Annotated in this window: 33 protein-coding genes (1 of these 33 running past the window's edge); 15 read left to right on the top strand and 18 right to left on the bottom strand. The window is 43.8% G+C overall.

Features of this window, described 5'->3' with window-relative positions; genetic code table 11:
• Positions 1-454: 454 nt before the first annotated feature.
• The 5 genes from FQV37_RS07235 (at position 455) to guaD (ending at position 8837) form a co-directional block, all read left to right on the top strand.
• Positions 455-1063: a flavodoxin family protein gene (locus tag FQV37_RS07235; protein ID WP_160021973.1), complete on the top strand. Its 609-nt coding sequence runs from the start codon at positions 455-457 to the stop codon at positions 1061-1063.
• A gap of 917 nt (positions 1064-1980) precedes the next feature.
• Positions 1981-3693, top strand: coding sequence for a xanthine dehydrogenase small subunit (locus FQV37_RS07230; protein WP_160021971.1), 1713 nt, complete (start codon positions 1981-1983; stop codon positions 3691-3693).
• A 95-nt stretch (positions 3694-3788) separates the two neighbouring features.
• Complete coding sequence (gene xdhB / locus FQV37_RS07225; protein ID WP_160021969.1) at positions 3789-6362, top strand: xanthine dehydrogenase molybdopterin binding subunit; 2574 nt, start codon at positions 3789-3791, stop codon at positions 6360-6362.
• Positions 6355-7326: an XdhC family protein gene (locus FQV37_RS07220; RefSeq protein WP_160021967.1), complete on the top strand. Its 972-nt coding sequence runs from the start codon at positions 6355-6357 to the stop codon at positions 7324-7326. Before xdhB ends, FQV37_RS07220 begins: the two co-directional genes overlap by 8 nt.
• Before the next feature lie 104 nt (positions 7327-7430).
• Positions 7431-8837 carry a guanine deaminase gene (gene guaD, locus FQV37_RS07215; RefSeq protein WP_160021965.1) on the top strand — a complete coding sequence of 469 codons (1407 nt, stop codon included), beginning with the start codon at positions 7431-7433 and terminating at the stop codon, positions 8835-8837.
• Positions 8838-8962: 125 nt separating this feature from the next.
• Here guaD and FQV37_RS07210 read toward each other — a convergent pair whose 3' ends face one another.
• From FQV37_RS07210 to uraD, 7 genes are all read right to left on the bottom strand, one after another.
• Positions 8963-9643, bottom strand: a complete 681-nt coding sequence (locus tag FQV37_RS07210; RefSeq protein WP_240990974.1) for a DUF5020 family protein — start codon at positions 9641-9643, stop codon at positions 8963-8965.
• Between the two features lie 612 nt (positions 9644-10255).
• Positions 10256-10786, bottom strand: coding sequence for an ureidoglycolate lyase (locus tag FQV37_RS07205; RefSeq protein WP_160021963.1), 531 nt, complete (start codon positions 10784-10786; stop codon positions 10256-10258).
• Complete coding sequence (gene alc / locus FQV37_RS07200) at positions 10786-11886, bottom strand: allantoicase (RefSeq protein ID WP_478009420.1); 1101 nt, start codon at positions 11884-11886, stop codon at positions 10786-10788. Before alc ends, FQV37_RS07205 begins: the two co-directional genes overlap by 1 nt.
• A 150-nt stretch (positions 11887-12036) precedes the next feature.
• Complete coding sequence (puuE, locus tag FQV37_RS07195; RefSeq protein WP_160021958.1) at positions 12037-13017, bottom strand: allantoinase PuuE; 981 nt, start codon at positions 13015-13017, stop codon at positions 12037-12039.
• A gap of 221 nt (positions 13018-13238) precedes the next feature.
• The gene (locus tag FQV37_RS07190; protein WP_160021956.1) at positions 13239-14606 is read right to left on the bottom strand and encodes a urate hydroxylase PuuD; all 1368 of its coding nucleotides are present in this window, start codon (positions 14604-14606) and stop codon (positions 13239-13241) included.
• A gap of 111 nt (positions 14607-14717) precedes the next feature.
• On the bottom strand, positions 14718-15086 hold the full coding sequence (uraH, locus tag FQV37_RS07185; RefSeq protein WP_102092157.1) for a hydroxyisourate hydrolase: 369 nt from the start codon (positions 15084-15086) through the stop codon (positions 14718-14720).
• Between the two features lie 77 nt (positions 15087-15163).
• Positions 15164-15685: a 2-oxo-4-hydroxy-4-carboxy-5-ureidoimidazoline decarboxylase gene (uraD, locus tag FQV37_RS07180; RefSeq protein WP_101204800.1), complete on the bottom strand. Its 522-nt coding sequence runs from the start codon at positions 15683-15685 to the stop codon at positions 15164-15166.
• A 523-nt stretch (positions 15686-16208) separates the two neighbouring features.
• Here uraD and FQV37_RS07175 point away from each other — a divergent pair.
• Positions 16209-16874: a TetR family transcriptional regulator C-terminal domain-containing protein gene (locus tag FQV37_RS07175; protein ID WP_057759606.1), complete on the top strand. Its 666-nt coding sequence runs from the start codon at positions 16209-16211 to the stop codon at positions 16872-16874.
• Positions 16875-16988: 114 nt separating this feature from the next.
• Here the strand turns inward: FQV37_RS07175 and FQV37_RS07170 are convergent, their stop codons facing one another.
• The 5 genes from FQV37_RS07170 to tolQ form a co-directional block, all read right to left on the bottom strand.
• Entirely contained in the window at positions 16989-18395 is a 1407-nt protein-coding gene (locus tag FQV37_RS07170) for a nucleobase:cation symporter-2 family protein (RefSeq protein ID WP_160021954.1), read from the bottom strand.
• A 500-nt stretch (positions 18396-18895) separates the two neighbouring features.
• The gene (locus tag FQV37_RS07165) at positions 18896-20188 is read right to left on the bottom strand and encodes a PD40 domain-containing protein (RefSeq protein ID WP_160021952.1); all 1293 of its coding nucleotides are present in this window, start codon (positions 20186-20188) and stop codon (positions 18896-18898) included.
• A 136-nt stretch (positions 20189-20324) separates the two neighbouring features.
• The gene (locus FQV37_RS07160) at positions 20325-21347 is read right to left on the bottom strand and encodes a cell envelope integrity TolA family protein (protein ID WP_240990973.1); all 1023 of its coding nucleotides are present in this window, start codon (positions 21345-21347) and stop codon (positions 20325-20327) included.
• Positions 21348-21420: 73 nt separating this feature from the next.
• The gene (tolR, locus tag FQV37_RS07155; protein ID WP_160021950.1) at positions 21421-21879 is read right to left on the bottom strand and encodes a protein TolR; all 459 of its coding nucleotides are present in this window, start codon (positions 21877-21879) and stop codon (positions 21421-21423) included.
• On the bottom strand, positions 21876-22598 hold the full coding sequence (gene tolQ, locus FQV37_RS07150) for a protein TolQ (RefSeq protein ID WP_160021948.1): 723 nt from the start codon (positions 22596-22598) through the stop codon (positions 21876-21878). Before tolQ ends, tolR begins: the two co-directional genes overlap by 4 nt.
• Before the next feature lie 627 nt (positions 22599-23225).
• On the opposite strand from tolQ, the gene FQV37_RS07145 reads away from it, so the two are divergent.
• From FQV37_RS07145 to FQV37_RS07135, 3 genes are all read left to right on the top strand, one after another.
• Complete coding sequence (locus tag FQV37_RS07145) at positions 23226-24521, top strand: NCS2 family permease (RefSeq protein ID WP_101204806.1); 1296 nt, start codon at positions 23226-23228, stop codon at positions 24519-24521.
• A 738-nt stretch (positions 24522-25259) separates the two neighbouring features.
• Positions 25260-28523 (top strand): bifunctional proline dehydrogenase/L-glutamate gamma-semialdehyde dehydrogenase PutA, encoded by a 3264-nt coding sequence (putA, locus tag FQV37_RS07140; RefSeq protein ID WP_160021946.1) that lies wholly within the window; start codon positions 25260-25262, stop codon positions 28521-28523.
• 11 nt (positions 28524-28534) lie between these two features.
• Positions 28535-29227 carry a 1-pyrroline-5-carboxylate dehydrogenase gene (locus FQV37_RS07135; protein ID WP_057759629.1) on the top strand — a complete coding sequence of 231 codons (693 nt, stop codon included), beginning with the start codon at positions 28535-28537 and terminating at the stop codon, positions 29225-29227.
• Positions 29228-29419: 192 nt separating this feature from the next.
• Here FQV37_RS07135 and FQV37_RS07130 read toward each other — a convergent pair whose 3' ends face one another.
• Positions 29420-30592 carry a cupin domain-containing protein gene (locus tag FQV37_RS07130; protein ID WP_160021944.1) on the bottom strand — a complete coding sequence of 391 codons (1173 nt, stop codon included), beginning with the start codon at positions 30590-30592 and terminating at the stop codon, positions 29420-29422.
• Between the two features lie 190 nt (positions 30593-30782).
• On the opposite strand from FQV37_RS07130, the gene FQV37_RS07125 reads away from it, so the two are divergent.
• Entirely contained in the window at positions 30783-30968 is a 186-nt protein-coding gene (locus FQV37_RS07125; RefSeq protein WP_057759633.1) for an NF038104 family lipoprotein, read from the top strand.
• A 213-nt stretch (positions 30969-31181) separates the two neighbouring features.
• On the opposite strand, the gene purB is transcribed toward FQV37_RS07125, so the two are convergent.
• Together purB and mnmA are read right to left on the bottom strand one after the other, a co-directional pair.
• Positions 31182-32573, bottom strand: a complete 1392-nt coding sequence (gene purB / locus FQV37_RS07120) for an adenylosuccinate lyase (RefSeq protein ID WP_057759636.1) — start codon at positions 32571-32573, stop codon at positions 31182-31184.
• Between the two features lie 212 nt (positions 32574-32785).
• Positions 32786-34012, bottom strand: a complete 1227-nt coding sequence (gene mnmA, locus FQV37_RS07115; protein WP_160021942.1) for a tRNA 2-thiouridine(34) synthase MnmA — start codon at positions 34010-34012, stop codon at positions 32786-32788.
• Positions 34013-34272: 260 nt separating this feature from the next.
• Here mnmA and ispF point away from each other — a divergent pair, with 260 nt between their 5' ends.
• The 5 genes from ispF (at position 34273) to FQV37_RS07090 (ending at position 39411) form a co-directional block, all read left to right on the top strand.
• Positions 34273-34776, top strand: coding sequence for a 2-C-methyl-D-erythritol 2,4-cyclodiphosphate synthase (gene ispF, locus FQV37_RS07110; RefSeq protein WP_160021940.1), 504 nt, complete (start codon positions 34273-34275; stop codon positions 34774-34776).
• Between the two features lie 116 nt (positions 34777-34892).
• Positions 34893-35243, top strand: coding sequence for a Grx4 family monothiol glutaredoxin (gene grxD / locus FQV37_RS07105; RefSeq protein ID WP_057759647.1), 351 nt, complete (start codon positions 34893-34895; stop codon positions 35241-35243).
• Positions 35244-35510: 267 nt separating this feature from the next.
• Positions 35511-36047, top strand: a complete 537-nt coding sequence (locus tag FQV37_RS07100; protein ID WP_160021938.1) for a hypothetical protein — start codon at positions 35511-35513, stop codon at positions 36045-36047.
• 269 nt (positions 36048-36316) lie between these two features.
• Positions 36317-38212: a tRNA uridine-5-carboxymethylaminomethyl(34) synthesis enzyme MnmG gene (mnmG, locus tag FQV37_RS07095; protein WP_160021936.1), complete on the top strand. Its 1896-nt coding sequence runs from the start codon at positions 36317-36319 to the stop codon at positions 38210-38212.
• Between the two features lie 239 nt (positions 38213-38451).
• Entirely contained in the window at positions 38452-39411 is a 960-nt protein-coding gene (locus FQV37_RS07090; RefSeq protein WP_114701038.1) for an AEC family transporter, read from the top strand.
• Positions 39412-39520: 109 nt separating this feature from the next.
• Here FQV37_RS07090 and FQV37_RS07085 read toward each other — a convergent pair whose 3' ends face one another.
• The 3 genes from FQV37_RS07085 to FQV37_RS07075 form a co-directional block, all read right to left on the bottom strand.
• Positions 39521-39685 (bottom strand): hypothetical protein, encoded by a 165-nt coding sequence (locus FQV37_RS07085; RefSeq protein WP_160021934.1) that lies wholly within the window; start codon positions 39683-39685, stop codon positions 39521-39523.
• Positions 39686-39733: 48 nt separating this feature from the next.
• Entirely contained in the window at positions 39734-40735 is a 1002-nt protein-coding gene (locus FQV37_RS07080) for an LLM class flavin-dependent oxidoreductase (protein ID WP_160021931.1), read from the bottom strand.
• A 347-nt stretch (positions 40736-41082) separates the two neighbouring features.
• On the bottom strand, positions 41083-42150 hold the 3' portion of the coding sequence (locus FQV37_RS07075; protein WP_160021929.1) for a glucose/quinate/shikimate family membrane-bound PQQ-dependent dehydrogenase. Its footprint extends 1464 nt past the window's final position; the window shows 1068 of its 2532 coding nt (coding positions 1465-2532); its start codon lies off the right edge, out of view; it ends in the stop codon at positions 41083-41085.

Below are 42150 nucleotides of genomic sequence, written 5' to 3'. Positions count from 1 at the left end.
ATGCCTTATTTCTTTGTTGTGGTAAACATTAGAGTAAGGCGTTGCTTATTTTTTTCAATGGTTCCTCAATTCTATACAGCCCCTAGTCGGACTTTAATAAATAACTTAAAAACAAAAATACGTCTGATACAATGGGCTTGAATTCAATGAAGTTCATCGCATATATACCGGTATGTATATGCTGCCGTATAGAGACTATGTAATTAAGGACTGTGCAGTTAAAACAGTGTAATTAAAGACTATGCGATTGCTCTATCATTATTGATATTTCTGCCAGTTAAATTGACTCAAAGAAGCATTGCTTGATTCTGTTATATCGCCTGATAGTTGGAAAGTTTGAGCTATCGATAAGTACTTATCAGTGAAAGTGAAGTCACTAGCTATCGACTGTGGCTAAGTATCCAATATTTTATAAGTTTCATTATTCAACCAATTATTTATTATTAGAGTACGTATGAATACACCTGCTAACACCTCTACACCTACTGATAACGCGCCTAATGTCTCAATCGCTGTTATCTTCCATAGTAATTATGGTCATACCAAGCGTGTCGCTGAGGCGATAGTACAAGGTGCGCATCAGCAATTGCCAGCCGCGCAAGCCAAGGCTGTCGATGTGTATGATGTTGATTGGGACTACTTAGATCAGGCAGATTTGCTGGTTTTTGGCAGCGCAGTGTATATGGGCAGTGTGACGGCTGAATTTAAGACCTTTATGGATGAGACATCCAAGCGTTGGTATCATCGTAAATGGGAGGGCAAGTGGGCAGCAGCGTTTGCCAATTCGGGCGGCCTGAGCGGTGATAAACTTGCTGTATTACAGCAGATTTCTCTATATGCGATGCAGCATGGTATGAATTGGATTGGTCTGCCATTGATGCCGACAGGTCATGAGGCTCACGACTTAAACCGTCTGTCTAGCTTTTTGGGTCTAATGACTCAGTCGCTTGATGGGCCACCTGAAGAGACACCAGGTTCGGGCGATATTGATACTGCTATTTGGTTTGGTGATCATCTAGCCAAAACGATTATTAAGCATCAACCAGCTGATGCTAAGCTCTAAAAAAAGCTAGAACCGACAGAGCAATTAAATAAAAAAGCAGACATTGTTGATGTCTGCTTTTTTTTGTGCCAATTTTTATTGAGCGATAAGTGCGATTAAGCGCTAGGCTTTTTATGGAGCAACAAGCTTAGTAGAGGCGGGCTTCACAGGGATAGGACTGTCAACGAATTGAAACGACTGACAACCTCCTAACAGCATCGTTGCTATTAGCAAATAGGTAAAGGCAAATGACTTCATAGTAATATCTCAAAAACGATTTTAGCCCAACGATATGTCACGATTACTTATCATTAGAAGTCACAACAGTGAAGAGTCAGGATTATTTGCAGACATTATATATAAAAATCAGCTGCTGATAGCAGTTTAAAGGCGATATATGTATTTGACACTGTTTTTACGCAGGCTATCTCGCTGTTTATAGTATGGCTTATCTAACGTTTCGTTTGATTTGTCATATATAAAATTAAAGCTACTTATGAAAACAATGTCTAATATTGAGTAGCTAAGCAGTAAATAAAGTCTACAAAACGTATAGATATTTATTTAGATTTAAGTTATTCACCAATTATTTTCCAACTGTTCGATAGTATCTATAGGCATTTTAACGGGTTGTGTTATAAATAAGAATAGTGATAATATGTTGAAAGCTGACCAAATAGTCAAGTATCCTATAGTACGATTTTTCTAACAAAATTGTTCGATGAATGCTGATATCTACAACCAGCTTACCTGATATAAAAAAGCACGATGTCCTGATTTTTTTATCTCTTAAGAATGTATTAGCAAATAAAACTGAATAACCGTACTTGAATGGTTGCAGCATGATGTAAACCAAATGCTTACTTTCAGCATTTAAGCCGTCAAATTTCTTAAGCCTTATGCTTATCTTCATTATTTTATTTTAGCCGAGTCTTGCTATGATTAGTTTTTACTTAAATGGGAAACGCCACGAGCTAACCCAGCTTAACCCTAATACGACAGTGCTTGAGTATCTACGATTGCATGAAGGCCAAACGGATACGAAGGAAGGCTGCGGCAGTGGTGATTGCGGTGCTTGTACGGTAATGGCTCAACGCCTGCCTAGCACTAACCAGCCAGCGCTTAATGATGAAAATGGCGACGAAAAAAATGCTACGCCACCGTTCTATACAGTCAACTCCTGCATTACGCTAGTGTCGCTTATGGATGGTAATCATCTGATGACGGCTTCTTATTTAGCAGATAATCCAGAACATCATCCAGAACGTGCTCTGCTGCATCCAGCGCAGCAGGCCATGGTTGAATGTCACGGATCACAGTGCGGTTTTTGTACGCCTGGGTTTGTGATGTCGCTAGCTTGCGTTTACGAAAACAATCGTATGCAGACAAGTCTAGAAGCAGAAAATCAGGGCGATGCTAAGCAACTAAGCTATGATGAGGTGGTTGCTTCAATCTCTGGCAATCTATGTCGCTGTACAGGTTATCGTCCGATTATCGAGGCGGGCCTATTGATGAGTGATATCGGTCAGCAGAGAGAGGCGGAGCAGTCGGCGGTGAAAGACCTGACGATCAGTCTCGCAACAGATGCGATGAGCAGTACAAAGGAATCAACAGTATCTGAAAACGTGCCAACTGAGTTAAAGAATGAAGAGCCGAATGGTATGGCACCTGCACTTAATGATGCTGGGCGACAGTTATATATGCCCAAGTCACTAGATGAGCTTAATCAGGTATTAGCTGCCAATCCACAAGCTACGATTTGGGCAGGCGGTACGGATTTGGGATTGAGTGTAACCCAACATTTGGTTGATCACGAGGTGATTATCCAACTTTCAGGTGTTGAGGCCCTAAAGTCATGGTCATTACTTGACGCAAAGTCTGACTCAAGCAATAAAGAGTCGAATAACGAGCAAGCTCCTAGCCAATTATTAGTACTAGGTGCTAGCATGAGCTATCAGCAAATGTTGCCTGTGCTTGAGCAATACTTTCCAAGCTTTGCGCAAGTATTTGAGCGTATTGCTTCTCCGCAAATCCGTAATATGGGCACCATCGGCGGCAATATAGCCAACGCTTCTCCAATTGGTGATTTACCACCGATTTTATTGGCGTTAGATGCGTCAATTCATCTGCGTCATTGCGCACCTAATCGTGAAGAGTCAGGCAATGATTTAGGTAATAGTGATTCGGTTTATACGGATGAGATCATACCTTTATCAGAATTTTTCTTAGATTATAAAAAGACCAAACTGCAAGCAGGCAGTTACGTAGTTGCTATCCATATTCCTCTGATGCATGACAATCAGCACTTATTTATTCATAAAATTAGCAAACGCTATGAAGATGATATTTCAGCATGTCTATTGGCGGCGCGAATTGATGTGTCAGCAGATGGTATGAAGATAGAGAATGCTAAGATTGGACTTGGCGGCATGGCTGCCATACCGTTATTAGCCACAACCTGTCAGCAAGCGCTCATTGGGCAAGCTGCTGAAGTTGCGAGTTTTGAGCAAGCAGCACAAGTCTTGTCTGCAGACGTTACGCCTATGACCGATGTCAGAGCCAGCCGTGAATATCGCTCACATGTGGTACAGCGTCTACTGGTGAAGTGCGGTAAGCAATTGGTAGCAGGTAGACAGACTGAGACTGCTTAATTAGCAGAGTTGTAAATTGCTAATACCGCCTTATCGTTATATTTGCCAAGAATAAAAGAGCATTAATAAAAGCGTCCTAATAAAAGAGATCCGCCATGAGCCATCATTCGTCTTTATTTGACAGTTATAGTATCCGCCGCGTGCGTCCGCCAAAAAACAAAATTGGTACCTCGGCTAAGCATGATAGTGCGATTAGCCATGTCATGGGGACGGCGACTTATGTGGATGATATTGCAAAACCGCAAGGCACGCTACATCTGGCAGTAGGTAAAAGCAGCCATGCTCATGCACGTGTACTGAGTATGGATTTAAGCGCTGTTAGAGATGCGGATGGGGTGGTAGATGTCTTAAGTTTTAAAGATTTGCCTGCGCAGACGGATATCGGTGCGGTGTTCGACGGTGAGCCACTGATGGTGGATGACATCACAGAGTATGTGGGTCAGACGTTATTCGTAGTAGTAGCGAGTAGTCATCGCGCTGCCAAAAAAGCTGCGACAAAGGCAGTGGTGGAGTATGAGCCATTGCCAGCGGTACTTAGTATTGATAAAGCGTTAGAGCAAGAGTTATTTGTGCGTCCGAGTCATTTTATGAAGCGTGGTGACGCGGCGACTGCACTTGAGAATTCACCGATTCGCATTGAAGGTCATATTCATATGCGCGGGCAAGAACACTTTTATCTCGAAGGCCAAGTGTCTTATGTCGTGCCTTGTGACGATGGCGGGCTAGAAGTGTATACGTCGTCACAGCATCCAAGCGAAGTACAGCAGCTGGTCGCCGAAGTGACAGATCTGCCATTTCATGCGGTAAACACAGTCGTGCGCCGTATGGGTGGCGGGTTTGGTGGTAAAGAAACGCAAGCCGCTGCATGGGCATGTCTGTGCGGTATTATCGCCAAACGTCATAACGTTCCTGTCAGTATGCGTCTAGATCGTCAAGATGACATGGTGGTGACGGGTAAGCGTCATGAGTTTGCTAATCGTTACGAAGTTGGTTTAGACGAGTCTGGGCGTATATTAGGCGTTGATATGCAACTGGCTGGCTTGTGTGGTTACGCGCCAGATTTGTCTGATGCTATTGTCGATAGAGCGATGTTTCATTGTGATAATGCCTATTATTATCCAGCTGCTCATGTAGCAGGTCATCGCTGCAAAACGCATACCGTATCCAATACTGCCTATCGAGGGTTTGGTGGTCCGCAAGGTCTGATGACCGCTGAATATATGATGGATCATATTGCCTATACCTTGGGACAAGATCCGCTACAAGTGCGCTTAGCAAACTTATATCAAGATGGTCAAAGTACGCATTACGGTCAGACGATTGAGCATTTTGATCTAGCGACCATCATGACTAAACTGGCAGACGATTGTGATTATGACAACCGTCGCCAGCAAATCCTAGAAGCCAATCAAAAAGCTGCCGCCGAAGGCAGTGACAAACGCTTAGGACTTGCGTTGACGCCAGTAAAATTCGGTATTTCATTTACAGTACAGACGCTCAATCAGGCAGGCGCATTGGTACATATTTATACTGATGGCAGTATCCATCTCAATCATGGTGGTACGGAGATGGGGCAGGGTTTATATATAAAAATTGCCCAGATTGTCGCCAATGAATTTGACGTTGATCTGGATACAGTTAAAGTATCAGCGACACGTACGGATAAAGTGCCTAACACTTCACCAACCGCCGCGTCATCAGGGACAGATATTAATGGTAAGGCAGCTCAAAATGCTTGCTTAAGCATTAAAGCGCGCATCATTGAATTTGCGGCTGAGTATTTCGAAGTAGCGCAAGAAGACATACGTTTTGAAAAGAATCATGTCTATATCAGCGATAAAGAAACACTGACTTTTGCTGAGATGATTCAACTGTCGTACCAAAACCGTATTAGTCTGTCGTCTACTGGCTACTATAAAACGCCTAAGATATTTTATGATCGCTCTAAAGCATGGGGTCGTCCATTCTTCTACTTTGCCTTGGGTGCTGCCTGTGCTGAGGTTGAGATTGATACCTTGACAGGTGAATACAAAGTACTGCGCTGTGATGTGTTGCATGATGCAGGAAAATCGATCAACCCTGCCATTGATATCGGTCAGATTGAAGGGGGTTTTGTGCAAGGTATGGGTTGGCTCACGGCAGAAGAGCTGATCTGGAATGATAAAGGTAAGCTCGCATCTGATAGTCCTGCTAATTATAAAATCCCAACCGCGCATGACTTGCCTAAGCAGTGGAATGTCAAACTGTACGATCGCAAAAACGAAGAACAAACGATTTATAACTCTAAAGCCGTTGGCGAGCCGCCGTTTATGCTGGCAGCCAGTGTTTGGTGTGCCCTTAATAATGCAGTGGCTAGTCTTAGTGATTATAAAAAGAATCCAGAGCTGACCATGCCTGCGACGCCAGAAGCTGTACTAAAAGCGGTGATGCGCATGCAAGGCACGTCGTGGGATTTAACAACTGAAACCGATACAGACACGATTGATAGTTTAGTAAAAGGCGCAGAAGAAAATAGCGACCTTTACAACGAAAAAGCAATGCCGCAAGACGTACGTCATGCCAAAGACATCGATCCAAAAGAAGTCGAAGGCAAGCAAACCGATGATCAGCCTAACGCGATAGAGCATCCAAATGTAGCAGGGGCAAGAGGTCCTGCGCACAGTGAATGAGTCGTTAGCACCGCCAGTCGTTTGGTATGAAGGTCTAGCGCGATATCAGCAGCGCGGCATCGCTCATGTGTTAGCGACAGTCGTGGCTGTAAATGGATCTGCTCCTCGAGCGCTACAGGCAAAGATGATCGTCGCGCAGGACAGTATCGTAGATACGCTAGGCGGCGGCGGTCTAGAACATGACGTTATCAATACTGCACGGCAGCTATTAAATGGTGAAATAGCAGCAACGGTATCAAAAGAAGTAAAACCAAAAGTCGCTGAAACTGACGGTGAAAGCGCATCAGTACCTTCTAAAGGGGTACGCCGTGATGCTGTCTATACTAAGCACTACCCGCTAGGTGCGAAATTGGCACAGTGTTGCGGCGGTAGCGTCACCGTTATGTTCGAATGCTTCAATGTAACGCCGCCGATGTCAGTACTAGTGTTTGGTGCAGGGCATGTAGCATCAGCGCTAATGACCATCCTCGCTGAGCTACCTTGTCAGGTAGATTGGGTGGACAGTCGCCCAGAGATGTTTAAGCGTTACTTAGTTGATGAATCTACTACTAATCAATCCACACTTTATAACTTACCAGCGCATATCCGTCCGCATATCGATGATGAGCCTGTAGATTTTGTGCGCCCATTTATCGAGCAGGGTGGTCAGCGTTTTATTCTGGTTATGACTCATGACCATAGTGTTGATTTTGAGTTAGTACGGGCGGCATTAGATACTATTTCTGACACTAGCTCACCTCATGATAAACGCTCAGATATTTCAGCACCTTACATAGGCTGCATTGCCTCGGCAACCAAAGCCAAGCGTTTTAGAGATCGTTTGATTCAGCGTGGCTACAGTGAGCAACTGGTCAATCAGTTGGTCATGCCAATTGGATTGCAAATTGGCGGAAAAGAGCCGATGGCAGTGGCAGTTTCTATCGTGGCACAGCTCCTACAACAGTATCATCAGGCTACTCTTTGAACGGCTCACTCCATATAACTTTGACACTTTTTATTAAATCATTAAAACGCCCAGTACTATTTATCAAAACGCTCAGGACTACCAAGCCATTGTGAGATTTACGAATGACCATACATATCTATAAAGCTCGACTGCTGCACTACTTGACCGAAAGCGATCGTACTGAGCGTGCAACCTCTGATCATTCACAGACATTAATTGCTGAGCAAGACATTGCGTTGCTACCAGTGATTGAAGGTGTACAGGTTTATCCTGAATATATCGCTGATGGTGCGCTTGTCGTAGATGATATGACAGGGTGCATTGTAGAGTATGGGCATAACGAGACAATATTAACGAAATATGTTAATACCACTGAGCAAGCAGGACAGTTAGTAGTCAAAGTACATGATTATCGTGACAAACTTATCATGCCAGGCTTTATCGATACTCATGTGCATTATCCGCAAATAGATATGATTGCTGCTTACGGTGAGCAATTACTTGACTGGCTTAACAATTATACTTTCGTCACCGAGGCCAATTTTGGCGATCCGAAAGTAGCGCATGATACGGCACAGTTCTTCTTAAACCAGCTGCTGGCAAATGGTACGACGAGCGCCATGGTGTTTTCTACCAGTCATCCTGAATCAGTGAACGCATTTTTTACGGAAAGTCACAAGCTCAATACTCGTATGATCACGGGTAATGTCTTGATGGATCAAAATGCGCCTGATAATTTGTGTGTACCTGCTGAGCAGGGCATTCGAGATACCCAAAACATCATTGATAATTGGCATGAGCGCGGCCGCCAACATGTGGCGATTACCCCGCGCTTTGCTATTACTTCGACACCCAAGCAACTACAAATGGCAGGTGAGCTGTATTCCAGTTATGAGAGTGTTTATCTGCAGACGCATTTGGCAGAAAATCATGATGAGATAGCCTTTGTGAAACAACTGTATCCCAATCATAAAGGCTATCTCGATGTCTATGATGATATGGGGTTACTGGGTCGACGCACCACCTTGGCACATGGTATTCACCTTGAAATATCTGAGTATGAACGCCTACGCGATACTGGTACGCAGATATCACACTGTCCGACGTCCAACCTGTTTTTGGGTAGTGGACTATTCGATTTACCCAAGACGTTAAGTTATACCGGTGTCAGTATCGCCACTGACGTTGGAGCAGGGACAAGTCTATCGATGCTGACGACTCTGTCAGAAGCGTACAAAATCCAACAACTACAAAGCAATCAGTTATCCGCTCATCAAGGGCTATACCAAATTACTTTGGGTAATGCCCAGTCGCTATTATTGGACAATAAAATCGGTAACTTTATGCCAAATAAAGAAGCGGATTTTGTGGTCATCGATATGGGTGCAACGGAATTGCTTGAGCGACGTATGGCGCAGACCAAGACACTGGAAGAACAGTTGTTTGTGCTAATGATGCTAGGCGATGATAGAGTAATTGATCAGACGGTAATCGCCGGCGTGAGTCGCTATCGTAAATCAACTTTATAGGTGTAAATAAACGCTGTACCTAAATCAGGAACAAGTGAGACTTCTTTCAGGTATAAAAAATAAACCCTTGTTCATATATTGTAGGAACAAGGGTTTGTTACTGCCAAGAAAGTTTCTATTAGACATTAAAAATGGAATTTTACCAATGCACTAGGGGAGTTTTGATTCACGCCATCAACACCGTATTTATTTTTCCAATAACTATACTCCATACCGACTTCTAAACGGTTATCAATACCGAGCACTTCTTGTAAGTTGTATTTAATTTGCGGATTAATATGAATATTATCTTCAATATCATCATTATTAAATGAATAATCAATAAAGCCGTCTACGACAAAATTATTGCGTTCCCAACCATAGGTTAAGGTAATTTGCTGATCATCGTCAGTATTGTCGTTAAAAGCATGATATAGAGTAGCCGACGCAAACGTTGTACCTGGAATAGGCACATTGAGATCTGCACCAATACCAACCAAATAATTATCTTGGTCAAAGCCCGTACTGTTCGAACCAAATTCATAAGTAGCGGCTAAATTAACCTGCTTGATAAAACTGTCATTAAAAGTTGCTATTTTGAATGTAGGAGACAGCTCGCCATAAGTTTCTCTAAATCTATTGTTTTCAATGTCATCGGCACCTTGGTTTCGATCGACAAAGAAGAACACGCCGCCCCAGTCGTGCGCAGAAGCATGCTCTAATGTAACGGTCGTCAGCTCTCCATCTTCTACGAGTTCATAATCATTACCGTAAAGTACGGAGACACTCGTATCAGTAAAAAAGGTCTTAGCATGGATGCTAGACATACTTCCTAAAGTTGCGATAGCAACAGCTGCCATCGACAATGGTTTGAGTAAAGCTAGCTTCTGGCTAGATGATTTGGTATGACAGGATAAGCTCGTTAATAAATCAAAACGCAAAATATGACCCCTTTATGTACAATTGATTGTTGATTGCCCCAAAACTGCATCGTTACTATTTGCTAGTAAACAAACTATTAATTCAATGCTCTTAGACAACAGTTGATTGATAGCGCTTAAATGCTTACTACTAAAGAGCATTCAATAACCGTGCCACAAATGACCTAGAGAGCTGTCATCTACAGAGTCGTCTAACTTTTAGTCTTATTAACCACTAATTAGGGTAGAAATAAGCAAAATAGTCTTTAACTGTTCTCAAATGAGAGAGCCAATTTCCGTACATTTATATATATGTGGCAAACAATGTTTTTCGAAAGATCAGATCCGCCATAAAAGCACTAAAATGGATATCCATGTGCCTTAAGTTGGGTCGTCTGACGGGCTTTAATCAGTTGATAGGTATATGATTTAACAACTCAACGAACATAAAAAAGCCAGCTAATAGACATTAGCTGGCGTTAAGTTTGTACATGTCGGATGCGACTATTTTATATTCAATTAACTGCATTCGTTTTCTAACTCAATAAACACATGCCAATCCGTGATATCAATCTCATAACAGTTATTACCCTCGCCATTGATACGATCAATAACTAAGAAATCACTGTCACGCCCAAGCGCGAGTAGAGGATGATGCCAGACATTAGCATCGTACTGTACACCTTGGTGAGATTTCGCATAAAACACGGCCAGATCGTCAGCAGACTGCGGCGGCACGCCAGCTTTGGCGACGACGACTATATAGTCTTGCCCTTCCATAGATACAAATGCTTGTGTCCCAAGCGGATGGTATTCCATGACCGAAAGGGCAATCGGATTTTCACGCTTTTTGGCTCGAAAGATACTCATACCAACTGAGCCACCGTTTAGTTTACTTTCGGCAAGTGCATGGTGACGAACCGCATAGCCATTATTGATCTCATAAGTATTGTCAGCGGTTTGTTCATCAATATTATAGCGCTCGATGACCGAGCCATAGGGGGCAAATTTTGCCTTGGTCAAAGGCTTGGCTGTCAGAGTGACACTCATTATTTTGCCTCTTTACTATCAACATCAGTACCAGTATCAATATTAGCCTCAGCAATTTTGCCATACACGCGAACACGGCTAATGCCACCATCTGGGAAGATGTTGACCCGAATATGAGTAATGGGTGTATCAAGTTGAAGCTTGTCTTTGCCAAAGTGATGAACGTCGTCAGCACTGGTTTTTTGCGGCTCAAGCAAGGTATCCCAAAACATGCTTTGAGTCACTAAGGTTTGCTCTGGTGTATTTGGTGAGTAGACGGCTTGAATCGAGACTTTATCAGGATAATTGCCTTTAAAGTGGGCAGTATCTATCTCGATTGAATCAACGATACCTGCTTGACCTAGCGCGATAATGCACCAGTCATTGCCTGGCTCACGGCGACGACGAGTCTCCCAACCATCACCCATGTTAGGCGCTTTAGTTGGTAGTAGTAAGTTACTAGCAGCACCAAAATGCGCATCGTTACTAGCAATCGCACGACCACCATTTAATGCGCCTGCCAAGTCAAGCATCTCGCCTTGTGTATTTAGGCTGGCATCAAGTTGAATATCACCATAGATACGTAGTCGGGCAACACCGCCATCTGGATAGATGTTTAAACGAATATGGGTCACCGTTTGCTCGTTATCAATCTCGATAAGCTCATGATTGTGACCTTGTAACGGAGTCATATCCACTAGCGTCTGCCAGTTTTTACCATCCCAGTCTTCTTTACTTAGACTGGTAAGTTCAGCTTCATCTTGCTGCAGCAGCTCTGGCGCGTATAAGGCATCGACACTGGCGGAAGAGGGGAAGTTACCCGTAAAGTGACTAGTATCAATATCGAGACCAGCAATTTTGGTTGGGCGTGCCAGTTGAATCACTAAATAGTCGTAACCCAAGTGGCGTTTACGACGTGTTTCCCAGCCGTCCATCCATTTACCGTTGTCATCGAATTTGCCTACGATAAAGATAGGCGCATCAGGATTTAAGATCCGGCTTTTATCTGCAAAGAAATCATCGGTTGCAAATAGGGATTTTGCGCCCAAACGACTGTCGGCGACGTTTGATTTTTTGGTAAATGCCGGCAGGGTATCAGGTAGATTGTTTGCTGAGATAATTTGTCCAACTTCTGAAGTATTTTGACTCACAATGATTCCTTTTTTAATAATGGTGTGTGTTGATAGTGTGGTGGCTATCTTGTTTATTTATCTATGATAATTCGCACTCGCTTAGCTAAGTAGAACGAGTATTAGGACGATAGCTTAAGCTTACATCCAGTTAGCCGTATTGTCTGACGTAGCAGGATGGTTTTCGTACCAGTGCTTGGCGATATCATCACGGCGGCATATCCATACGTCATGCTTATTAGTGATATATTGCAAAAACTGCTTTAACGCTTTGATGCGTCCTGCACGTCCAATAATGCGGCAATGCAAGCCAATGGTCAGCATTTTAGGGGTGTGTGCGCCTTCTTCGTATAAGGTGTCAAAGCTGTCTTTTAGATATTGGTAAAATGGTTCAGCATGGGTGAACCCCGGGCTAGAAGAAAAACGCATGTCATTGGTCTCTAGGCTATAAGGGATGACCAAATGTGGTTTACGCGTGATCAGATTGCCGTCTTGGACTTTCACATTGAGCCAATATGGTAACTCATCACCGTACGAGTCAGAGTCATAGGTATAGTCACCTTGTTCAGCGACCAGTTCACGAGTATTTGGACTATCGCGTCCTGTATACCAACCAAGAGGTTGGCCGCCTAGCATACGTTTAAATATCTGGGTGGCACAGCGAATGTGTTCGCGCTCGGTCTCACGGTACATATCCTGATAAGTGATCCAACGTAGACCATGACTGGCAATCTCATGACCGTCTTCTAATACACGCTCGATAATATGAGGGGTCTTTTCAGCAGCGGCGGCACAGGTAAACGTGGTGATAGGAATACCATAATCTTTAAAGACATCTAGCACACGCCATACGCCGACACGGCTACCGTATTCGAATGCAGATTCAATAGACTGGTGACGGTTGTTAAATTCTGGTGTGCCTAAAATATCAGACAAAAAACGCTCTGATTGACCATCGCCATGGATGACGCTATTTTCTGCACCTTCTTCGATGTTTAATACAAATTGTACGGCGATTTTTGCGCCGCCTGGCCAGTTCGCTTTTGGTGGATTGCCAGCATAGCCTTTTAGGTCGCGGGGATATGTACTGATATCAAAGTCACTGGTAATTTTTTTGCTCATTATCTATATTCCTATATCGCTTAGAGCCTTAAATATTTGGTGGTGTTCTAAAAAGTATGCTGGCGATAAAAGTCAATACGAAATCTATGCTAAGTTCTCTGATTCTATAGGGCTTTCAAGGCTTCAAAAATTGTTCAAATTTTAATCAGCATACTTTTTGACACACCATCAAATATTTATTTGAATATTGCTCATAAAGGACAGTTATTTTTTATCACAAATTAAAGTGATGACGCATATGCCACAAGCTGTTGGCGCTCAGCATCCGTCAACTGAGTAATATTACCAAGCGGCATATAGCCAGTCTGTACCGCAGTGACGATTTTCGCTTTATAAATTTTTAAGTCTTCTGGTGTCTGCAAAATAATACCTGCTGGCGGCGCGGCGAAGCCTTGTTGCGTCGGTTGTACCGCATGACAGGTGCTACAGCGCGTATGCACGACATCCATCATGGCGTCATCTGCTGATGCGCTCACGGGTACGGCTTCAGCAGTAGCTGCATTAGTACTAATACGGTTATTAGCACTGTTAGTAGCATTACTATTAGAACTGTTATTAGCGTTAGCAACAGTATCAGTGCTTGAGTCAGTAGTCGCGCTCGTAACTGGCGGCGTGCTATCAGTCGTTGTAGGTGCTACGGAGGCAGTAGCAGGCATTGCAGGCACTGGCTCAATTGGTTCAGGTCGCATCCAGATAATCAACAATACGGTCAATACGGCTGGAATAACCAAGTAGCGTGGTTTTTTATGACCCAAATGCTTTTGGTTAAAGTAATGACGGGCAGTCGCGGTAATGATACCGACGAAGACCAATACCAACCAACCTTTCTCATGAGCATACATCATTGGGTAATGATTGCTGATCATGGTAAAGATGAGCGGCAGGGTAAAATAATTATTCATCAGTGAGCGATTTTTGGCTTGTAATGCCAATTCAGCCACTTCTTTACCTGGTTTTTCGCCGCGCCGCACACAGTCAACGAGTGCGCGCTGAGCCGGCATAATACCGAAGAATACGTTACCTACCATTACCGTGCCCAAGATAGCACCAATATGAATAAACGAGGCGCGATCACTAAACAGTTGGTAAGAACCCCAGCTCGCGATGACCAGTAAGATAAAAATCAGGGTACTAAAGATAAACGCGTTTTTACCCAAATGACTGCGCACGATAACTTCGTAAATGAAGTAACTGCCAAATAAGAAAAGCAAGCTGGTAGCAATGGCACCGATACTAGTAAACGGCACTTTACTTGGGTCAATTAGGTAGGCAGTTGCATTAGCATAATAGACAATAGACATCATCGCCGCACCCGTTAGCCAAGTGGTATAAGCTTCCCACTTAAACCAATGTAGCGTCTTTGGCATCTCCTCTGGTTCGAGTTTGTATTTGGCAATTTCATAAAACCCACCACCATGGACAGCCCAAAGATCGCCTGATATGCCTTTGTCCGTTTTCCACTGCGGCGGCTTGCGTAGGCTTAGATCCAGCCACACAAAATAAAACGATGCACCAATCCATGCTACCCCAGCGATAACATGAAACCAGCGGAAAAATAAACTCAACCATTCGAGAAGATAGGCGCCCATGTAATAGATGTCCTTTAATGTGACAGTGTCTTAATAAAATGTCTTGGTAATTTTTTTTGATAGTATTTCTTGAAAACTAATAACAAAGCAGAGAGCTAAATAACGCCAAAGCTATGATCCGCGATAGGTGCTATAACCGTGCGCACTAAGCAGGAGCGGTACGTGATAATGACTGGCATCGTTTATCACGAAGTCGATAACCACTTGCGGGTAAAATGCTGTTAGCTGCTGAGCATTAAAATAAGACTGAGTATCAAACGTTACGGTATAGCGGCCAATATTTAGCTGATGCTCTGTGCTATCGATGGCTGTATCAAACTGCCAAGCGTCTGGTGTGACACGGCCATCACTATTGGTTGTGCCATGTGCCAATAATGTGGCGGCACCGTTGTCTCGTATGCGGTGTAAGGTAACGGCGACATCAGCCGCAGGTTTGCCAAGATGAGTGTCTAAGATATGTGATGATAGGGTGGCAGACATAATGCTTCCTTTAAATTTGTGAGAAATATAAATAGGATAAAAATGCTAGTCTAACTCTGCGACTACTATTTGCCTGTCTAAGCATTGTCTAGTAGTTTGTTTAAACGTAGACGCGTAATTTTATTTTGCTCAGCGGCTGCATTGGCAAGCTCTGTGGCACGATCATTAGGCAAGCGCGCTAATAGTAGATCCAGCATTTGCTGCGCGCTTTTACCCGTCGCAAAGACAATAAAAATAAAACCAAATTTATCAAGATAGTCGCGATTTCCTTTGGCAAGTGCTTCGAGGACTTCGTCTGCTGCATCGTTAGCGCCTGATTGTTCGTGTGCGGCGCTACTTTGTGTGTTGCGGTATTTCTCTTTTAGAGATGCTACGTTGCCGATTTGTGGATGCCCATCAAACGCTTCTAATAAGTTAGCCTCATCATTTTGTACTTTGTTCCAGATAGCGTCGCTACTTGTTAGCAGTGCATCAACGTCTACAAAAGGGCGGGCGTCTGCAAGTTTATAAGCCCAGCTTTTACTGGTGCAGCAAGTCAATAGCTGAGCGATGGCGACTTCTTGTGATAAATCGTTGAATTGCGCTAAGGTTAAGCTCACGATGACATCCTTTTCTAATAGGGTAGCCCGTTATCTGTGTCGGGCGATAAATGTTTGATAGAGGTTTATACCTTATGGTTATTTGCATAAACTTACAGGTATAAGCAGTAATCTTGATAAGCAGCGGCTGTTTCAGTTTTATGGCTGCTTTGATTAAGCTAATCGCTATTAATTTGCATAAAATCAAAAGTCGATAATCTATGTGTTCGTAGTCAGAGCTTTGGCGCTTATATACGCTTTGCATAATTTCAAGTTATAGTGAACTGACAATATGAAACAGATTTGCTAAGGAAACACTGATATTTTGGCCGTCTAAAACGTCTGGCAAGAGGTAGTTAATGACGGCGTAATTGATTTACAGTTCCCATTTTGCTAAAACCTGACTAATTGGTCAACTGTTTTATGCGAAATATTTTTATTTAACAGGTTATGCTGATCAAATCTATGTGTTTATATAAGAATACACAGCAAAATATAGCGACTATTTTGTCGAACCTGTCTCTTAGAGTGAGATACCACTGCTATGACTCAAAACAATCAAAAGGAAGAAACCTCAGTGACTGATACGCCCTCGCACCGTAGCCAACAAGCCATTCGCGCACAGAATCAAGCGCTTATCTTAGCGGCAGCTGAAGAAGAGTTTGTGCTCCAAAGCTATCGCGGCGCTACGATGCAGGGTATTGCCGATAGAGCAGGCTTACCTAAAGCCAATGTTCACTATTATTTTAAAAATAAAAAGAATCTCTACATGGCAGTGCTGCGCTCAATCATTCAAGAATGGAATGAAGGTTTGGTAACCATGACGGTAGATAGCGACCCAAAAACGGTCATCGAAAAATTCGTCCGTACCAAGCTACATCAAGCCTTTGTCAATCCAAGTCGCCATAAACTGTTTGCAATTGAAGTCATCGGCGGTGCACCGCATTTGCATGAATTTATGTCCACTACGATGAAGGAGTGGGTACACGATAAAGCACAGGTAATGAAAGAGTGGCACAAGCAAGGCAAAATTGGGATTACCGACCCTTTACAACTACTGATTTTGATTTGGGCGACTACCCAACGTTATGCTGAATTCGAGATTGAGATCGTTGGATTAATGGATAAGACTGCTTATGATGCAGCAGATGAAGCGCGTGCGGCAGACTTTCTGGTGCCTTTTATTTTAAAAGGCTGTGGCCTTGAATGATGACAAGGTGGCTGTTTGATAAGTGAGGTGCATAAACTGTTGCTATTTGCCTGTTTACGCACCTCGTTTACGGCGAAACACTTCGATATGTTCAGCCCTAGCTTACACTTAGCCTTATGCTACTTCTTGCGTTGGTTCTAAGTTGTCTTTTGCGTGCTGTGCTTTAGTATCAAACTCGATGCCATAGTTTTTGGGTAAAATCATATCAAGGGTGATTGCCACAATCCCTGCCATCGTTACCGCTGAGCCGAAGATATTCTGAAAGAACTGCGGCGTTTGTGACAGCACATCAGGGACAAAGGCGATACCCGTTGCCAGACCCAGTGAGGTGGCAATGATTAAGACATTACGATGCGTAAATTGCACGGTAGATAAGATACGAATACCAGCAGTCGCCACCGTCGCAAACATCAGTAGCGTGACGCCGCCAACAACAGGCTTCGGTAATTGGGTAAAAATAGCACCAAGGACGGGGAATAGCCCCATCAAGCATAGAATGCCGCCCACATAGAAACCCACATACCGACTGGCAATACCCGTCATCTGGATCACACCGTTGTTTTGGCTAAAGGTTGTCACAGGGAAGGTATTGAATACCGCCGCAATCAGAGAGTTAACACCATCTCCTAGTACACCGCCTTTGATGCGTTTCTCATAGAGAGGGCCTTTGATCGGTTCACCTGATATCATTGAGGTAGCCGTCAAATCGCCTGAGGTCTCGATACTGGTAATGATGTACATAAAGGCAATAGGAATAAAAGCCTGCCAATCAAAACCAAAGCCATACTTAAAAGGGATTGGCACCGTAAAAAAAGCGGCTTCAGAAACCAGTGAGAAATCGATACGTCCCATAAATACGGCAGCGACAAGGCCGAGCATCAAACCGATAAAGATGGCGCTTGAGCGAATGACTTTATTGTTGATGATGCTAATCAGTACGACACTTGCCAGCACACCACCGCCCAAGAGTAAGTTCGGAATACTACCAAAATCTTCAGCACCAAACCCACCTGCTAAGTCAGTCAGACCTACTTTGGTTAATGACAAACCAATCGTGACAATCACGCAGCCTGTAACAATAGGGCTCATAAAAGATTTGAGTTTGGTAATAAATTGACTCAAAAATATCTCAACAAATGCACCGAGAAATGAAACGCCAAAAATAACGGATAATATCTCTTCTGGACCACCACCGCGATTTTTTACCACAAACCCTGCTGTCAGTACCGCTGCCAAAAAACCAAAACTGGTGCCTTGTAATGCCATAAGACCAGAGCCAACAGGGCCTACTTTACGAGTCTGAATAAAGGTTGCAACGCCAGATACTATCAATGACATACTGAGAAGGTAGGGGATATGCTCTCCTAAACCTAATGTGCCACCTATGATAAGAGAGGGTGTGATGATACCTACAAACGCTGCAAGTACGTGCTGTATAGCACCTAAAAATGCTTTAATGGGGGTGGGACGGTCATGCAGTCTATACAGTAAATCGGTATTCGCTGGAACGTTTTCACTCATGGTGGTTTCCTCCTAAAATAACTGCTTAGCACCCGCTTAACTGTAGATATCAGACAATGTGGTAAATCACGAGATCAAAGTTCTGCCTCAATCTTTGATATGTTTTTTATCGATGTAAACAATAGGGGTACGCATCCGTCTGTAAGATAAGTAGTAAAAATAACTAATATATGTTGGCTAATATTTGAACAACCTGACCAATTAGTCAGGTCTATTTAGGGTATAGGTAAAATACAAGTCATTGCAATGTTTTTTTTGGTACTAGTGCGTTTACAGCTTTGTTACGAAGGAGGGAGGGTTAGGTAACATTGGAAGGTAGATCAAAGACGAAGGGTGCTGACCATTGAGAATATATAAATACTAAGATTTATCGTTATTTCTATTGCTGTTTTTTAATCAAAAAAAGCCCCAACCATAACGACTATGATTGGGGCATTTAAATTTTGCTTGCTTGATATTTATTTTAATATAACCAAAATTGCTACTTTGGTGGAGACCAGTTATTTTGGGCTTGATGACCATACGGGTGAGCGGATAACGCCTTGTCCTGACTTACCAAACGCTTCGCCACCATTGAGGGACTTGATAGTCAGCACGCCTTTTCCGCCTTGGGTCGATGCGTAGACCACGCGTTTACCGTTTGGTGAGAAGCTTGGAGCTTCGTCGATACCTGTATTGCCAAGATTGGTAGTGATAGCACCATTGCTATTCATAATAGCCGCTGAGCGTCCACTCAAAAAGGCAATTTGTGTACCGTCACTGCTAAACTGTGGACTGGTCGCATAACCTCCATTTGAAACTTTAATGGTTTGTCCCGTGGCAAACTCGTAGCGATAGACTTGCGGCTTGTTAAAGCCAGTTTTATCACTGACAAAAACGAAAGATTTGCCGTCTGGTGCATAGCTTGGTTGTACTTCACTGCTTGGTAAATTGGTAAGCCTTCTAGGTGTACCGCCGCTGGCACTCATCTCATAGATATCAGCGCTACCTTCAAAACTACTAGAGAATAATATCTTGCTACCATCAGGAGAGAACGAGGGGCTTAGGTTACTACCTGAAAAAGGCGTCAGAGCAGTTGCACCGCCGCCACTGACGTTCTGCACGTAGATAACAGGATATGATTTCTCACGTTGTACCGAGTAGGCGATACGGTTGCCATCAGGTGACCATGCTGGTGAGAAGATAGAGCCTGCCACTTCAGTAATGGTTCTAGCGTTTTCGCCATCAGCATCCATTACTTTGAGACGAGAGATCTTTTGTTTGCCAGTTCCTGTTTCTTCAATATAAGCAATGCGTCCTGAGAAATCCCCTGGAATACCAGTAATCAGCTCGTACACTTTGTCTGCGATGACATGACCGGCATAACGCATACTTTCCCTATTATTGTCGGCGGTTAGGCTTTGCTTGCCTTCTATCACACGACCAGATTTGACATCGATGACTTCATAATCGGTGATTATTTTGCCACGATTGGTACGCGTACTGCCGACAACCAGATACGGTATGCCCATGCTTTGCCAAACAGGTAATGTACCTGTCAGCTCTTTACTACTGTGTGGCTGCTGCGGTAGATCTTGATTGGTTACTTTTAGCTCGGTTTTACTCAGATCATTTAATATAATCGGTGATAAGACAGAGTCACCCGCAAACGGCACAAACGCGACTTGGTTTTGCTGAACAGGAATTTCATAGTCCAGTTCTAGTACAACAGGTGCAGCGAGCACGCTTTGCGATACCAGCAATGCTGAAGTGCTGGCGAGTAACGATACTAGTAGTTTTTTTTGGGTACGCATGGGTAAATGGAGCTCCTAAAGTTAGTATGATATTCATTTTTTATTTAATGAGACAAGCATCTAGATGAGGCAGCAACCTATGCGAGACAAGCCGCTTAACGTCACGTTACCAATATTATAAGAACCTAGCAACTGATTAATTGCTGCCTTTAAACTGTATGGTAAAAGTCGGGTATTTAGGGTCATCAGCATCAATCGGGAGGCTGCCAGTATTGAGTACCGCTTGTCTTGCCGCTTCGTTGACCGTGCTATCAGGTCCAGAGGCAGTCACATTGATCACATCGCCATTTGCATTGACAGTGATGGTCAGGGTGGCGCGTTGAGTAGAGCCCCGCGCAGCAGTAGGCGGCGTATAGTTGCGCTTGATTAAGTTGATGATTTCGCTGTTGCTGGCACCGCGACTGCCACTGGATGCAGAACGGCTACTGCCCTTGGACGTACTAGAGGTTGACGTATCACCAGACACAGTAGACTGCCCATCTGATAGGCTAAAGGTTTTTCCTGCATTGCCAGAGCCAGCAGTATCAATCTCAATATTGCGATCGCTAGCAGTGGGACGTTTTATCTTTGGTGGATTGTTTTGCTTTTGACGAAACTCTCCCAGCCTTTTTTGTTCTTCTATAAGCTGGTCGCGTTTGCTTTGATCGACTTGGTCAAGCTCTTCCATAGCGGACTCGTCTAACTGCGCTGCCCACTCAGCCATTTTGCGCTCATACTCTTGATTTTGCTCAAGAAGACGTTGTTGATGGTCTTCGCTCATCAGTATGGGTTGACCAGCTGGCTCCTCAGATCGTATAAATATAGGCACGCGCTGAGAGCTTGACTGACTTGGATTTTGCGCACTGACGCTACTACCAGATATTTCTGGCTGGGCACTACTAGACGAATCGCTAGTGCTACTATCCATCTGCATCGCACTGGCTGCTGCACGGTTGGCCAGTATTTGTCCTTGCATTTCAGCAAGTTGCTCAGGAGACACCATGACCGTCTCAATACTACCAGCAGTCTCAACTTCAGTAGTTTGATAGTTATAGACCAGTATGCCAATGACAAGGCCATGCGCCAGTAAGCTTAGCAACGTCGGCAGTGTTAGCCCGTTGCTTTCTGGTTCGGTAGGTACATAGACGGCAGGAGCATTATGCATGGTAAGGATACTCATGAACGTGATTTGTCAGATGGATTACTAGGATTGGCTATTATGATATAAGACATTTACTAAAGGACGCTTATCACTATAAAGAAGGCGTGGGTAGTGGTGCACCGGTTAGTAACCCAACTTTTTCGATACCTGCTTGTTGCAAGGTTGCCATGAGCGTCATGATGGCACCGTACTGATTGTTTTGATCGGCATTGATCATCACCTGTACTGGTTCAGCATTATTATTATCGCTCTGAGACTGCAGGTTAGACAATGTATTAATCAGCTCAGGCTCACTTACTGGCACGTCGACATTGCTTTCATAGCTGATAAAAATATCACCCTTGTCAGTCAACGAGACAATCACAGGTAACTGGCTTTGACTCATGGTATTGGTTTGCTCTTTTGGCAAATCAACATCGACGCCTGTAATCAGCATCGGCGCTGTCACCATAAAGATCACCAGTAGCACCAGCATGACGTCAATGTAAGGTACGACGTTCATTTCTGCATTAAGAGCTTTTTTTTCACGGCCGTAGGGGTTTGGTTTCATAGCCCTGTCACCTGACCTGCATTAACTTGGGTTTCTTTGCTAATAGGTGCTTGTACGCTGGTCTCACGCTGCAGCATGCCCGTCATCTCATCACAAAATAAGGCACGCGAGTCATATAGTTGGCTCGATTTTGCTGTGAAGTGGTTGTATGCCAATACCGCAGGGATAGCGGCAAACAAACCCATGGCTGTGGCAATCAGTGCTTCGGCGATACCGGGAGCGACAGAGGCGAGGGTAGCTTGCTCAGTTTGAGACAGTCCCAAAAAGGCATTCATAATGCCCCACACTGTACCGAACAATCCGATGTACGGAGCAACGGAGCCAATGCTGGCTAGCGTCGTCAGTCCCGACTCTAGCAATTGCTGCTGGCGACCTAGGCCGACGCGTAGCTTGCGTTCAACACCATCGATAATGTCGTCTTTAGGTTGACGCTTTTTATGCATTCTTAGGTATTCTGAAAAGCCCACATAAAAAATCTGCTCAAGTCCCTGACGATCAGGAGAGCCTTGAATGCCTTGATATAGTTTGGCCAAGTCTTCGCCTGACCAAAACCAAGTCTCAAATTGTTGATCAAAGTTTTTGGCTGTACCAAGTCGAGCACTCATGCGAAAGATAATAACCCAGCTGAGTAAAGAGGCTAATAACAATAGTGCCATCACAATCTGCACCAATAGACTGGCTTGGGTAATAAGACCGACAATATTTAATGATTCAGGCATGTAATGGACTCACGAATAATTGATAACAGCTGGCTGGAATAGTGGTATCCGAACCAGACAACCCCTAAACAAACACTATTTACTTTTTATTATTTAATACGCAGCACGTTTCTTCACTAAAAATTTGTAACTGTGCTTAGAAAAATGCTGCAACAGTAAGTATCGCGATTTAGGTATCGGTATAATAACCCCCTAGTTTACTTCTAAATGAGAGAAAGGTCATTATTAATGTGTTAAACGACTATTTAGTTGGGCTACTACTGATTCATTCAATAGTTAGTTGGATAACATGGATAATGACCGAGCAAACACTTACTACCTAAAGCTCATGAGTCAAACCGAATATTTCCTCAATGACGAGTAGAAAGTAGTTTTTCGAATAGCGTCGAGCAGCATGACTATATATAGCTTTTCATGTGGCTTTTCTGACCGATAGTCTTGAAGTCTCTCAAAATCCTATTTTGTACGAGATAGACATTATCAACGATTGAGTTTGTAAGATAACTGGTCTAATATGTTACGCTTTGTTACTACATTATTCTTATTGTGGCATCGTTATTTTTTCGCTGAGGTCATGTTCAATTTTAGGTAATGATGACTTTTTATTAGCCAGTCGGGGCGACACTTATGAATGCAATTGAACGCTATTTTGGGATTAATGGTGAAAATACCACGATCAAAACAGAAATCATCGCTGGTATAACCACGTTCTTGACGATGGCCTATATTATCTTTGTCAACCCTAACGTCTTAGCCGATGCAGGTATGGATAAAGGGGCCGTATTTGTAGCGACCTGTATAGCAGCAGCAGTAGGTTGTTTCATTATGGGTATCTACGCCCGACTACCAGTTGCGCTCGCACCAGGTATGGGTCTTAATGCCTTCTTTACCTATGGTGTGGTGCTTGGTATGGGCTACGCATGGCAGACAGCGTTAGGTGCGGTGTTCTTGTCTGGTTGTATCTTTGTACTATTGAGTCTATTCAAGATTCGTGAAGCAATCATTAATGCTATTCCAACGTCTCTCAAAAACGGCGTAGTTGCTGGTATTGGTGCGTTCTTGGCGTTTATTGCGTTGCAAAGCGCAGGTATCATCGTCAATCATGATGCCACCTTAGTTGGCCTTGGTGACATGACATCATTTGGTCCTGTCATGGCTTCATTAGGTTTTGTTGTTATCATTGGCCTGTCTTATAAGAGAGTCCCAGGTGCGGTAACCATTGGTATTTTATTGGTTGCACTGATTAGCTTATTAATGGGCTATACGCAGTTCACAGGTATCATCTCTTCACCGCCTTCTATTGCACCGACGCTTATGCAGTTAGACATTGCTGGTGCATTTGATGTGGGCATGATCAGTGTTATCTTTGCTTTCTTATTTGTCGATTTGTTTGATACTGCGGGTACTTTGATTGCTACCACTAGCCAAGCAAAACTAACGGACAAAGATGGCAATATCCCGAACATGGGCAAGGCACTACTCGCTGATTCAACAGCGACAGTAGCGGGTTCTTTACTGGGTACTTCATCGACAACTAGCTATATTGAAAGTATCTCTGGTATCGCCTCAGGTGGCCGTACAGGCTTGATGGCTGTTACGGTAGGCGTGTTATTCCTGTTCAGTATTTTCTTCTCGCCACTAGCGGGTATGATTCCAGCTTATGCAACGGCTGGCGCTATCTTTTATGTAGCCGTACTTATGATGGGTACTCTAAAGGACATTAACTGGAGCGACTTAACAGAAGCGGCACCAGTGGTCGTGGTATTGCTATTCACACCGCTTACATACTCTATCGCTGACGGTATCGCACTTGGTTTTATTACCTTTACGGCTGTAAAAGCAATTGCAGGCAAGTTTGCAGATATCAGTATCGCTGTCTGGATTTTGACTGCTATATTATTGTTCAAGATTATTTTCTTATAATGCAAAGTGTAGTAAGACATTAATAGTGTCTTAAACAAGAAACCCTCCTTATCAGCTGATGATAAGGAGGGTTTTTTTTGTCAGCATTATAAGACTATCGTCTTAATTTAATCCCGATATTCTTATGGTTAATGTTTAGTATTTCTGATACCAGTATTAAGTAGGGTGATGCCAAACTATGGGCAATAGTAAACAAAAAAACGTAACCAAAGCGTCATGGCCAATAAAATGCTTGTAAGTTATTGTTATTTAGATATATATTAATTTATGAAAATAATAAATTTCGTTAGTTTGAAAAAAACTTTCGTGATATTATAGCCGAGTTAAGCGCATCACCTCAATCAACGCCGTAGAGGTTTTTCTTACAGTGAATTAGCATCACCATAGATGACAGATTTGTGATTATTAGAGCGATTTTTCGGTTCAATAAGGCGATATTTGGTCATCACACTCCTTTCACTACTAACAAGAAGAAGGCACTAATGCCGCTTAGCTTTTCGTTGTTGCCTTTGTATTGTTAACGTAGCCCGTTTAACAGTCGAACGACCTACTTAACCGTCTCCAGCCTATGCTGGATTTTTAGTTTTGTGATGGCGCCGTTTGGTCTTTTGATTATTGCTGTGAATATCCGTCAATAACCCCTATTTTTTGATAGCGGTTATGAGCAGTTATACAGGACGATCAGACTTCCTAAAGCACCATTTATTATGGTTTTTAAACGATAGTTATGGAGTTATTATGAACCCAGTAGACCAGTTTACCCCGCAAGAGCCGATCTTGTTTAATCCTGTTGATATGCTGTCGCCTGAGTATCTCGCCCAGTCAGCAGAAGCGCTAAATAAGCGTATTTCGCCGCTATATAGCGCCGATGAAGAACGTTGGTTGTCTGAGTTATTGCCACTTGCCAAACCCAGTATAGAAGAACGCGATGCTGCTGCTGAGCAAACGCGCAAACTGGTCGAGCACGTACGTAATGATGGTAAAGCCGTCAAGATGGTTGACTCATTATTGCTTGAGTATAGCCTTGATACCCAAGAAGGTATCTTGCTCATGAGCTTGGCAGAAGCTTTGATTCGTGTGCCAGATAATTATACGGCTGATGCGTTGATTCATGACAAAATGAGTGTGGCCGACTGGAAAAAGCACATTAAAAATGACAATGGCTTTATGGTCAATGCCTCTACTTGGGGCATGATGATGACTGGTCGCGTTGTCAGTATTGACAGCAGCACCACTGCATCAGGTTTCTTGGATCGCATGACTAAAAAGATGGGCGAGCCTGTCATTCGTAGTGCGATGCAAAAAGCCATGCGTATCATGGGCCATCAGTTTGTATTGGGCGAGACTATCGAAGACGCCAATAAAAACAGCCAGCCATATCGTAATAGAGGCTATACCTATTCATTTGATATGTTAGGTGAAGCGGCTATCACGCATAAAGATGCGGAAAAATACTTCAACGACTATCTACATGCGATCAGAGCCACTGCTAACGTAAAAGTCAAAGAAGGCATGCCAAAGCCGTCAGTGTCTATCAAATTATCAGCACTGCATCCTCGCTATGAAGCGACACAAGAAGCGCAAGTAATGGGCTTATTGCGTCAGCGTTGCCTGCTATTGATTGAAGCGGCACGTGAAGTCAATGTCGATATCAGTATTGATGCTGAAGAAGCAGATCGCCTCGAGATTTCTCTAAAACTGTTTGAGTCTTTGTACCGTGATAATTTGACAGCGGACTGGGATGGTTTAGGTATCGTTGTACAAGGGTACTCTAAACGCGCTATCGCTGTATTAGCGTGGCTTGCTCGTCTGTCTACTGAAGTCGGTGATCGTATTCCAGTACGTCTAGTTAAAGGCGCTTACTGGGATACTGAGATCAAACTTGCTCAGCAAAAAGGTCTATCAGGCTATCCAGTTTGGACACGTAAAGAAGGTACGGATACTGCATACCTTGCTTGTGCGCGCTTCTTATTGTCAGACCATCTGCGCGGCCTAATCTGGCCACAGTTTGCGACGCATAATGCGCATACACTGTCATCAATCATGATCATGAGTGCACATAGAGACTTTGAATTCCAACGTCTGCACGGCATGGGCGATGCGCTTTATGATCATATTTTGCAAGCTTATGAGATTCCTGTACGTATCTATGCGCCAGTGGGCGCGCATAAAGACTTGCTACCGTACTTGGTACGCCGCTTATTAGAGAACGGTGCCAACAGCTCGTTTGTTCATCAGTTGCTAGACAAGTCTTACCCAATCGAAAAGCTAACAGTGCATCCATATGACAAGCTGCTTGGTAATGCAACATTGCACAATCCAGACATCCCGTTACCGTTAGAGATTTACGGTGAACGTCGTGCAAGTTTTGGCCCTAATATCTTTGTAGAGTCACAATGGTTACCGTTCAAATCAGCTATTGATAGCCATCTGCATAAGACATGGTCAGCAACCTCTATCATTAATGGTAAAGCTGTTGATACCTATGAAGTGGATCGTCAAACGAATCAGCTTGATAAGCAGACTGTACTTGCGCCTTGGAATCATGAAGTTAGTGCTGGTGAAGTAACTTATGCCAACGCTGAAGTGGCTCGCCAAGCGATTGACGTTGCTGTTGCTGGTCAAGATGTATGGAAAAATGTACCAGCTGCTAAGCGTGCTGAGATATTACGTAAGATTGCTGAGCTATACGAAGAAAACTACGCTGAACTAATGGCACTATGCCAAGTTGAAGCGGGTAAAACCATGCAAGATGGCATCGATGAAATCAAAGAAGCTGTTGATTTCTGTCGTTTCTATGCTGACGAAGCAGAGCGTCTAGATGATGTCGTACATGAGTTCACAGACTTGGCTGGTAAGCAGTCTCGTCAAGTGTATAAAGCACGTGGCACTTTCGTTTGTATCAGTCCATGGAACTTCCCATTGGCTATCTATACGGGACAGATTGTAGCTGCACTTGCTGCAGGTAACACGGTAGTAGCGAAACCTGCTGAACAAACCAGTTTGGTAGCTCATTTTGGTGCCCAATTGATGTATCAAGCGGGTATACCAGCAGAAGCATTACAATTAGTCATTGGTGCAGGCGACGTAGGTGGTGCTTTGACGGCTGCTGATAATATCGCAGGTGTGATATTTACAGGTTCTACTCAAACAGCCCAACGTATCAACCAAAGCTTAAATGATCATGCACAAGCTAGCGGTGAATTGCCTGTCTTTATCGCTGAGACTGGCGGTCAAAATGCGATGATCGTTGACTCAACGGCACTGCCAGAGCAAGTCGTTAGAGATGCGGTACTATCAGCATTTGGTTCAGCAGGTCAGCGTTGTTCAGCTTGTCGCATATTGTGTGTACAAGAAGAGATGGCGGATGATTTAATCGAGCTATTGCAAGGTAATATGGCTGAGCTGTCTGTAGGTAATCCTCTATATGCTGCCACAGATGTAGGTCCAGTGATTGATGCTGATGCTAAGCATGGTTTAGAGGCGCACATCGAACGTATGAGTGCTGAGCCGACTGCTACCATTTTGGCACAGACGCCGATGAGCTCAAGCTCAGTCGTCAGTCAAGAGAAGTCTACTTTTGTATTGCCAACCGCAATCGAAGTGAAAAGCATTGATGTGATCGGCGGTGAGCACTTTGGCCCAATTCTACACGTACTGCGCTATCAAGCACGTGATTTGAATAAGCTGATTGATGCCATTAACAACACAGGCTTTGGTTTGACGTTAGGTATTCATAGCCGTATTGAAAATACTGTTGAGCACATTGAGCGTCGTGCCTTTGTCGGTAACACTTACATCAACCGTAACCAAATCGGTGCGGTCGTAAACGTACAGCCATTTGGTGGTTGTGGCCTATCTGGTACTGGTCCTAAAGCTGGTGGCCCTCACTATGTCGCACGTCTGATGCAGCTTAGCTCAGAAACAGTCAACGCTGAACAGTCAGCTGCTCATATGACAGCGACCGAAACCCAAACTACCACTCAAACAGAACTCGCATAAGGAGTAGCAACATGGCGACTGAATTCAAAAAAAATCATGCCCAGGTTTGTGAATCTTGGCGATTACTCGGCGCAGTCAACCGCGCAACGTATCTACAAGCAGCCATTCCAAAACTGGCATTGCTCACTGGTGATGCCAATAAAGCAAAGCGTTTATTCAACCATTTGTTGAGCGCTGCGCCTAGTTTGGATGAGATGCATCGTATGACAGGGGCAACAGGCGAGTCTAATGACTTGTATGTGACTGGTCGTGGTAAAACCATGGTTATCGGCGGCGAAACTGCTAGAGCCATGGCAGTATTAGGTCAGCTTATCGCGGCACTCCTAACAGGTAATGAAGTTATATTGCATTGCCCAAGCCAAGATGAGATGTGTAATGAAGCTGCTAAGATATTGCACGATACAGGTATCAGCGAAGATGTATTAAGTGTGGCTAACGATTCGCAAACGGTCACGCTTTTATACATCGATCGTCTAGCGCAAGTGGCTGTCTCTGGTAGCCGCAGCGAAGTGCAAGCCGTCAGTCAAGAGCTTGCCAATACTGACGGTATTTTGACACAGGTTATCAGTGTCACTGATATGGAAGGCTTGTCAGAAATGCTAACGCCTGATTATCTGCATCGCTTTGTCACTGAGCGAGTCAAGACTATCAATACCACAGCAATCGGTGGTAACGCGAGCTTACTTGAGCTTGGTACAGAGTAGAATCAATGCGATAATTACGAATCCGCTTAGCTTTTATATCAATTCTCATAAAGGCTAAGCGGTATTTGGTAGCGCTATAAATGCCAAACTAGTAATTGCAAAAAATATATAAGAAAAAACCGCTATCTGAGTCATTATCAGTTAGCGGTTTTTTTTGTTTGCGTTGTTTAACTGAAGTTTGATTATGAGATTTTATTCAGCCACATCCACCCATACCCAGCCGTTCTCTAGCCATTCGCTCAAATCATCTGCATCAACATCGGTGACGTCGCTATGCTGTAATGCTTCACCATTGGCCAAGCGTACTAGTACTGCTATCGCCGCTTTATCAAGCCCATCGATACGTTGACCATTAGCATACAGCACGGTGCCATCAGTGGTCTGGCTATAGAGTAGGCGGTTGCTATAGTCCGCCTGCAATGTGGCCCCTTCTGACAGGGCCTGCATAAGCTCATCGGTATCTAACGTTTCTTCTGGCATCAGCGCATCATATTGGCGCTTACTAATCACTTCAGAGACTGCTTGGCGAATCATATCATCACCGCGATCAGATTGTAGCATCTCTAGTAATTGCGCCTTGATAGCGGCAATACTATCTGCTTGCAATTCACCTGACGCTTGTAGCGCTTGCGGTAGTAGCATCGGGATAAATAGCTTGCTGTCGTTAGTCGCAATATCGGCCACACTATCGATGATTTGCATCAGGTTTGGACGGCGGCAACCAAACGAGAAAGTCAAACAGTCATTTTGTGCTACACCGAAATGTGATAATTTCGGCGGTACATAAAGCACATCACCCGCTTCTAGTATCTCATCAAAAATAAGCTCGCCCATGTCGTCAAATAAACGAAGCGGCTCATCAGCAACAAATTCTGTCTGGTCATCACAGAATTTGCCTAACTGCCAACGTCTAGAGCCATAGCCTTGTGCCAAAAACACATCGTAGTCGTCATAATGCTTACCGACCGAACCACCTGCTGGCGCATAAGAGACCATGATGTCATCGCGCTGCCATTGCGGAATAAAGTCAAACGCTTGCCACAACTGACCAAGCTCTGGCGACCATTGCTCAAGATTCTGTACCAATACGGTCCATTGCTCTGGTAGGTTTTCAAAATCAGTCTCATTCAGTGGGCTTTTTTTAAGTTGCCACTGTGCCTGACCTTCTTTTTTACTGGCTGCTTGAGTCAGCAGTCTTGCGCTAGCATCTTCTTCAAGTGCAAGACCAATCATGTCATCTGGCTCAAACATATCAACTAGCTGCGGCAACCCTTGCTTAATAAGCAGTGGCTTCTTTTGCCAGTATTCAGTCAGGAATTGCTTAGGCGTGATAGAGTCGGGTAAACAAAGAGGAATAGAAGTCATTGATAAATCCATATTTTGGCGGTGTACAAGATTAATAATAAAGGATGCTTTATAGGAAGGTTTTAATAGTTTAAGATTGTCATCTATTTGATGTCTATTATTTTGGTGACGTTTATATAGTACATATAAACAATAACGATTATCAAAATAATAGCTGTCATCAGAGCATCCACTCAATCGTAGGAACGTTATGAAAAAGCTGCATTTTGTTGTCATTATCGCTAGCGTGTTTTTGCTACAAGCCTGTGTCCATAAAATCGTCACAGTACCCGCAAAAATCGCTTATAAAACTACCAAAGGCGTGGTCAAAGGAACCGTTGCTGTGGGTAAAGCCATCATACCGGGCGACAGTGATGACGATGATGATAAAAAATAAAACCTTACTTATCAACTATGGGTTTTGAATCAAAAGCAATCGAATCAAAACCAATCATAGCGTTCAAAGTAAGGTTACTGTTTATTCAGATAATAGCTATTAAGATAATAAGTGAATAAGATAAAATTACTATCAAGATAGGAGCGAGTAAATAATACTAGGCGCTCCTACCTTTCTAGACTGATTCCATTATCAGTATGCTCTTATCAGTTATTACAGCTTGGCAATCCATTCTTTAATAGCGCGTGCTTGCTCAGCGGCATTACCGATATAAGTAGCAGGCGTCAATGCACGTAAGCGTTCTTTATCCGCATCACTAACCGCCGATAGCTCATCGCTTTCGACAAACGTTAGCATAGCTTCACGAGTCATGGCATTACCACGAGTTAATGCTTTTAGTTTTTCGTACGGGTTTTCAACACGGTAGCGACGCATGACCGTTTGAATTGGCTCTGCCAACACTTCTTGCGCTTGATTCAAATCATCATTTAAACGCTGTGCATTTAGCTCAAGTTTACCCACGCCTTTTAAGCAAGCGTCAAACGCAATCATGCTCTGTGCTAGACCAACACCGATATTACGCAATACGGTTGAGTCCGATAGGTCACGCTGCATACGTGAAATTGGTAGCTTCTCACCCAAATGGGCTAGCATCGCATTGGCAACGCCTAAGTTACCTTCAGAGTTTTCAAAGTCAATTGGATTAACTTTATGCGGCATGGTAGAAGAGCCAACTTCACCGTCTTTTAGGCGCTGTTTAAAATAGCCTAAGCTAATATACTGCCAAATATCACGGTTAAAATCGATCAAGATTGTATTGAAGCGTTTAACAGCATCAAACAATTCAGCGATATAGTCGTGTGGCTCGATTTGAGTCGTATAAGGGTTAAACGTTAGCTCTAGACGCTGATTGATAAACGCTTCAGCATGGCTCTGCCAGTCGACGTCAGGATACGCTGAAAAATGCGCATTATAGTTACCGACTGCGCCGTTGATTTTACCTAATAGCTCTACTTGATTGATTTGCTTGATTTGACGGGCTAGGCGATAGGCTACGTTTGCCATCTCTTTACCCAGTGTCGTTGGACTGGCTGTCTGACCATGTGTACGTGATAACATTGGCTGATCAGCGTGAGCAATAGATAAGTCAACGATGCTATCAGTCACTTGCTGCATTTTGGCAACGACTAGCTCGCGGCTGTCTTTGAGCATCAATGCATATGATAGGTTGTTAATATCTTCACTGGTACAAGCAAAGTGAATGAACTCAAGTGAGTCAATCAAGGCATCCTGACCACGGAACTTGTCTTTGATAAAGTACTCAACCGCTTTTACATCGTGATTGGTCGTCGCTTCGATGTCTTTGATAGCTTGAGCATCCGCTTCGCTAAAGTCATCAACGATTGCATTCAAAAAAGCGTTGGTCTGGTCATCAAATGCTGCTAATTCACCAATTGCGCTGTTGTCAGCTAAAGACTGCAACCAGCGAATCTCTACCGTAACGCGGGCTTTGATTAGACCAAATTCAGATAAATAAGGACGTAAGCTGTCAGCCTTTGATGCGTAACGGCCATCAATTGGAGAGAGAGCGGTAAGTGGAGTCATGGTTATGCCTCAGTAGTTATGAAATAAAAAACTGCAAGAGTCTAGATAAAAAATTACCATATAATAAACGACGTCGAAATCGTTGCGCGTAATATAGCAGAAATATGATATTAAAAAAGCGGTCTATGCAAATAAAGCGATGTTGACGCTCGTTAAAATTATGTTATTTACTGCATCAACATCTGTGCTTTAGGTTGGGTATTAGGAATCAATTAGAATCCGCAAGGTGCATCGATAGATTCAATCACGCCACCGCCTAGACATACTTCATCGATATAAAATACCGCTGACTGACCAGGGGTGACGGCGCGCTGTGGCTCATCAAATACCACGCGCACTTCGCTGCCATCAGTATTGGTCGCAAATACGCGACACGCTTGGTCTGGCTGGCGATAGCGAGACTTTTCCATACAGGCTAGACCTTCGTCGCTAAACACATCCGCAGGCGGTAAACCATCAATCCAGTCGAGCTTATAGGCTTTTAGCTCGTTGCTCATTAGCATGGGATGTTCATGCCCTTGACCGACGATTAAACGATTTTTCTCTAAATCTTTTGCCAATACAAACCACGGTGCCTCTACACGGTCTTTAACCCCGCCAATGCCGATGCCGCCGCGTTGACCCAATGTGTAATACATGAGGCCATCATGAGTACCGATGACTTTATTATCATCAGTAAGTATCTCGCCTTTTTGGGCAGGCAAATATTGCTGTAAGAAGTCTTTAAAACGGCGCTCACCAATAAAGCAAATGCCTGTAGAGTCTTTCTTTTTAGCCGTCGCTAGGTCATGATTTTCAGCAATTTGACGTACCACTGGCTTTTCAAGCTCACCAACGGGAAATAGCGTTTTGGCGATTTTGTCACCGCCAACCGCATGCAAGAAATAGCTTTGATCTTTATTATTATCAAGACCGCGTAAGAGCTGTGCAACCTCATCACCTTCGGCATTGGTATAGTTCACACTGCGACGTGTATAGTGACCGGTCGCGATATAATCTGCACCAAGGGTCAATGCATAGTCCAAAAACGCCTTAAACTTGATTTCTTTATTGCACAAGATATCAGGGTTTGGGGTGCGTCCTGCTTTATATTCCGCCAAAAAGTGCTCGAATACGCGATCCCAGTATTCCATAGCAAAGTTGGCCGTGTGCAGCTTCATACCAATTTTGTCACATACGGCTTGCGCGTCTGCTAAATCATCCATCGCCGTACAGTATTCGGTGCCGTCATCTTCTTCCCAATTCTTCATAAACAAGCCTTCGACCTTGAAGCCTGCCTGTTGAAGTAATACGGCTGATACAGAAGAATCGACCCCGCCTGACATACCGACAATCACATGCTTGGTACTAGGATTTTCGACATCAGCAAGTGTTAAAGGGCGATGAGCATTAAAAGACTCAGAAACGGTTGTGCTTGAGGTATTTTGTATGGCTGACATAAAACGGCTCAACTATTTATACGTTATCCAAAGTACATGCCGACGCCAAGCGTTATGCAATCACTACAATACGTAGTCTCAGCACAGCAACGTCAGCTTGTCTTTTGGATCTGGTATTATGATAAAATAAACGTCATATTATACCAGTTAATTGAAACTGGTGGCGACCGATGGTGTCTGGCTACTAGTAAAACCACTTTGAAAATTCAGATAGTGGTTTTGAATTATTTTAATCACCTTTAACTCATCTTGGAATAATAATGATAAAAATTGGTCAAGGTATCGATGTTCATGCTTTTCATAATAATGGTCAGCAGCAGCAATATGTCATTCTAGCAGGCGTGCCTATTGAGCATACTCACAGTTTGCTGGCACACTCTGATGGTGATGTGGTCTTGCACGCATTGGCTGATGCGCTTCTTGGTGCTTTAGCACTTGGCGATATCGGGCAGCATTTTCCCGATACCGATGCGGCACATGCTGGATTGGATTCACGAGTATTGCTGCGTTATGTTTATAGCAAAGTGCAAGAGGCTGGTTACAGCCTAGGCAATGCTGATATTACCGTAATGTGCGAGCGTCCAAAGTTGGCGCCGCATAATCTGGCAATGCGCGCTAATATCGCTAGCGACTTACAAACAGATATTAGCAATATCAGTGTAAAAGCCACCACGACTGAAAAATTGGGATTTACGGGTCGTCAAGAGGGCATCATGGCCAATGCCGTGGTATTATTAGTCCCTAATGCTATCGAACCTATATAGATAGAAATTCGTGCTTGTAATACAGCGGCAGTCGCCCCATGTATCAGCCACGTCTTTACACAATTATTTTATATAAATAATCATTTTAATGAACCGCTTTATCAATAGGAGCTTTTATGAGTGAGCAAACCCCAAACACTGCTGCAAACGACGTTGAACAATTGATCCGTGATCAAATCCGTGACAATAAAGTCATTATCTACATGAAAGGCACACCGCAATTTCCACAGTGTGGCTTTTCAGCGCGCTCTATCGAAGTGTTGACTCAGATTGGTCGTCCATTTGCGTTTGTAAACATTTTAGAAAACCCAGAAATCCGTGCAACGTTGCCAAAAATCGCTAACTGGCCAACGTTCCCGCAATTATGGATTGATGGTGAGCTAATGGGTGGATCAGACATCATCTTACAAATGTATCAATCAGGCGAGCTAAAGCCATTGGTTGAAGCAAACAGCCCTGCTGCTTAATACTTAAAAGTGTGAATTGGATGTCTTTAATGTCCAATCAGCCTTTGCAAGAGACGAGCACAACAAACCCAGATAGTCATCTAATGGCTATTTGGGTTTTTTTATTGTCGCTATTAGTGTTGTTAGTAGCGTATCTATTCTTGTCCCTATTATTATTTCTACGCGCCTATATCATTAGGCTTCGTTGTTTTTATGGGATTTACCCCCATATAGTGTCCAAGATACCAGCGATATAAATAATAATTATCAGATGAGTAAGAGAGCTTTATGAATAACCAAACCAGCGAACAGTCAAACGAGCAAAGAGAAGCGGCTGAGCAGGCGGCGATTGAAAAACGCCGTCAACGTTTAAAAAATGAATCGACACGCATTATTGAGATTGCTAATAATGAGTCATACTCAGCACTTAAGTGTATTCATCAGCTTAGTGTGGCAGGCGGTGCAACTGAAGCGACATATGTGGCTATCGAGCAGCGCATCGTTGTAGACCAAGATCCTGCAGGTGCTTATCATTTGGCACTGTTAGCACAGAACACACCAGATTTGCCAATCGATGCTCGTCAGCTTATCGAATTGGTAGTCCACAAGGGTGATAACCATCAGCGCTTGGCATTGCTTAAAAATCTACCATTACCGCCAGTTGAGCTCATCAAAGAGCAGATTTTGGCCAGTGATGATGGTGAGGCGATTGGTCAAATGAACGCCTATCTACAGATCAATCCAGAAGGGTATGGTAGTCATCATATGCTGTCTAGTGGGCAATCAGATCAGATCGTACCGCTTAGCCCTGGCAATAATAACTAAAATGATAGTTAAAATAGTCATTAGTAAGGCAACAACTAGTAAGACAGTAACTAGAGTAGAGAACTTTTCGCTTAATTTTAATAGTTTTTATCCTAGCGTTTTTTAAGCGTGAAAAAATTGTTATAATGATGGGTTATTCAACCAATTATGAACGACTTATCTGAGTCGTTATCTTCTTATAAATTCGACTGACGTTTATTTGCTGACTGTTTTCTTATTTGAACATAAGATATGGCAATCAGCAGCGTTATGAGTCAAGTGAGGCACACATGCAATACCCAAAACATTACGACGTGATAGTGATCGGCGGTGGTCATGCCGGTACAGAAGCTGCTCTGGCGGCTGCACGTATGGGCGCACAGACCTTATTGTTGACGCATAATATTGAGACGCTCGGACAGATGAGTTGTAACCCTGCGATTGGCGGTATCGGTAAATCGCATTTAGTGCGTGAGATTGATGCGTTGGGCGGTGCAATGGCGCTGGCAACGGACAAGGCTGGTATCCAGTTTCGCGTATTAAACAGCCGTAAAGGGGCTGCCGTTCGTGCCACGCGTGCGCAAGCAGATCGTATCTTGTATAAAGCAGCTATCCGCCATACGCTAGAAAACCAGCCAAATTTAGATATATTCCAGCAAGCCGCTGATGATATCTTGGTAGAGAATGGTCGTGCGTCGGCAGTAGTTACTTCAACGGGTATTATCTTTAAGACCGAAACAGTGGTATTGACCTCAGGGACTTTCTTGGGCGGCGTTATTCACATTGGTATGGAGAACTCAAATGGTGGCCGTGCAGGGGATCAGCCTTCTATCAAGTTGGCAGATCGTTTACGTGAACTTAAGCTACCAGTTGGTCGTTTAAAAACAGGTACGCCAGCTCGTATCGATGCTCGTAGTGTTGATTTCAGTGTAATGACGGTACAGCCGGGTGATACGCCATTGCCAGTGATGAGCTATATGGGTGATGTCTCTATGCACCCTGAGCAAGTCAATTGCTATATCACGCATACCAATGCGCGTACACATGACATTATCCGTGAAAACCTTGACCGTTCACCAATGTTCTCTGGGAAAATCGAAGGCGTAGGCCCGCGTTATTGCCCATCTATCGAAGATAAGATTCATCGCTTTGCGGATAAAGACAGCCACCAGATTTTCATCGAGCCAGAAGGTCTGACCACACATGAGTTGTATCCAAATGGTATCTCAACCAGTTTGCCATTTGATGTACAGTTAGACTTTATTCATAGTATGAAAGGCTTAGAAAACGCGCATATTACTCGTCCGGGTTATGCGATTGAGTATGATTATTTCGATCCACAAAACCTCAAGCCAACGCTTGAGACTAAGTCGATTGATCGTCTGTACTTTGCGGGTCAGATCAACGGTACGACAGGCTATGAAGAAGCGGGCGTACAAGGTTTGCTCGCAGGTACCAATGCGGCATTGGTCACTACTAACAATAGCGAATTTGACACGTGGACACCGCGCCGCGATGAAGCGTATCTTGGGGTGCTTGTCGATGACTTGATTACCCACGGTACTACCGAGCCGTATCGTATGTTTACGAGCCGTGCAGAATATCGCTTGCTCTTACGTGAAGACAATGCCGATCAGCGTTTGACTGAGACTGGTCGTAAGCTAGGTCTAGTAGACGATGTACGCTGGCAAGCCTATCAAGAAAAAATGGAAGCCATCGCGACAGAAACCTCACGCCTAAAAGATATGTGGGCTACGCCTGCTAATGCATTAGGTAAGCAAGTGACTGAGCAAACAGGTGAAGTGCTGTCTAAAGAGTCTACTGCCTTTGATTTGCTAAAGCGTCCGCAAATACATTTTGCTGATATCGCCGCTATCACTGACTCAGCCGTTGATACGCAAGTGGGTGAGCAGATAGAGATTTCTGTTAAATATGCGGGCTATATCGACCGTCAGCAAGAAGATATCGACCAAATGAAGCGACTAGAAAACACAGCGCTACCGTTAGACTTTGATTATAGTATCGTGTCAGGACTATCAAATGAGATAGTACAAAAACTTACGCAAGTTCGTCCTGCAACGCTAGCTCAAGCGGGACGCGTAAGCGGTGTAACCCCTGCTGCCATTCAGTTGTTGGCAATGACGGTTAAAAAGCATAAAAAAGCAAAAGCTGCATTGGACTCGTAATAGCAATGTAGTAAAGCCTTTTATAATAAGGCACTTATAGTATAAAAAGCCCGTAATGATATTTCGTTACGGGCTTTTGTTTGTCAAAAAAACGATCGATTTTGAAAGAAAATCACATGTAACCTTGTCCTACCTGCCACTTTGTCTCTATACTAGGTCAGTAAATTTTCTTAATACTTGTTAATTTTTCTCGCTGATGTCCATATATTCATGGGCTTGTCACCGAACTGAGTCTACTTATGATTGATGCTATTGTTTTTGCTATTACTATTGTCTTACCCAACCTTGCCTTAATGTGGTTGGGTTTTTTTATGCAAAGACGGGGTGAAGCAAGCCAAACTTTTATCGATCAGGCATCAAGTTTTGTCTTTAATTATTGCTTGCCGTGTTTATTGTTTTTTAGCGTGGTCGATAGCGACGTCGATTATGGTAAGCAAATTACGCTTATTCTTGTTGGTATCTTGGTGACGTTTATATTATTTATTGGCGCAGAGTTTTATGCCAAACGCTTCGTCAAGCGTCCTGAGGACCAAGGTGTGTTTGTACAAGGCGTATTCCGTAGCAACATGGCCATCATTGGCCTTGCAACCGTGGCCAACGCTTACGGCGCGCAAGGGTTAAGTATCGGTGCTGTCTATATGGGCGTGGTGACGATACTGTTTAATATCTTAGCGGTCATTACCCTAAGCCGCGTATCCAAAAGCGTGGATGACACATGGGTTAGTCGCGGTACGATGATCGTAAAAAAATTACTGACCAATCCTTTGATTTTGGCATTGGTTGGGGCATTCGTCTACAAAGCACTGCCATTACCACCGCTTACTGGGGTAATTCATACGACTGGCGACTTACTGGCAGCGGTGGCTCTGCCGCTAGCACTGATCTGTGCAGGTGCTAGTATTAACCTAAAGTCTATGTTGCATCCTTCGGGCTTATCCATGCAGGCGAGCATTGGGCGAATTGTCATTGCGCCATTGATTGCTATCGCTGTTGGACTTGGGTTCGGGTTGTCAGGCGTGCATATGGGGGTTTTGTTTTTGATGGTCGCATCACCAACAGCTGCAGCCAGCTATGTCATGGCAAAAGCAATGGGTGGCAATGACGTATTAGCGGCTAATATTTTGGCATTTACTACCGTCGTCGGTATGTTTGGTATGGCGATTGGGGCAGCGACGTTACGTGCGCTTGGATTGATGTAATGCAGATTTTATACTATCTTTAAATAAGCAAGTACTTTCGCCTTATCTAATTTTGACAGCATTAAAAAAGCCCTCTTTTCAAATAAGGAAAGAGGGCTTTTTTATTAATCTAGCGTTCACTATTACGCTTGTCTTCACGGCGCTGCTTGCGCTTTGGGCTAGTACGATAGGTCAAATAACCACCGATAGCCATAACTGCAAGAAAGGCGATGATATACATAAATATTGATGAGCCAATCATGAGCGATGCACCGATAATGGGAGTTGCTTCCATGTCAAAAATCCAGTTAAGGTTCATCAATAATTATGCAAGTGTCTCATTTCATTGTAAAGTAAATAAGTTTAGCTCCGGTGTAAGTTCAAGTGAACGGATACGGGCAGCTTGGTCATATATATTGGCCGTCACAATCAGCTCATCTGGCTGATAGGTTGCCAAAAACGCAGCGAGTCTTGGTTTGACCGTGTCGACAGAGCCAATGAATGATACTGACAATGCATTGTCTACCATCATTTTCTCTGCTTGACTCCAGATACTGTCCATATCGTGGGTAGGCTTAGGCATTTGACCTGTTTCGCCACGGCGCAGACGTACAAAGCTCTGCTGTGCTGAGGTAAAGTGATATCGAGCAGTCGCATCATCATCAGCCAGCAATAAGTTAGCAGCCAACATCACATAAGGCTTATCTAGATAGACAGACGGTTTAAACTGCTCACGGTAAGCCTCAATTGCTTGTCCAAGCATTTGCGGAGCAAAGTGAGAGGCAAACACATAAGGCAGTCCTAAATGTGCAGCCAAAGTCGCACCAAATAGAGAAGAGCCTAATATCCAAATCGGTATGCCTGATTTTGCGCCAGGAAATGCCTGTACAGGGCTGCCATCTGCATCATTACCTAAGAAATACATCAGCTCTTGCACATCTTGTGGAAAGCGTTCTGCATCTTTCATTTGTCGACGAAGTGCCTGAAACGTCGCACCATCAGTACCAGGTGCACGGCCTAGGCCTAGGTCCACACGGTCACCATATAATGCCTGCAAAGTACCAAACTGCTCAGCAATCACGAGAGGGGCGTGGTTCGGTAGCATGACGCCGCCCGCACCAATACGGATACGGTCGGTTTGACTACCGATATGCGATAGCAGTACTGAAGTGGCTGCACTGGCGATACCCGGCATATTATGATGCTCTGCCATCCAGTAGCGGTTTAAGCCTGATTTTTCTGCTTGCTGCGCGGTTTCGACCGTTTGGGCGATGCCTTCAGCGATGGTTTTGCCTTGAGGTACAGGCGCAAGATCTAAAAAAGATAAAGGGATTTTGTTACTCATAAATGTTCCAGTAGTGTGTAAATTATTTTCTACTGATATGCTTATAGACAGTGGTAGTTTCAAGTGCCGCTAGTCACTGTTAATGAATCATAACAAAGTCAGTTAACTCTGTTTTTAAGCTCGCTTAACAATTATTAAGGTGTATTTATAAAGGTTGTCGTTTGTCAAAATAAGCGATAAATAAACCATAAGTAAGGTCATAAAAGGATTTAGCAGCATTATACTATGGCATTAAAAAAAGATGGCATTAAAAAAAGCAGGCAACCTAAGTTACCTGCTTCTCTAATTATAAGATTATAATATAATGATAAATTAAATAATCATTATTTTAAGAACTAAATGCAACACTATTTATCTTGGTCACCAAGCTTATAAGCTAAGACATAATCACCAATGGTTGTGCCAACTGAACCATGACCACCTGCGACCAATACGACCATTTGCTCACCTTTAGAGTTCAAGTAAGTCATTGGCGTGGCTTGACCACCTGCTGGAATACGAACATTCCATAGTACGTCGCCATTTTTTAAGTCATAAGCTCGGAAGTTGTTTTCTGTCGCCGCTGACAAGAACGCTACGCCACCTTTGGTGATGATAGGTCCACCGATACCAGGTACGCCCAATTCCAGTTTGATAGGAATAGGAGACAAGTCTTGTACCGTACCATTTTTGCGTTGATACGCGATATCACCTGTGGTCAGATCAGCGCCAGCGATCGTGCCCCATGGTGGCTGCTGACAAGGTACGCCTAGCGGTGACAAGAAGGGACCTAATTCTACTGCATAATCTGCACCTTCATTGGCATTGACGCCTTGCTCGCCTTTATTGGTCTCTGCATCGCCCAACGTGTCTCTAGGAATGAGTTTTGAGGTAAATGCCAAGTAAGTTGGCATGCCAAACATCACGCCATTCTCAGGATCGACTGCGATACCACCCCAGTTAAAGGTACCAAAGTTACCAGGATAGACCAAGCTACCATTGGTTGATGGCGGGGTGTAGCGACCATCATAGTTGAGCTTATTAAACTCAATACGGCACATCATTTGATCAACAAGACTGGCACCCCACATGTCTTTTTCAGTCAGTGGTTCAGGCTCAAAGCTCAAGCCAGAATAAGGCTGAGTTGGCGCTGCGTGCTCTCCCGCTATGAGATAGCCTTGCGGTGCAGGACGTTCTTTAATCGGTACAATAGGCTCACCCGTTGCGCGGTTTAAGACGTATACATCACCTTGTTTGGTTGGCACAACCAGCGCAGGCTGTACACCATCGGCCGTATCTAGATCAAGTAAGGTTGGCTGCGCAGGCGTGTCCATGTCCCAAAGGTCATGATGGACAAACTGCTGAACCCAGCGTGCTTCACCAGTCTCGATATCTAGAGCGACAACAGACGTTGCATACTTTTCTTCAGCGGCATT

Origin of the sequence: Psychrobacter nivimaris, from assembly GCF_009812035.1 — a bacterium.
Taxonomy (GTDB): domain Bacteria; phylum Pseudomonadota; class Gammaproteobacteria; order Pseudomonadales; family Moraxellaceae; genus Psychrobacter; species Psychrobacter nivimaris.
This window is presented reverse-complemented; position numbering and strand designations above follow the sequence as displayed.

Coding starts and splice junctions, on each gene's coding strand:
- FQV37_RS07235 (WP_160021973.1), top strand. CDS start 455: ATGAATACACCTGCTAACACCTCTACACCTACTGATAACGCGCCTAAT.
- FQV37_RS07230 (WP_160021971.1), top strand. CDS start 1,981: ATGATTAGTTTTTACTTAAATGGGAAACGCCACGAGCTAACCCAGCTT.
- xdhB (WP_160021969.1), top strand. CDS start 3,789: ATGAGCCATCATTCGTCTTTATTTGACAGTTATAGTATCCGCCGCGTG.
- guaD (WP_160021965.1), top strand. CDS start 7,431: ATGACCATACATATCTATAAAGCTCGACTGCTGCACTACTTGACCGAA.
- FQV37_RS07210 (WP_240990974.1), bottom strand. CDS start 9,643: ATGTCTAGCATCCATGCTAAGACCTTTTTTACTGATACGAGTGTCTCC.
- FQV37_RS07205 (WP_160021963.1), bottom strand. CDS start 10,786: ATGAGTGTCACTCTGACAGCCAAGCCTTTGACCAAGGCAAAATTTGCC.
- puuE (WP_160021958.1), bottom strand. CDS start 13,017: ATGAGCAAAAAAATTACCAGTGACTTTGATATCAGTACATATCCCCGC.
- FQV37_RS07190 (WP_160021956.1), bottom strand. CDS start 14,606: ATGGGCGCCTATCTTCTCGAATGGTTGAGTTTATTTTTCCGCTGGTTT.
- uraH (WP_102092157.1), bottom strand. CDS start 15,086: ATGTCTGCCACCCTATCATCACATATCTTAGACACTCATCTTGGCAAA.
- FQV37_RS07175 (WP_057759606.1), top strand. CDS start 16,209: ATGACTCAAAACAATCAAAAGGAAGAAACCTCAGTGACTGATACGCCC.
- FQV37_RS07170 (WP_160021954.1), bottom strand. CDS start 18,395: ATGAGTGAAAACGTTCCAGCGAATACCGATTTACTGTATAGACTGCAT.
- FQV37_RS07165 (WP_160021952.1), bottom strand. CDS start 20,188: ATGCGTACCCAAAAAAAACTACTAGTATCGTTACTCGCCAGCACTTCA.
- FQV37_RS07160 (WP_240990973.1), bottom strand. CDS start 21,347: ATGAGTATCCTTACCATGCATAATGCTCCTGCCGTCTATGTACCTACC.
- tolR (WP_160021950.1), bottom strand. CDS start 21,879: ATGAAACCAAACCCCTACGGCCGTGAAAAAAAAGCTCTTAATGCAGAA.
- tolQ (WP_160021948.1), bottom strand. CDS start 22,598: ATGCCTGAATCATTAAATATTGTCGGTCTTATTACCCAAGCCAGTCTA.
- FQV37_RS07145 (WP_101204806.1), top strand. CDS start 23,226: ATGAATGCAATTGAACGCTATTTTGGGATTAATGGTGAAAATACCACG.
- putA (WP_160021946.1), top strand. CDS start 25,260: ATGAACCCAGTAGACCAGTTTACCCCGCAAGAGCCGATCTTGTTTAAT.
- FQV37_RS07135 (WP_057759629.1), top strand. CDS start 28,535: ATGGCGACTGAATTCAAAAAAAATCATGCCCAGGTTTGTGAATCTTGG.
- FQV37_RS07130 (WP_160021944.1), bottom strand. CDS start 30,592: ATGACTTCTATTCCTCTTTGTTTACCCGACTCTATCACGCCTAAGCAA.
- FQV37_RS07125 (WP_057759633.1), top strand. CDS start 30,783: ATGAAAAAGCTGCATTTTGTTGTCATTATCGCTAGCGTGTTTTTGCTA.
- purB (WP_057759636.1), bottom strand. CDS start 32,573: ATGACTCCACTTACCGCTCTCTCTCCAATTGATGGCCGTTACGCATCA.
- mnmA (WP_160021942.1), bottom strand. CDS start 34,012: ATGTCAGCCATACAAAATACCTCAAGCACAACCGTTTCTGAGTCTTTT.
- ispF (WP_160021940.1), top strand. CDS start 34,273: ATGATAAAAATTGGTCAAGGTATCGATGTTCATGCTTTTCATAATAAT.
- grxD (WP_057759647.1), top strand. CDS start 34,893: ATGAGTGAGCAAACCCCAAACACTGCTGCAAACGACGTTGAACAATTG.
- FQV37_RS07100 (WP_160021938.1), top strand. CDS start 35,511: ATGAATAACCAAACCAGCGAACAGTCAAACGAGCAAAGAGAAGCGGCT.
- mnmG (WP_160021936.1), top strand. CDS start 36,317: ATGCAATACCCAAAACATTACGACGTGATAGTGATCGGCGGTGGTCAT.
- FQV37_RS07090 (WP_114701038.1), top strand. CDS start 38,452: ATGATTGATGCTATTGTTTTTGCTATTACTATTGTCTTACCCAACCTT.
- FQV37_RS07085 (WP_160021934.1), bottom strand. CDS start 39,685: ATGGAAGCAACTCCCATTATCGGTGCATCGCTCATGATTGGCTCATCA.
- FQV37_RS07080 (WP_160021931.1), bottom strand. CDS start 40,735: ATGAGTAACAAAATCCCTTTATCTTTTTTAGATCTTGCGCCTGTACCT.